The sequence below is a fragment of the Azospirillum picis genome (assembly GCF_017876115.1).
Taxonomy (GTDB): domain Bacteria; phylum Pseudomonadota; class Alphaproteobacteria; order Azospirillales; family Azospirillaceae; genus Azospirillum; species Azospirillum picis.
Genome location: NZ_JAGINO010000014.1, coordinates 57,672 through 113,064 on the forward strand (window position 1 = coordinate 57,672; position 55,393 = coordinate 113,064).

The window sequence follows — 55,393 nt, forward strand, 5'->3', positions numbered from 1 at the left end:
GCGGCCATGAACTGGCACAGCATGCCGAGGCTGCCCATCGCCAGCGGCAGCACCTGCTTCAGGCTGCGCCGCGCCAAGTCGTCGTACGCCGCGTCCTCCAGGCCCGGCCGCAACATCGGGGCCGCCTCGACGAGGTTCCAGCAGACGTGCAGCGCGGTATGGCTGCCGGTCTTGGTGATCGACAGCATGTCGTAGCCGGACGGACCGTGCAGCACCGACTTCTGCAGCTCGCGCGCCAGCACGAAGACGGAGGCCGCATTGGGGGTGATGGTGCCCTCGCTGCGGCAGCGGTCCTCCTCCACCATCAGCTTGATCGCCCATTCCTTGATGATGGCGTCCAGCAGGTGGCAGACCGCGTCGCGCAGGAAGCCGACCATGCGGTCGGGATCGGCGGCCGCCAGCCCGGCGGCGTCGCCGATGTCCAGGCCGTGCGGCGAGTCCGGCGGGGTCGCCAGCACCAGCCGCCCGCTCTCGTCCAGCGGCATGCGCGCGACGATGTGTTCGCGCAGGTCGGTGTAGAGGTGACCGAGAAGGGCGTTGATCGCCACCTTCTCGAAATCCTCCTTGCGGGTGTCGCCATGGGCCGGGCAGTGGCCGGCCAGCGCCAGCAGCTCCTCGCCGAACAGGTAGTTGGGGTCCTCGCCGATGCGGTGCAGGATGGGGGCGAGGTTGATCCGGGTCATCCCGGCCTCCTCGTGCGCGGCGGCATAGGCGAGGGCGAAATCGTTGGTGCGGGCCATGGCGGCGGTCAGCCCTCCTGCAGGCGGTCGTAGACGGCGTAATCGAGCGCCAGGCCGGCGACGATGTCGAGATACAGCTTGATCAGGTTGGTGGTGTAGAAGGCCGGGCAGCCGGTGTAGTAGCGCTCGCCGGGCTTGGCGAAGCTGGTGATCGGCGCGGCGTTCAGGCGGATCAGGCCGTTGGCGTCGAGCACGAAGGCCGTCTGGTCCTTGGGCAGCCGATGCACCGCCAGCCCGTCGGGCGGCTCGATCCCGCTTTCCTCCATGTAATGGACCAGCATGCCCAGGCTCGCCATCGACAGAGGGACGATCTGCTTCAGGCTGCGGCGGACCAGATCGTCGTAGAAGGCGGCGTCGCGGCCCGGCACCAGCAGCGGTGCGGCCTCCACCAGCGCCCAGCAGACGTGGATGGCGGTGTGGCTTCCGGTCTTGGTGATCGACAGCATGTCGTAGCCGGCCCGCTGGTAGAGCGGCGACTGTTCCAGCACCGTGCGCAGGACGAAATTGGCCGCCGCGTCCAGCGAGATGGCGCCAGTCCCCTGCTGGCGGAAATGCTCCTCCTCATGCACGAGGTTGACGGCCCAGTTCGTGATCAGCCCGTCGAGCAGGTGGCAGGTGGCGTCGCGCAGCACCGAACAGAAGACATCCGGCGCCGCCGCCGCCATCGCGGCGCGGTCGGCGGGATCGAGCCCGTGCGGCGAACGCGGCGGGACCGGCAGCATCGGACGGCCGTCGGCGTCGAAGGGAAGCGTTTCCGCGATATTGTCGCGCAGCCGGTTGAACAGCAGGGCCAGCAGGCTGTTGACCGTGACCTTGTCGGCGTCGTCCTGCGGGATCGCCGGCATGCCGCCGTCACCGCCATCCTCGCGGCCGCCGGAGTGGAAGGGGCACTGGCCGGCCCCCTGCCGGAACTCGTCGGTGAACAGGAAGCCCGGATCGGACTGGATGCGCTGCAGGATGTGGGCGATCGAGACGCGGCTCAACCCCACCTCGCCATGGGCGAGGTTGAAGCTCTGGGCGAAGTCGTTGGACCGGCTGGGCGGAACTGGCGTTGCGGTCGGCGTGACGGTCGACATGGCGGGCGGCTTTCGATCCGAAGAGGGGCGGCACGGCATAGGGCAGACGAGCTACCCTAAAGGCAGATGCCCGCCCCGCGCAACGGAGTGCCGCAAGATCACCCGATAATGTCGCGGCCCCTGCGTTATTTTGCCACGATCCGGCCTTCGATCCGGGGCGCCACGGTTTTCTTGTCTTCGACATAGTTCATCACGATGGTCGCCAGCAACACCGCGCCCGAGGCGTCGACGATGACTTTCGACCGCGTGAAGGCGTCATAGCCGTCGCCGCCCTTCAGCATGTAGTCGTTGGTCGCAACGCGGTAGGTCGCCCGTGGGTCGAGCGGCCTGCCGCCCACCGTCACCGAGGTGACGCGCCGACCGGCCGGCGCCGCGGGGTCGTAAGTCATGGCCAGGCCGGAAACCTGCGGGAAGCGGCCGGCCTTCTCCTCGACCTTGCCGACGCCATGCTCCAGGGTCGACATCAGGTCCTGCCCCGACATCTCCACCAGGACGCCGACATTGCCGAAGGGCAGTTCGGCGAAGATGTCCCTACGGGTCAGGCTGGCCCCCGCCGGATGCAGCGCGTCGGCACGGATCCCGCCGCCGTTTGTGATGGCGACATCGGCCTTCAGCGCTTCCCGCAGGGCATCGGCGATCAGGTTGCCCATGGTCGCCTCGCGGCTGCGCACGACGTCCTTGCGGCTGTCGAGGTCGCTTTCGGTGCGGCCGATCACGGCGGCGAGCTGTCCGTCCAAGCGCCTGGTATAACCGTCCACCACCGCCTCGACCTCGGGATCCGGGGCTACGCCGGCGGTGGTGACGAAGCGCCATTCGGCCGGCACCGTGCTGGTCACTGGTCCCTTGCCGGCGTCCCTGGTCGAGACGGTGAGCTTCACCACGCCCAGATACTGGGCGTCATGACCGGCCTTCAGGATCAGGGTGGACCCTTCGTAGAAGCTGATCGGGTCGTGGTCGTGGCCCCCCAGGATGAGGTCGATGCCCCTGACCTTCGCCGCGAGCTCGCGGTCCTCCTCGATCGTCAGGTGCGTCAGCGCCACCACCACCGAAGCCCCCTTGGCCCGCAGTTCCTTCACCGCGGCGGCGGCGGTCTCCAGGACGGGGGCGAAGGCCAGATCCGGGCCGGCGCTCGACAGCCGGGCGGTATCCGGGGTGATCAGGCCGATGACTCCAACGGTGATTCCGTCGATGGTCCTGACCCAGGCCGGCAGCGTCCCGGCGAAGGCCCTGCCGTCGGCCGAACGCACATTGGTACCGATCCAGGGAAACCGCGATTCGGTCATCCGCTGCTTCAAGGTGTCGACGCCGAAGTCGAACTCGTGGTTGCCGAAGGTGACGGCATCGACGCCGATGGCGTTGAACAGGGCGATCATCTGTTCGCCGCGGGTGGTTCCGGAGAGCAGCGACGGCGACAGGAAGTCGCCGCCGACCGTGGTCAGCGCATCGGGTGCCGACGCCCGCTCCCGCTTGAGCAGCGTCGCCAGGGGGCCGAAGCCGCCCTGGCCCTTCACGGGCGCGATCTCGTAGACGTCATTGATGTGCAGGAAGGTCAGCGTGCCGTCCTGCGCCCGGGCGGGCAGGGCGGCAGACAGGGCGCCCATCATTGCGACCACGAATAATGGGACGGCGAAGTGGCGGAAGCCGGCGACCATGGACATTTCCTCCGGGGTTGCTGCCGCGCACGATAATCCAGGACGGCGGCGCCGCGCATAGCGGCTTTGCACGCCGGCCGCGCCGGTCGCGTGGCGGCGCTGCTTGAACTCCGCCGGTTACGCTCTCACAACATCATGACACCCGTGCCAACCACGCGAGCCCGATCATGCGCATCCTGGTCGTCCAGAACAGCCGCACCGCCCCCATCGGACTGGTGGGCGAAGCGCTGTCCGAGAACGGCGCCGTCCTCGTCACCGTCGCCGCCAACGAGGGCGAGCCGATTCCGGAACGGGACGGGTTCGACGGGCTGGTGGTTCTGGGCGGGCCGCAGGACGCCTGGGACGACCGGAAGGGGCCGCATTTCGGCCGGGCGATGGAGGTGATCCGCGACTTCGCCGGCGCCGACCGGCCGGTGATGGGCATCTGCCTGGGGGCGCAGCTCGCCGCGCGGGCCTATGGCGCCAAAGTCTACCGCCACACGGTGCCGGAACTTGGCGTGCACCGCGTCAGCCTGACCGATGCGGCGCAGGACGATCCGCTGCTGGGCGGCTTCGGTCCGGCGCTGAACCTGGCGCAGTGGCACTACGACACCTTCGAATTCCCGGATGGCGCGGTGCCGCTGGCCTTCAGCGAGGCGTGCGCTCGTCAGGCCTTCCGGCTGGGGCGCGCCACCTACGGCTTCCAGTTCCATCCGGAAGCGACGGCCGACATCGTCCGCGGCTGGGCCTCGCGCTTCGGAGAGGAGGCACGGGAGAAAAACCGCGCCATGCTCGACGGGCTGGAGGATGCGCTCGCCGCCCATCTGCCGGCGGCGGAGGCGTTCACGCGGGCGATGACGCGTCGCTGGATGGCCCTGGCGAGTTGAGCGCAAGCGTCTCGGTGAAACGGGCCAGCAGTTCGGGGGTGTCGACGTCGTAGAGGACGCCGGCATCCTCCATCGGCACCTCGCACAGCCGGTCGACATGGCGCCCCAGCAGCCGCTTGGCACCGGCGTCGCCGGACAGCGCCGCCATCTCGGTGAAGAAGGCGCGGTCCCACAGCACCGGGTTGCCCTGCTTGCCGTCGATGACCGGCACGCAGATGGCGCGGCCCTCCAAGGGGTTGTAGGCGGCGATCAGACGGTCGATGACGGCCGACGCCACCCGCGGCATGTCGCCGAGGCACACCACCACCGCGTCGGCCTCGCTCGGCACCGCCGCCAGACCGGCGCGCAGCGAGCTGCTCAGCCCGTCGGCGAAGGCTGGGTTGTGCACGAAGGTGACCGGACGGTCAGCGAGGGCCGCCGCGACGCTTTCCCCCTGGTGGCCGGTCACCACGATGACGCCCGCAGCCTGCGAGGCCAGCGCCGCATCGACGGCCCGGGCGACCAGCGGCGCCCCCTGAACCGGGGCGAGCAGCTTGTTGGTCGGACCCATGCGGCTGGACCGGCCGGCGGCCAGCACGAGGGCGGTCACCCGCGGAGCCCGCGGCGTCTCCGTGCCGATGCCGGCGCGGGGCAGGGGCCGGCTGGGGATCTCCGCCAGCAGGCCGCCCACCCCCATCCGCATCACCTCGGCCCGGCCGGGCGGAATGCCGGCGGCGATCCGCTGCAGCACCCAGTCGAAGCCGTTGAGCTTCGGCGACCGGGCGCAGCCCGGCAGCCCGAGCACCGGCCTGCCGCCGCAATGCGCCATCAGCAGCAGGTTGCCGGGATCGACGGGCATGCCGAAATGCTCGACCCGGCCGCCGGCGCGCTCGATGGCGGCCGGCAGCACGTCGCGCCGGTCGGTGATGGCCGAGGCACCGGCGATCAGCAGCAGGTCGGCCAGCGGCATCCCGCCGATCATCGCGGCGATCATCTCGGCCAAGGCCGCCTCGTCATGGTCGCAGCGCGCCTCGTGGACCAGGCTGCCCCCCAGCGCCTCCAGCCGGTCCCGCGTCACCCCGACCGTCTTGTCGAGCACGCTGTCCTTCACCCCGGGCAGCCGGGTCTGGATCAGGACCGCGGTCAGTGGCCGGTAGGGCAGGACGGCCAGCGGCGGCAAGCCGTCGGCGGCAAGGCGTTCGGCCCGCTCCACCGCGGTGAGCGGGGCGGCGAAGGGAATGATCTTGACGGTGGCCAGCATCTGCCCCGGCTCGACGGGGGCGAGGTCGGGCAGGGTGGCGATGGTGACGCTCTCGTCGATGGCGTTGATGGCGTCGATCCGCGCCGCATCGAGCCTGAGCAGTCCGCGTGCCGACGCGAACAGGTTGACGCGCCCGGTGAAGGGGGCGGCCACCTGCACCGCATCACCGGCGGTTGCCACGGCGATGCGGGCGGCGGCGGCATCCTCTGCGAGGTCGCCGCCGTCCAGCTTGGCGGCGGTCACCTCCGTCAGCCCCGCGGCTTCCAGGGCAAGGATGTCCTCGGCGGCCAGCCGGCGGCCCTTCTTGAAGGCCAGTCCACCCAGACGCAGGGAATGCGCAAGGATGGCGCCTTCGGCGTCGGACAGGGGAAGCGGGCCGAAATGCATGGGTGGCGCGGGCTCCGGTGACGCCATCCCTTCGTCTTTGCGTACCGGACGGAGGGGAGCGGCGCGGTGGTTCGGTGCGACGCTATATGGCGCGCACCACCCCCTGCGGCAACGCATGCCCGATCCGGCATCCCCGCTTCAGCAGGGATGGTTCTCTCCCCGGCGCACGCAGGTGATCTGCGCCATGATCGAGATGGCGATCTCGGCGGGGGTGACGGCACCGATCGACAGGCCCACCGGGCCGCGGATGTGCTGCACCTCGGCTTCGCTCAGGCCTTCGTCGCGCAGGCGGTCGAGACGGAGCGCATGGGTGCGCTTGCTGCCGAGAGCGCCGACATAGAAGGCGGGAGACCGCAGGGCTGCGATCAGCGCCGGGTCGTCCAGCTTCGGGTCGTGGGTCAGGGTGACCACCGCCGTGCGGACATCGGGCTTCAGTTCGGCCAGTGCCTCGTCCGGCCAGGCATGGTTCAGCTTGATGCCGGGAAAACGGGCCTCGGTGGCGAAGGCGCTGCGTGGATCGATCACCGTCACGTCGTAGCCGGCGAGCACGGCCAGGGGGGCGAGCGCCTGGGCGATGTGGACCGCACCGACAAGCAGCAGCCGCATCGCCGGATTGTGGACATGCACGAACAGGCGGAAGCCGTCCTCGTCCTGCGGGTCGGTCAGCAGGCCGGACCGGTCCTGCCGGATGCGCCGCCGCACCTCGTCGAGCAGGTCGGCTTCCAGGCCGAAGCCGCCATGGGCCGTATCCTCGTAGACCAGGGTCTGCAGACCGGTGTTGAGGTCGGTCACCAGGGCAACCGGCATCGCCGCGGCCTTTGCCGCCAGCAGGCGGTCCAGAATCTCGCGTTTCATTCCACGGCCTCGACATAGACCTGTACCTGCCCGCCGCAGGCCAGCCCGACTTCCCAGGCCATCTCGTTGGTAACGCCGAAGGACAGGAGGCGCGCCTCGCCGTCCTCCATCGTCTTGGCCGCCTCGTGCGCCACGGCGCCCTCGATGCAGCCGCCGGAGACCGAGCCGGCCATCGCGCCGTCGGCGTCGATGGCCATCTGGCTGCCGACCGGCCGCGGCGACGAGCCCCAGGTCGACACCACGGTCGCCAGGGCCACCCTGCGGCCGGCTGCGCGCCATGCGGCCGCCTGTTCCACGATGTTGTCCGCCATCAGGGTGTCGTTCATCCCGCCGCCTCCTTCAACCAGCGGCGCATAGCCGGAGCACGACGCGGACCGTCGGCCGACAGGGCGCCGGCCAGATCCGCGAGGCTGTTCAGGCTGTGGGCCGCACGAAAATCGTCCACATGCGGCAGCAGCGCCCGGATCCCCGAAGACCTCGGTGCGAAGCCTTCCCAGCGCAACAAAGGATTCAGCCAGACGAGCCGCCGACAGCTTTTGTGCAGCCGTTCGGCCTCGTCCGCAAGCCCTTCCCCTGCATCCCTGTCCAGCCCGTCGGTAATGAGGAGGACCACCGCCCCCTGGCCCAGAACCCGGCGCGCCCAATGGCGGTTAAAGGCATGCAGCGCCGTGCCGATGCGGGTGCCGCCCGACCAGTCGGCGACCGCTCCCGACACCGCATCCAGCGCCACGTCTACGTCCTTATGTCGCAGGTGGCGGGTGATGTTGGTCAGCCGCGTGCCGAACACGAAGCTGTGGACGCGGTCGCGGTCGTTGGTCACCGCGTGCATGAAATGCAGCAGCATCCTCGAATAGCGGGTCATCGATCCGGAGATGTCGCACAGCACCACCAGCGGCGGCGGCCGGGTGCGCCGCCGCTTGCGCGCCAGCGCCGCGAGGTCGCCGCCGGAGCGCGGCATGCGCCGCAGGGTGGCGCGCGGGTCGACACGCGGGCCGGCCGGGTCGGGACGGAAGCGGCGCGTGGTGACCTCCGCCAGCGGCAGGGCGAGGCGGGTCAGCAGGCGCCTCGCCTGCGTCATCTCCTCCCCCGTCATCTTCTCGAAATCCTTGTCCTGCAGCCGTTCGGCGGCGGAGACGGTGAAGGAGGCATCGAGGTCGATCTGGGTCTTCTCCGGCTCCTCCTGCCCGGTGTCGGCGCCATGCAGCGCCTCGGCCAGACGCTGCGCCATCTCGGGCCGGTCGGGCGGCGCGTCGGTCCTGACCTTGGGCAGCATCAGCGACATCATCCGCTTCAGGATGTCGGGGTTGCGCCAGAAGACGTGGAATGCCTGGTCGAACAGCTCGCTCTGGTCGCGGCGGTTCACGAAGACGGCGTGCAGCGCCCAGTAGAAGTCGGTGCGGCTGGCAAGCCCCACCGCCTCCACCGCCTCCACCGCCTGCAGGACTTTTCCCGGCCCGACCGGCAGGCCGGCGGCGCGCAGCGCCCGGGCGAAATGCATGAGGTTGAGGGTAAGGCGCCCGGCCGGAACGGCGTCGGTCATCGCCCGGTCACCGCGCCGTGGTGGCGGCCAGTTCGGTCTTGACCTGGGTCAGGATGCGCGCCGCCTCGCTGCCCTGGATGCGGGCGATGTCGTCCTGGTACTTCAGCAGCGTGCCCAGCGTGTCGTTGATGACTGACGGCTCCAGTTCGAGCTGGTCCAGTTCGACCAGCGCCTGCGCCCAGTCCAGCGTCTCGGCGACGCCGGGCGCCTTGTAGAGGTCCATGCCGCGCAGGCTCTGCACGAAGCCCACCACCTGGGCGGCCAGTCGGGCATCGGCCTGCGGCGCCTTGACCGCGACGATCTCGCGCTCCCGCGCCGCCGAGGGATAGTCGACCCAATGGTAGAAGCAGCGCCGTTTCAGGGCGTCGTGGATCTCGCGCGTGCGGTTGGAGGTGAGGATGACGACCGGCGGTTCCGGTGCATGGACGGTGCCGAATTCGGGGATGGAAACCTGGTAGTCGGACAGGATCTCCAGCAGGTAGGCTTCGAAGGGCTCGTCGGTACGGTCGAGCTCGTCGATCAGCAGCACCGGCGGCCCGGCAGGGTCGGGCTCCAGCGCCTGCAGCAGCGGGCGCTTGACCAGGAAGCGTTCGGAAAACAGGTCGGCGGCCAGCGTGTCGCGGTCCTGCCCGCCGCCCTCCCGACTTCCGGTCGCTTCCACCAGCCGGATTTCCATCATCTGGCGGGCATAGTTCCACTCATAAACGGCGGAGGAGGCGTCCAGCCCCTCATAGCATTGCAGCCGCAGCAGCCTGCGGCCGAGAGTCTCCGACAGGACCTTGGCGATTTCGGTCTTGCCGACCCCAGCCTCGCCTTCCAGGAACAGGGGGCGCTTGAGCTTCAGCGCCAGGAACAGCGCGGTCGCCAGCGAGCGGTCCGCGACGTAATTGCCGCGGGTGAGAAGCGCCAGCGCTTCATCGACGGAGGCGGGGAGGGGAATGGTCATCAAGTACCTTGAGGGTGGATGAGACACGCCTCCCCCAGCGGCGTGACCTGAGGCACACAGCAAGACATCGATAAGTCACCGGAATGGGAGGATTTCCTTGCCGGCTCCACACAGGGTCATCTCCGTGCAGCCAAATTGCCCTGGCTTCGGCGAACTCCCCCTCCTAACCTCCCCCGCTTTGCGGGAGAGGTTAGGAGGGGGCAATTTCACTGCCTAGGCACCTTCGGAAAGGTGGCCGGGACAACCCTTCATCCAGTGAGTTACGCAACGTCGAAATATGGGCACCAGGTGGCGGGATGGGGGAGGGAGATCACGTCGGGCAACCTTATCACCCGGCAGCGGCAACGGCACGTTTGGCCATTACGGTGACGAGATGCGCGCGGTACTCGGCGCTGGCGTGGATATCCGCGTTCAACCCGTCGGCCTCCACCGACAGGCCGTTCAGCGCGTCGGCGCGGAAGTCGGCGGCGAGCGCGCTCTCGAACGCCTCGGCGCGGAAGACCGAGCCGGCGGCGCCGGTCACCGCCACCCGCACCTCGCCGCCGAACCTCGCGACGAAGACGCCGACGATGGCATAGCGGCTGGCCGGGTTGCGGAACTTGGCGTAGGCCGCCTTGTCCGGACGGGCGAAGCGCACCGACTTGATGATCTCGCCCGGCTCCAGAGCCGTCTCGAACATGCCGGTGAAGAAGTCGTCGCCGGCGATGGTCCGGCGGTCGGTGGTCACCGCCGCCTTCAGCGCCACCACCGCCGACGGATAGTCGGCCGACGGATCCGCGTTGGCGATGGAGCCGCCGAGCGTGCCCATGTTGCGGACCTGGCGGTCGCCGATGCCCTCGGCCAGGCTGGCCAGCGCCGGGATCACCCGCTTCACCAGATCGGAATGGGCGACTTCGGCGTGGCGGGCAAAGGCGCCGATCTCCAGCCCGCCGTCCGCCTCGCGGATCCCCTTCAGCTCCGCGATGCCGCCGAGGTCGATCAGGTCCGAGGGCTGGGCCAGCCGCTGCTTCAGCGTCGGCAGCAGGGTCTGGCCGCCGCCGAGCAGCTTGGCCTCCTCCGCCTGGATGGCGGCGGCCGCATCGGCCAGGGATTTGGGCCGTTGGTACGTGAACGCGTACATGTTCTGCCTCCTTCTTGGTCCGCCGCCTTATTCCGCCGCCATGGCCGGCGTCGCCTCGCGGATGACGCGCCAGACCTTCTCCGGGGTCGCCGGCATGTCCATGTGGGTGACGCCGTAGTCGGACAGCGCGTCGACCACCGCATTGATCACCGCGGCGGCCGCACCGATTGTCCCGGCCTCGCCGCAGCCCTTCACGCCCAGCGGGTTGTGGGTGCAGGGCTGGTCCTCGTGGTAGCGCACGGTGAATGAGGGCACGTCGTCGGCCCGCGGCATGCAGTAGTCCATGTAGGAGCCGGTGACGAGCTGGCCCGACTCCTCGTCGTAGACGCAGTTCTCGAACAGCGCCTGGCCGATGCCCTGCACCAGACCGCCATGCACCTGGCCCTCGACGATCAGCGGGTTGATGACCCGGCCGAAATCGTCCACCGCGGCGAAGTTGACGATGGTGGTGACCCCGGTGTCGGGGTCGATCTCCACCTCGCAGACATGGCAGCCGTTGGGATAGGTGAAGTTCTTGGGGTCGTAGAAGGCCTGCTCGTCCAGCCCCGGTTCCAGCTCGTCGAGCGGGAAATTGTGGGGGACGTAGGCCTGCAGCGCGATGTCGCCGATGCCCAGGCTCTTGTCGGTGCCGGCGACGGTGAAGCGGCCGTCCTTGACCTCGATGTCGGTTTCGGCCGCCTCCAGCATGTGGGCGGCGATCTTCTTGGCCTTGCGCTCCACCTTGTCCATCGCCTTCACCAGCGCCGACCCGCCGACGGCGAGCGAGCGCGAGCCGTAGGTGCCCATGCCGAAGGGGATCTTGTTGGTGTCGCCGTGGACGATCTCGACATTCTCGATCGGGATGCCGAAGCGCTCGGCGACGATCTGGGCGAAGGTGGTCTCATGCCCCTGGCCATGGCTGTGGGCGCCGGTGAAGACCGTCACCGACCCGGTCGGGTGGAACCGGACCTCCGCGCATTCGTAGAGGCCGGCGCGGGCGCCGAGCGCGCCGGCGACGTTGCTCGGCGCGATGCCGCAGGCCTCGATGTAGGTGGCGAAGCCGATGCCGCGCAGCTTGCCGCGGGCGCGGGAGTCGGCGCGGCGCTGCCGGAAGCCGTCGTAGTCGACCAGCGGCAGCGCGATGTCGAGGTTCTTGGCGAAGTCGCCGGTGTCGTACTGCAGGGCCACCGGCGTCTGGTAGGGCATCGCCTCGGCGGGAACGAAGTTGCGGCGGCGGATCTCGGTCTTGTCGAGCCCGACGACGCCGGCGGCGACGTCGACCAGCCGCTCGATCAGGTAGCAGGCCTCCGGCCGGCCGGCGCCGCGGTAGGCGTCGACCGGGGCGGTATGGGTGAAGACCGCCTTGACCTCGGCATAGATCGCCGGGGTCTTGTACTGGCCGGCCAGCAGCGTGGCGTAGAGGTAGGTCGGGATCGACGGCGCGAAGGTCGACAGGTAGGCGCCGAGGTTGGCCAGCGTCGAGACGCGCAGCGCCAGGAAGTTGCCGTCGGCGTCCATCGCCATCTCGGCGTGGCTGACATGGTCGCGGCCGTGGGCGTCGGTCAGGAAGCTCTCGCTGCGGTCGGCGGTCCATTTCACCGGCCGCCCGACCTTGCGCGCCGCCCAGGTGACCACCGCCTCCTCGCCGTAATGGAAGATCTTGGAGCCGAAGCCGCCGCCGACGTCGGGGGCCACCACCCGCAGCTTGTGCTCCGGGATGCCCAGCACGAAGGCGCCCATCAGCAGGCGGGTGACGTGCGGGTTCTGGCTGGTGGTGGTCAGCGTGTATTCGCCGTTCGACGGGTCGTACTCGCCGAGGGCCGCTCGCGGCTCCATGGCGTTCGGGACGAGGCGCTGGTTGACCAGGTCGATGGTCGCCACATGGGTGGCCTGCGCGAAGGCCGCGTCCACCGCCGCCTTGTCGCCGAGGTGCCAATCGTAGCAGACGTTGCCCGGCGCATCGTCGTGCACCAGCGGCGCCGAACCGTCGATGGCGCGGGTGGAGGTGGCCGCCGCCGGCAGCTCCTCGTAATCGACCACCACCGCCTCGGCGGCGTCGCGGGCCTGCTCGCGGGTCTCGGCGATGACCACCGCCACCGCGTCGCCGACATAGCGCACGCGGTCGCGCGCCAGCGGATAGTGCGGCGGCTCCTTCATCGGCGAGCCGTCCTTGGAATGGATCTGCCAGCCGCAGGGCAGGCTGCCGACCTTGTCGGCCTCCATGTCGGCCCCGGTGAGGACGGCGACCACGCCGGGCATCGCCAGCGCGCCCGACGCGTCGATCCCCAGGATGCGGGCATGGGCGTAGGGGGAGCGCACATGGACCGCATGGGTCATGTTCAGGCGCTTGAAGTCGTCGGTGTAGTTGCCGCGGCCGGTCAGGAAGCGCTGGTCCTCGCGCCGGCGCACGGACGCGCCGATGCCGTTGGGGTTCGCCATCTCGTGTTTCCTCCCACAGGAACGCAGACGATGAGGGAATGCCTGTTCTTCTTCGAGGCAGCGCGGCGTTATTCGGCCGCGACCGCCGCCGGCTGCGCCGCGCTCATCGCCTCGGCACCCGCCTTCACCGCCTTGACGATGTTGTGGTAGCCGGTGCAGCGGCAGATGTTGCCCTCCAGCCCCTCGCGGATCTCGGCTTCGGTCGGGTTCGGATTCTCGCGGACCAGGTCTACCGCGCTCATCACCATGCCCGGCGTGCAGAAGCCGCACTGCAGCCCGTGGTGCTCGCGGAAGGCTGCCTGCATCGGGTGCAGCGTGCCGTCGGCCGCCGCCAGCCCCTCGATCGTCGTCACCTCGGCGCCGTCGGCCTGGACGGCCAGCGCGGTGCAGGACTTCACCGACCGTCCGTCGACATGGACCACGCAGGCGCCGCACTGGCTGGTGTCGCAGCCGACATGGGTACCGGTCAAACCAAGATGTTCCCGCAGGAATGTGACGAGCAGCGTGCGCTCCTCCACCTCGCGCGAGACCGTCTTGCCGTTGACGGTCATCGAAACGGTACAGGACATCGAATTACCTCCCGCTGGCTTAAGTCTGGCTTGCAGTCGCTTGGCGTGCAGTTGGGACTTTTCACTGTCGTCGACGCGCCGGGAGCAGGGGCCGGATGGTGTCCGCTTCGGTCGGCGGTCTTGTGCCACAAGGATAGGGGGCCTTCGCCCGCCGAGGTCAAGGAGCTCCTGCATTCCTTGGCCGAAAGAATGGTATCTCAACGGTCATCATATCGGATTGTACGTACTGGCGCGCAATTTTGTGGCGCGTTACAGTCGGTTGCGGCAGCCCGCGCACCTTGGGCCTTTGACGCCGCCATACGAACAACGCCGCCGGGCAACCGCCCGAACGCGGCAATGATGATGGGGAGAGCCAGCAATGAATCGCCAAACGATGAAACGTCATGCCCTGGTCCTGTGCACGGCCGTCGGGCTGGGTCTGGCCACCCTGCCGGCCAAGGCGGAGACCTTCATCACGGTGCTGACCGGCGGCACCAGCGGCGTCTACTACCCGCTGGGCGTCGCACTCTCCAACGTATACGGCAAGGCGCTGCCGGGGGCGAAGGTGACGGCGCAGGCGACCAAGGCGTCGGTGGAGAACCTGAACCTGCTCCAGGCCGGGCGGGGCGAGATCGGCTTCACGCTGGGCGATTCGCTGAGCGACGCCTGGAAGGGCAACGAGGAGGTCGGCTTCAAGCAGAAGCTCGAGAAGCTGCGCACCATCGCCGCCATCTACCCCAACTACATCCAGGTGGTCGCCAGCAAGGACTCCGGCATCAAGACGCTGGCCGACCTGAAAGGCAAGCGGGTGTCGGTCGGCGCGCCGAAGTCGGGGACGGAACTGAACGCCCGCGCCATCTTCGGCGCCGCCGGACTGACCTACAAGGACTTCGCCAAGACCGAATACCTGCCCTTCGGCGAATCGGTCGACCTGATCAAGAACCGCCAGCTCGACGCGACGCTGATCTCCGCCGGGCTGGGCGTGGCGGCGATCAAGGACCTGTCCGCCTCGCAGGAGGTGACGGTGGTCAGCATCCCGGCCGATCTCGTGCAGAAGGTCGGCGACGCCGCCTACATCGCCGAGACGATCCCCGCCGGCACCTATCCGGGCCAGGCCGAGGCGGTGCCGACCGCGGCCGTACGCAACCTGCTGGTCAGCCATTCCGGCGTTTCGGACGACGCCGCCTACGCCATGACCAAAACGCTGTTCGAGAATCTCGACGCGCTGGCCGCCGCCCATGTCGCTGCCAAGCAGATCAAGCTCGACAAGACCGCCACCCAGTCGCCGGTGCCGCTGCATCCCGGCGCGATCAAGTACTACAAGGAAAAGGGCCTGATGTGATCGACAGACGGGCGGAGAAGCCGCAGTGAGAGCAAAAAAGAACGAGGCGGATGCCGAGATCCGCCAGGCCATCGACCGCGAGAATCCCGCCACTGTCGCCGCCTTCGAAGGCTTCGACGGCCGGGCGGTGTTCGTGATCGCCGTCGCCTTTTCCGCCTTCCAGATCTGGACCGCCGCCTTCAACCCGGTGTCGACCATGGTGGTCCGGGCGGTCCATGTCGGCTTCCTGCTGCTGATGACTTTCACGTTGTTCGGCTTCCGGCAGACCGCAGAACGCAAGCGGGTGCCGTGGTACGACTGGATCCTCGGCCTGACAGCTTTCGCGGTCGGGCTGTACCACTACGTGTTCGAGGTCGACCTGATCCAGCGGGCGGGCGATCCCAGCACCACCGACCTCGTCGTCGGCACCGTCGCCGTCGCGCTGGTGTTCGAGGCGGCGCGGCGCATCATGGGGCTGGCGCTGCCGATCATGTGCGGCGTCTTCATCCCCTATGCCCTGTTCGGCCGCTATCTGCCCTTCGGGCTGGGGCATCGCGGGTACGACGTCGACCAGGTGATCGACAACCTCTACCTGTCGACCGAGGGGATCTACGGCACGCCGACCTTCGTGTCGGCCAGCTACATCTTCCTGTTCATCCTGTTCGGCGCCTTCCTGGAACGCGCCGGCATGATCAAGCTGTTCAACGACGTGTCGCTCGGCCTCGTCGGCCATGCCAAGGGCGGGCCGGCCAAGGTGGCGGTGATCTCGTCCGGCCTGATGGGCACCATCAACGGGTCGGGCGTCGCCAACGTGCTGACCACCGGCCAGTTCACCATCCCGCTGATGATGCGCTTCGGCTACCGCCCGGCCTTCGCCGGCGCGGTCGAGGCCACCGCCAGCATGGGCGGCCAGCTCATGCCGCCGGTGATGGGAGCCGCGGCCTTCATCATGGCCGAGACCATCGGCGTGCCCTACAGCGAGGTGGCGATGGCCGCCGCCATCCCGGCGATCCTCTATTTCGGCAGCGCCTTCTGGATGGTCCATCTGGAGGCGGGGATGCGCAACCTCGTCGGCCTGCCCAAGGACCAGTGCCCGAGCGCGCTGCGCGCGGTGGTCGAGGGCTGGTACCTGATCCTGCCGCTGGCGGCGCTGGTCTACCTGCTGTTCTCCGGCTTCACGCCATTGTTCGCCGGGGTGATCGGCATCGCGGCGACGGCGGCGCTGATCCTCGGCACCACCATCGTCGGGACCCTCGGCCCGATGGCCCTGCGCGTCGCCTTCTGGGTCGCGGTCGGGCTGGTCGCCGCCGGACTATGGAAGCTGGGCTTCCGGACCGAGCATCTGGCCTTCACCATGGTGGTCCTGCTGGTCATCCCCTGCCTGCTGTTCAGGGGCGGCCGCGAGACGCTGGCGCTGGTGGTGAACAGCATCGCCGACGGCGCCAAGAATGCGGTGGGCGTCGGCGTCGCCTGCGCCCTGGTCGGCGTGCTGATCGGCATGATGACGCTGACCGGGCTCGCCTCCAGCTTCGCCTCGACCATCGTCGACTGGTCGGGCGGCAACCTGCTGGCGGCGCTGGTGCTGACGATGATCGCCTGCATCGTGCTGGGGACCGGTCTGCCGACGACGGCGAACTACATCATCACCGCCTCGATCGCCGCCCCGGCCCTGCTGACCATGGGCGTGCCGCTGATCGTCAGCCACATGTTCGTCTTCTATTTCGGCATCATGGCCGACCTCACCCCGCCGGTGGCGCTGGCGGCGCTCGCCGCCTCGTCGATCTGCAAGGCCGACCACATGGAGATCGGCTGGATCGCGACGCGGGTGGCGATGGCCGGCTACGTCGTGCCGTTCATGGCGGTCTACGACCCGGCGCTGGTGCTGCAGACCGGCGACTGGCTGGCCGTGGCCTACATCTTCTTCAAGGCCTGCATCGCCATCGCCCTCTGGGGAGCCGCGACCATCGGCTTTTTCTGGACGCCCCTGCCGCTGGCGGCCCGGCTCTATGCGGCGGCAACCGCCTTCCTGTTCGTGGTGGCGCTGCCGATCTCCGACGAGGTCGCCTTCGTCATGACCGGCCTGTTCCTGCTGTGGCAGCACCGCCGCCGGAACGCGCCGACCGCCGCCGCCGCGCTGTGAGGTGAGCGGCCTGTGCCTGTTCGCCCTCGGCGGCGCGCTGCTGGCGGCGGTGCCGGGGACGGACTTCACCCTGTCCTGGACCCACTCCATCGAGAAGACCGAATGGCGCGAGCGCTGGACGGTCGAGGACGGACGGCTGCGGCCGCTGGAGGCCCGCATCCGCGGCACCGGGGCCGGCATGGAGCCCGGCCCCGGCGCCCGGCTGACGGCCGACGGCTGGCTGTCCTGGGTGCCGGACCTGCCGCCGCAGGATGCCGTCACGCTCGCGGCCTCCGGCTTCACCGGGGAGCACCGGCTGTGCGCGGGTGCCGACTGCCGGCCATTGTCGGCCTGGACCGGAATGGCCGACCATCCCGTGACGATGCGGGCCTGCCGGTGAGGGGGGCGGGCAGGGAGAGGGGCGGGCTGCCGCCTACGAAAGTTCGTGTGATCAACGACCCTTCCGGCTTGGCTTAGGCTGCGCCAGTCCGCATACTCCCGTTCCTTCCGTCAGCCTGCCGTCCGGACCGATGATCAATTTCCCGATGCCCCGCCGCCGTCCGTCCCCGTTCCCGGCCATTCTCGCGGCGACGCTTGCCGGCGGCGGTGTCCTGCTGGGCGCGGGCGGCGCCCTGGCCGCGGAGGTGGCGGCCGAAGTCGCCCAGGGCGGCGTGCCGCACCTGGACGGCCGGCTGATGGGCGCCCTCTGGGTGCTGCCCTTTGCCGGCGTCCTGCTGTCGATCGCCCTGTTCCCGCTGCTGGCGCCGATGGTCTGGCACCATCATTTCGGCAAGATTTCCGCCTTCTGGGCATTGGCGTTCCTGGTGCCCTTCGCGTCGGTCTTCGGTGCCGACCTGGCGGCCTTCGAACTGCTCCACACCCTCCTGCTGGAATATGTCCCCTTCATCGTGCTGCTCACCGCGCTGTTCACCGTGGCCGGCGGCGTCCGCCTGACGGGATCGCTGGTGGGAACGCCGCTGGCCAACACGGTGGGGCTGGCGCTGGGCACGGTGCTCGCAAGCCTGATGGGCACCACCGGCGCCTCGATGCTGCTGATCCGGCCGCTGCTGCGCGCCAACGAATACCGCCGCGACAAGGTCCACACCGTGGTGTTCTTCATCTTCCTGGTGTCGAACGTCGGGGGATCGCTGACTCCGCTGGGCGATCCGCCGTTGTTCCTGGGCTTCCTGAAGGGCATCGACTTCTTCTGGCCGACGGTTCATCTGCTGCCGCCGATGGCCTTCCTGTCGGTCCTGCTTCTGGTGATCTATTTCGCACTGGACGTCTTCCTGCACACCCGCGACCCCGGCAAGCACCCGCTGATCGAAGGCGTCCACGAGCGCGAGCCGATCCGCATCGAGGGCTCGGTGAACCTGCTGCTGCTGCTGGCGATCGTCGGCGCGGTGCTGCTGAGCGGCGTCTGGCATCCCGGAAGCGCCGTCACGCTGTACCACGTGACGGTCCCGCTGGAGACCATCGTGTCGAACCTGCTGCTGCTGGGCATCACCGGACTGTCGCTGGCGCTGACCAGCGCACAGAGCCGCCGCCTGAACGGTTTCAGTTGGGGACCGATCCTGGAGGTGGCGAAGCTGTTCGCCGCCATCTTCCTGACGATCATCCCGGCCATCGCCATCCTGCGGGCGGGGACTGACGGGGCGCTGGGCGCCATCATCGCCGCGGTGAACGACGGCGGCAAACCGAACCCCGCCGCCTATTTCTGGGCGGCGGGCATCCTGTCGAGCTTCCTGGACAACGCCCCCACCTACCTGATCTTCTTCAACACCGCCGGCGGCGACGCCCACACGCTGATGACCGACCTGTCGCTGACGCTGACTGCGATCTCGGCCGGTGCCGTCTTCATGGGCGCCAACAGCTACATCGGCAACGCGCCCAACTTCATGGTCAAGGCGATCGCCGAGGAGCGCGGCGTCGCCATGCCCAGCTTCTTCGGTTACATGGCCTGGTCCTGCGGCATCCTGGTGCCGCTGCTCGCCCTGACCACGGTCGTCTTCTTCCTGTAAGTGGGAGGGCGGGGACGCCCCCCGCCACCCTTGTGGAGCGATGCCTTGGGCTGGCGATGCCGCGGGCTTCGGGAGCCGGTGGAGCATGTCGTCTCCATCAGGCACACCGCGATCTGCAGGTTATCGCTTTCCTCACAGCCGACATCCCGATGATTCCCGGAGCCGCGATAGCGATAGCCATGGGCTGTCGCCGCCGCGCACGAGGCCATTTTTGTCTCCTGCAAATAGGGCCGCCACCCGCAACCGATCGTGGGCTGGACCGTTATTCCTGCGACGACGCCTGTCCGCCGCCGGTTTCGACGGACGGAAGGGCAAAAGGTTTGGAGGAAAGATCGGTGCCGACGGGTCTCAACAGGAATGCCGCAAACCACGCCAGAACTGCGAACGCCCCGTCACCACCTGGCCACCTCCATTCCCTCACCCCGCTGAGGGGCATCGCGGCGTTATGGGTGGTGCTGTACCATTACGCCTTCCAGTATTTTCCCAACATCCACCCCGAGCGCTACACGCATCTGCTGCAGAAGGGATACCTGGCAGTCGACCTGTTCTTCATGCTGAGCGGTTTCGTGCTGACCCACGTCTATCACGATGCGTTCAGCCGGCCGGCCCAAGGCACCCGTTTCCGGGGGACCTACTGGAACTTCCTCAAGGCGCGCATCGCCCGCCTCTATCCCCTGCATCTCGCGGTGCTGCTGCTGTTCGTGGCGACGGCGCTCGCCTTTCGCACGGTGGAGTATGCCGCGACCGGCACCTTCCAGCCGATCCCGTTGCAGGGGGCAGAGTCGGTCGGTGCGCTGGTCGCCAACCTGCTCATGGTCCAGGGCCTGTATGCGAGCATGCTGAGCTGGAATTATCCGGCCTGGTCCATCAGCCTGGAATTCATGGCCTATCTGGTCTTTCCCATCGCCCTGCCGCTGGTCTGGCGGGCGAGCGGCCGCGTCCAGGCCACTCTGGCACTCGCCGCCTTCGCCGCGCTGGGTGGTTTGGCATGGCTGACCCAGGACAACCTCAACCAGTGGGACGGGCCGCAGACGCTGCTGCGCTGCCTGCCGGAGTTCCTGCTGGGAACGCTGCTGTACAGCGCCTACCGCTGCGGCCTCGCCACGTCCCTGCTGTCGCGCGACGCGACGGCCGCCGGGTTGGCGCTGGCGATCCTGCTGCTGCTGCACCTGAACGGACCTGACCTGCTGGCGGTGCCGCTGTTCGCCCTGCTGATCCTGGCAGCGGTCGCCAATCGCGGGCGGACGGCGCGGATGCTGAACATCCGCCCGCTCGTCTGGCTGGGCGACGTCTCCTATTCGCTCTATCTTCTGCATGGCTTCGTCGAATACGCCACCACGCGGCTGCTGATGCTGGGTCCGGGCATCCATGACCGCAAGGCGCTCCCCGGCGGTTGGTCAGTGGCTCTGCTGCTGGCGATGGTGGCGGTCTGCCTGCTGGTTGCCGGCCCCGCCTACCGCCGCATCGAGCTGGCAGGCCGCCGCTATCTGCGCGACGGCCTGTCCTTCGCCCGGCTTTCGCCGGGAGGCGCCAGGATGCAGAGCGCCGTGCAAAGGGCCGCTCAGACGCCGAACGGGTAGGTGTCCGGTACGCCGCTGCGGGCATGCCCCGGCCCCAGCGGCGTCACCGCAGTGGTCCGATCGAACCAGACATAGGCGTCGAACTGTCCCGGCAGGCTGGCCTCCGAGTAATGGCTCAGCAACTCGGTTTCCGGGCGGTAGATCACGCCGATGAAACGCTCCAGCCGCGGCGTCGAAAGGGCGCGCCGGACCGCCTCGTTCCGCTCCGCCCGGAGGTCGAGCAGGAAGCGGGAAATGCCGGTGTCGTGGCACAGGCGCTCGTAGCTGTCGTCGCGCGACGGCCGCACCGCCTTCACCTCCATCTCGCCGTCCCAGTCGCTTGCGGCGGCGACGGTGCCGCCGTGGGTGCCGAAGCCGATCAGGGCGGCCGCATCGCCGAAGCGCTCGCGGCAGAGCTGGCCGATGTTCAGTTCGCCGCGGGTGATGCCCATGTCGGTCTGACGGGCATCCCCGATGTGCGAATTGTGCGCCCACACCACGGCCTTCACCTGCGGCCCCCTGGCCTCCAGCAGGTTTTCCAGCGTTTCGAACATATGGCTGTCCCGCAGATTCCAACTCTCCGCGCCGCCGTAATACATGATGCGGTAGTAGCGCTCGGCCGAGGTGACGAGACGGGCACTCTGGAGGGCATCGAGGAATCGGTCGCCGTCGCCGGAGGCATAGTCCAGCCGCTTCGCCAGCAGCGCCCGGCACTGCTCGATCACCGCCGCCTCGCAGCGGCGGAAGCCGCCGGTCAGTGCGGCCCGCCCGTAGGTGGCCGGATCGCGCTGCCAGGGGGTCAGGCAGCCATACCGTTCGCGCGCCGTCGCGGCAGCCTCCGGGTCGATCTGGTTCAGGTAGTTCAGCACCGCGGCGATGGAACCGCTCATGTTGTAGATGTCCAGCCCATAGAAGCCGGCCTGCCGTTCCGGCGCGAGCCCGCGGTTGCGGGCGTGCAGCCAATCCAGGAAGTCCGCGACCTCGGTGTTCCGCCACATCCAGTCCGGAAAGCGCCGGAAGGGAGGTTCCTCCGGCCGTCCGCCGTCCCGATGGCGGACATAGCGGTCGACGGCCGCGGCGTCTGGCCAATCGGCCTCGGCGGCGACAATGGTGAATCCATGCTCCTCGACCAGCCGGCGGGTGATGGCGGCCCGGGCGCGATGGAACTCCGAGGTGCCGTGGCTCGCTTCGCCGAGCAGGACAACGCGGCGATCGCCCCAGCGGTCGAACAGCGCGCCGAACCCCGGATCGCCGGGGTCGGGCAGCGGTTCGGCGGCATCGGCGATCATCTGAGGCACGGCGGGCGTCGCGCCCCCGCCCGGTCGGACGGAGGCTTGGCCAGGACCTCCGCCGGCCGCGTCTCCGTCGCCCTCCGTCCAGCCCTGCGCGCCGATCAACGGGACGAAGGAGACGCGCTCCCGCTCCTCCCGGTCGAAATCGTCGTCGCCGCGCCGGACCAGCTTCACCAGTGTCTGGTCGCGCCTCGCCCCGACGGGCATCACCAGGCGCCCGCCGATCGCAAGCTGCTCCATCAGGGCGCGTGGCACGTCCGGCCCGCCGGCGGAGACCAGGATGGCGTCGAAGGGAGCTTGGTCCGGCCAGCCTTCGGTGCCGTCGCCGGTGCGCACGGTCACATTGCCATAGCCGAGTTCCTGCAGGCGGCGCTGGGCCGACTGGGCGAGGGTGGCATGACGCTCGACGGCGAAGACATGGCCGGCGTCCGAGCCGCTTTCCCTACCGCCGGAAGCGGCGACGATGTGCGCCAGCACGGCCGCCGCATAGCCGGACCCGGCACCGACCTCCAGCACGCGGTTGCCGGGCGTCACCTCTGCCGCCTCGATCATGGTGGCGACGATGCTGGGCTGGGAGATGGTCTGCTCCTCGCCGATCGGCAGCGGGGCATCGTCATAGGCGAATTCCGCCATGTCCGACCGGACGAACCGGTCGCGGGGGACCGCCCGCATCGCCTTGAGTACGGCGTCGCTGCGGATGCCGCGGCGCGCGATCTGCGTATCGACCATGCGCTGGCGGAGCTGGTTGACGTTGGCCACGGCCGTCTCCCCGGGGCAGGACACAAAATTGACCAACAGGGACGGGACGAACCGCGTTCCGTGCCGTACAAGCGACGGCGATACAAGACCTCGGGCGGACCGGAAGGCTGGAAGAAAAAAGCGCCCGGCATGCGGAGGGCAGCCGGGCGCATCAAGGCAAAACGGGTAACGTCATCAGCAGACAACGATGCAATCGGGAGATCGATCGTGCCTGTACATTGGCATCTCCGGAGGCAGGGTCCCTTGACCGCGGTCAAGCTGTCGGGGGACGACCGGCCGTCCATGCGGCATTAGGCTTTGCCGCCGCATGGTGCCGCGGTTTACGGTCCGCCGCGCCAGCCGCATCTTTCAGCGACGGCTTCCTTCAACAGGGATTTCGATTTGATGACTGCCTGCCCCTGCGGCTCCGGCCGCGCGTATGACGACTGCTGCGGCCCCATCCTGGCCGGGGCGCCGGCCGCAACGGCCGAGGCGCTGATGCGGTCACGCTACACCGCCTTCGTGCGAGGCGACATCGACCATATCGAGCGGACGCTCGCCCCGGAAAAGCAGGATGGCTTCCGCCGGTCTGAAGCGGAGCAGGTGGCCCGGGAGTGCGAGTGGAAGGGCCTGAACGTCATCCGGGCAGCGGAGGACGGTGACAGCGGCACCGTCGAGTACCTGCTGCAGTTCGTCCGCGACGGCGAGGAACTTCCGCTCCACGAACGGGCGAATTTCCGCCGGGAGAACGGGGTGTGGTTCTATGTCGACGGCGTGCTCAATCCCAAGGAGGCGCCACGCCGGGTCGTCAAGGTCGGCCGCAACGATCCGTGCCCCTGTGGGTCGGGACGCAAGCACAAGGCCTGCTGCGGGCGCTGATGACCCGGGCCGCTGGTAGCACCGCTACTGCGTGAAGAACATCGCGGCGAAGACGGCGGCGGTGGCCATCAGCGCCGTCGCCAGGCCGCCGCGGCCGAGCGCCCCCTGCCGGTGCAGCGCCACGGCGACGCCCGCCACCGCCAGGGCGGCCAGGACCAGCCCGAGCTTCGCGTCGGTCATGGCGTGCCTCCCGGCCCGATCCAACCGGCCTGGCCGGCGGCATAGACCAGCAGGATGGCGCCGGCCAGGGCCGCCAGCGCGCCGGTGAACGCCCGCGCCCAGGCGGGCGAGCCCGCCAGTTCCAGATAGTGCAGCAGGATTTCCCGTCCCTTCGCCACCGCCAGCGCCAGAAGCAGCGCGGCGCCGGTAATGCCCGTGGCGCCGCCCGCGCCGGCCGCCGCGCCGTGACGGGCGAACAGCAGCGTGACGGCGGACAACCCGAGCAGCAGGAACCAGGACAGGGTGAGCCGGTCGAACCTCATGTCCGTACTCCTTATCGGATCAGGTAGACGAGCGGATAGAGCAGCACCCAGACGAGATCGACCATGTGCCAGAAGGCGGCCCCCGTCTCCAGGTTGTCCACCAGCGTCTCGCGCCCGGAGAAACCGACCAGCGGCAGGATCACCATCCCCGCCGCCACGTGCAGGGCGTGGAAGCCGGTCAGCAGGAAATAGAGCGTGTGGAAGCCGCCGCTGTCGATGGTCAGGCCGGCGCCGATCAGGTGGGCGTATTCGACCGCCTTGACCGCCAGGAACACCGCCGCCAGCAGGGCCGCCGCCGCCAACGCCAGACGCGCCTGCGACGGCGCGCCGCGCCGTCCGGCGGCCACCGCACGGGCCGCAAGATAGCCGCTGGTCACCAGCACCATCGTGTTGACCGCCCCCAGCGTTCCGTCGAGGCCGGCCTGGCCGGCGGCGAACCCCGCCGGGTCGAACGCGCGGGCCACCGAGAAGCCCAGGAAAGCCGCGCCGAACGCGGCAAGCTCGCTGACGATCAGGATCCAGATCATCAGGTTGCCGGGCAGGGCGGCGGGTGGGCCGTCCGTGCGCTCCCGTATGCCGGTGGTCTCCATGTCGGTGATCGCCATCTCCGTTCCTTTCCCTTTCCTGAGCGGCAGGGTAGGGCGGGGGGTGCCGCCGCTGCTTGACCGCGGTCAAGGAATGACCTCCCGCCGCGCTCAATTATTCGCCCGACCCGTGGCGGACGACGCCGCGACGCCCGGCTCCAGGCCATCGGTTCGCCAGCAATGGCCGCCGGCCGGCGCCCGCGGCCTCGCGCCCCCGATGCCTTCCGAACCACCTTCGTGCTTTCAGGAATCCCCGGCGATGACCGAACGCTTCACCAAGGCGGCCGCGCGCAACATCTTCTATGGCGGATCGCTGTTCTTCTTCGCGACATTCATCGCGCTGACGGCGCTGAGCCACAATTACATCAACAACAGCAGCACCGACACCAAGTCGCTGACCGACGCCGTCGCCCGCGGCAAGCATGTGTGGGAAAGGAACGCCTGCATCAACTGCCACACGCTGCTGGGCGAGGGCGCCTATTTCGCCCCGGAGCTCGGCAATGTCTGGCTGCGCTATGGCGGCGACAAGGATCCCGAGGGCGCGGTGACGGCGCTGAAGGCCTGGATGGCGGCGCAGCCGTCCGGCATCGAGGGCCGCCGCCAGATGCCGCAATTCCACCTGACCGACCAGGAGGTCGAGGACCTCGCCGCCTTCCTGGAATGGACCAGCCGGATCAACACCCAGAACTGGCCGCCCAAGCTGTCGGGCTGAGGAGATTTCGATCATGAAGTACGAATCGCAAAAAGTCGCCCTCTATTACTTCGCGGCGGCCATGGGGCTGTTCGGGGTGCAGATCCTGGTCGGGCTGCTGGCCGGCGTCGTCTATGTGCTGCCCAACACCCTGTCCGAACTGCTGCCCTTCAACATCCTGCGGATGATCCACACCAACGCGCTGATCGTCTGGCTGCTGATCGGATTCTTCGGCGCCGCCTACTACCTGATCCCGGAGGAGGCGGAGACCGAACTGCACAGCCCGAAGCTGGCGCTGGTCCAGCTCGGCCTGTTCGTCTTCGGGGCGCTGGCCGCCGTCGTCGGCTACCTTTTCCGCATCCATGAGGGGCGGGAGTTCCTGGAGCAGCCGACCTGGATCAAGGCCGCCATCGTGGTCGTCGCGCTGATGTTCCTCTACAACGTCACGCTGACGGTGCTGAAGGGCCGCCGCACGGTCATCACCAACATCCTGCTGGTGGGCATGTGGGGCATCGCGGTCTTCTTCCTGTTCTCCTTCTACAACCCGGCCAACCTGTCGCTGGACAAGATGTACTGGTGGTACGTCGTCCACCTGTGGGTCGAGGGCGTGTGGGAACTGGTGCTGGCCTCCATCCTCGCCTTCCTGATGATCAAGATGACCGGCGTCGACCGCGAGGTGGTGGAGAAGTGGCTGTACGCCATCGTCGGGCTGGCGCTGTTCAGCGGCATCCTCGGCACCGGCCACCACTATTACTGGATCGGCACGCCCGGCTACTGGCAGTGGATCGGCTCACTGTTCTCCACGCTGGAAGTCGCCCCCTTCTTCACCATGGTCGTCTTCGCCTTCATGATGGTGTGGAAGAGCGGCCGGCGGCACCCGAACAAGGCGGCGATGCTGTGGTCGCTGGGCTGCGCGGTCTTCGCCTTCTTCGGCGCCGGCCTGTGGGGCTTCCTGCACACGCTGGCCCCAATCAACTACTACACCCACGGCACCCAGGTGACGGCGGCCCACGGGCACCTCGCCTTCTACGGCGCCTACGTCATGATCAACCTCGCCATCATCACCTACGCCATGCCCTACCTGCGCGGCCGGCAGCCCTACAACCAGATCCTCAACATGTGGAGCTTCTGGCTGATGAGCGGCGGCATGGCCTTCATGACCTTCGCGCTGACCGTCGCCGGCGTGGTGCAGACCCATCTGCAGCGCGTCATGGGCATGGACTACATGGAGGTCCAGGCGCAGATCGCGCTGTTCTACTGGATGCGGCTCGGCGCCGGCGTCGCCGTGGCGGCGGGCGTGCTGCTCTACCTCTACGCCATCTTCGGCCCGGCGCGCGAAGAGCGGCCGGCCTCGATCCCGACCAGCTACCAGCCGGCCGAGTGACGCCCATCCCGGTCCCCGCCGCCCGCCGGATGCCAAGCATCCGACGGGCGGCGGGGACCGTCCTCTTCCGGAGTTCCCCCACGATGCCAGACAGTGCGATGCCGATCCCACCCTCCTCCCTGCCGTACTACCAGCCGGTCGCCGACGAGTGCGCGCTGTTCGAGCACGCCTTCCGGCACCGGCTGCCGCTGCTGCTGAAGGGACCGACCGGCTGCGGCAAGACCCGCTTCGTCGCGCACATGGCGGCGAGGCTCGGCCGGCCGCTCTACACCGTGTCGTGCCATGACGACTTGACCGCCGCCGACCTGACCGGCCGTTACCTCCTGAAGGGCGGCGACACCGTGTGGGCGGACGGCCCGCTGACGCGCGCGGTGCGCGAGGGTGCCATCTGCTACCTCGACGAGGTGGTGGAGGCGCGCAAGGACGTCACCGTCGTGCTGCACCCGCTGACCGACGACCGCCGCATCCTGCCGCTCGACCGCACCGGGGAGACGCTGGAGGCGCCGCAGGATTTCATGCTGGTCGTCTCCTACAACCCCGGCTACCAGAATGTCCTGAAGGCGCTGAAGCCCAGCACCCGCCAGCGCTTCCTCGCCGTGGAGTTCGACTTCCCGAAGGCCGATCAGGAAATTCCGATCGTCGCCGGCGAGAGCGGCCTGCCGGAGGCGCGCGTCGTCCCGCTGGTGCGGCTCGCCAACGCCCTGCGCGCGCTGAAGGGGCAGGATCTGGAGGAGGGGGTGTCGACCCGCCTGCTGATCTACTGCGCCACCCTGATCCGGTCCGGCATGAAACCCGAGCGCGCCATCCGCGCCGCGTTGATCGAGCCGCTGACCGACGATCCCGACATCCGCGCCGGCCTGCTGCGCGTGGCCGAGATCACGCTGGGCTGAAGCCCGTCCAAGGAGAAGGGAAGGGCTTGACCCCATGCTGGAGCTGTTCGAACCCGAAGAGGCCGTCGGCCGCTTGTGGCATCGCCTGATCGGCGGCCGGTCGAGCTATCCCCATCACTCCGACGCGGCGGTGACGCTGGACGCGGTGCGCCCGAGGCTGGCGGTGTTCTTCCGGGCGCTCGGCGGCGACCGCGGGGTGCGGCTAGCCGCCGGTACCGCCGGGCGATCCGACCACCGGCTGCCCCTGCTCGATCGCATCGGGCTGGGAACGGAGCGGGTGGAGCGGGCGGCGCTGGACGGGGACGTGCTGCGCCTGCCCGACGCGATCGGCCTCTTCCCCGACCCGCTGCTGAACGAACGGCTCTACGAGTGGCTGGCCGCCTTCCTGGCCCATGCCGACGCGGAAACGCCTGCGGACCAGGATCAGGCCGATCCGCTTCGGCGGGACGTGCAGGAGTTGCGCAGCGCCGCCGCGACCACGATGCGCGTGCTGGCGCGCTGGCCGGGCCTTGCCCGTCAGCACCGGGAGCTCGCCCTTGCCGTCGCGGCGATCCGGCCACGGCGCCGGCTGCCGCCGGTCGAGGCGGCGGTGGAACGCGCGGCCCTGGTCCTGCTGGGTGCCGCATCGGCCGATGGCGAAGCGCGGCGCCTGCTCGCCCCCGACATTCCCCTGGCCGGCTTTACCGCCCCTGTCGGCTATGCCCGGCTGCTGCCGGTGCCGCTGTGGGGCACGGCCGCGCAGTCGTCGCGCGATGCCGCGACCCCGGCCGACGACAGCCCCGGCGAGGGTGGCCAGGCCGCCGAGGGCGATCGCCGCCGCCGCGCCGCCACCCGGCAGCGGACCGACCAGATCCAGCGCGACGACCCGCTGATCCTCAACCGCTTCGAAAAGATGCTGAGCCTCGCCGAGGCGCTGAACATTCCCCGCGCCGTCGACGACGACGATGCCGAGAACGCCCGCAAGGCCGCCGACGACCTGGACGAGATCGCCGTCGGTGCCCACCGGCGCAAGGCCGCGACCACCCTGAAGCTCGACCTCGACCTGTCGTCGCCATCGGTCGACGCCACGCCCCTGTCCGCCCCCCTGACCTATCCGGAGTGGGACCACCGCCGCCAAGCCCATCTGCCCGGCCATTGCCGGGTAATCGCCGAGACCGCGCCGATCGACGACGGGCGGCAGGCGCCCTGGCAACCCGACGAGGCGGCGCTGCGGCGGATCCGGCAGGTCCGCCGGCAGTTCGAGGCGCTGCGGCCGCGCCGCATGCTGTTCACCGGGCAACCCGATGGCGACGACCTCGACCTCGCGGCGCTGGTGCGCAGCAGGGCGGACCTGCGGGCGGGAGGCACCGCGAGCGACCGGGTGCACCAGCAGGCGCGCAGCGCCGCCCGCGACCTCGCGGTGGCGGTGCTGGTGGACGGCTCGCTGTCCACCGACGGCTGGATCGACGGGCGCCGGGTGCTGGATGTGGAGAAGGAGGCGCTGCTCGCCCTGACCCATGGCCTGACCGCCTGCGGCGACGACCATGCGCTCTATGCCTTCACCTCCAGGCGCCGGGACTGGGTGCGGGTGCAGACGCTGAAGCGCTTCGACGAGGCGCTGGGCACCGACGTCACCCGCCGGATCGCTGCCCTCCAGCCTGGCTGGTATACCCGCATGGGCGCCGCCATCCGCCATGCCGCCGCACAGCTCGCCGAGCGGCCGAACCGGCACCGGCTGCTGGTCCTGCTGACCGACGGAAAGCCCAACGACACCGACCATTACGAGGGCCGCTACGGCATTGAGGACACCCGGCAGGCGATCCGCGAAGCAAGGCGCGCTGGTCTGGCCGTCTTCGCCATCACCGTGGATGCCCAGGCCCGCGACTATGTGCCATATCTTTTCGGGCGCGGCGGCTACGCCATTTTTCCCCAGGTTTCCCACCTGACCAAGGCGTTGCCGGCGCTCTACCGCCAGGTGGCCTGCACCGCCTGACTCTCGGCCTGATTAGGAGCTTCGGCATGACAGATGCCCCACCCGTGAAGATCGGCATCCTCACCATTTCCGACCGTGCCAGCCGCGGCATCTACGAGGACAAGGGCGGCCCGGCCATCCGCGAGGAGCTGTCGCGCATCATCGCCTCGCCCTGGGTGGCCGAGGCCCGGGTGATCCCGGACGAGCTCGACCTGATCGCCGCCACCCTGGTCGAGCTGTGCGACACCGCCGGCTGCGGCCTGGTGGTCACCACCGGCGGCACCGGACCGGCGCCGCGCGACGTCACGCCGGAGGCGACCGAGCGGGTCTGCGAGAAGATGATGCCCGGCTTCGGCGAGTTGATGCGCTCCGTCAGCCTGCGGGTGGTGCCGACCGCCATCCTGTCGCGCCAGACCGCGGGAATCCGCGGGCAAAGCCTGATCGTCAACCTGCCCGGCAAGCCGTCGGCCATCCACGACTGCCTCGACGCGGTGTTCCCCGCGATCCCCTATTGCCTTGACCTGATAGGCGCCGGTCGCATCGACACCGATCCGGCAGTGTGCAAAGCATTCCGGCCGAATTCATAGAATAACCACAAAATAATAATGGCGTAGTGATGTAAAAATTCTCGCCCTGGTTGACGGCGGTCAAGAGGATGGAAGAACAGTCAGGGCATCATTCTCTCATAAGAAACGACAATGTGAGAGAACGCCATGAAGTGCAAAGCCATCCTTTTCACCGCCGGCACCGCAGCCCTGCTTATGCTGTCCGGCATCGCCGCCGCACCAGCAGCCGACACCCTCTACGCCAATCCCAAGGTCAAGGAACCAACCGTCAGCGTCGTTCAGGATCCGGCCGCGGTCCCCGCACCGGAGAAGGCCGGCAAGCGCGCGCCGATGACCCACAAGGTCGTGCTGAACACGACGGAGGTCGAATCCACGCTCGACGACGGCACCACCTACACCTACTGGACCTTCAACAACACCGTGCCGGGACCGATGGTCCGCGTGCGCGTCGGCGACAGCGTCGACGTGGCGATCAGCAACGCGCCGGACTCGACGATGAACCACTCCGTGGATTTCCACGCGGCAACAGGGTATCTCGGCGGCGGCCAGATCACACAGGTGGAGCCGGGACAGACGAAGTCGTTCTCCTTCAAGGCGCTGACGCCGGGGGTGTTCGTCTATCACTGCGCCACCCCGATGGTCGCCCACCACATCTCCAAGGGCATGTACGGCCTGATCGTGGTGGAGCCGGAGGCGGGCCTTCCGCCGGTCGACCATGAATTCTACGTGATGCAGCAGGAGATATACGCGACCAAGGCCAAGAACCTGACCAATGCCGAGGACGATTACGACGGGCTGGTCAACGAGAAGCCGAGCTACCTGGTCTTCAACGGCACCGTGGGCGCGCTCACCAAGGACAAGCCGCTGAAGGCGAAGGTCGGCGAGACGGTTCGCCTGTTCTTCGGCGTGGGCGGCCCGAACCTGACCTCCTCGTTCCACGTGATCGGCGAGATCTTCGACAAGGTCTACACTCTCGGCGGCCTGGAGTCCCAGCCCCTCCATGGGGTCCAGACCGTCTCCGTCGCGCCGGGCGGCGCCACGATGGTGGAGTTCAAGGTCGATTACCCCGGCAAGTACGCCCTGGTCGACCATGCGCTGAGCCGTGCGACCAAGGGCCTGATCGGCATCCTGGAGGTGGAAGGCAAGGCGGACGACGGCATCATCCTCGACAAGTCCGGCGACTCCCGCAAGCAACTGGGGGAAATGAAGCACTGAACCGCCGCTGCGCAAACAGGGAAGGGCTGCCGTCTCAGGCAGTCCTTCGACTGTCTATCCGTAAGACGTCGGAACCACGGCGATGTCCTCAGCGGCCACGTGCCAGGGCATAGCCGACGCCGCCGGCCAGGATCAGCCCGGTCGCGATCGCCATGCTGCGGGCCGTGCGTTCGCTCGGCGTGAGGCGAAGGTCGTTGTGCGGCAACCCGAAGCGGCCGCGGGTGCGGTGCAGCCCCTCGACGGGGTGGTAGAGATTGTCGGGACGGCCGGGGGTTTCCGGTTCCCCCGTTTCCTGGCCCTCGACCGCCGTGTCCGCCAGATAACGGTCGACCAGCCCGGGCGCCAGGCTGTTGCCGAGGATCGCCTGGATCGCCGTGCCGCCGAGCCAGTATTCCCGCCGGGGATGTTCGGCGGCGTGGAGGATGGCGCGGGCGATGTCCTCCGGCTGGAAGATCCTGCCCATCGGCTGGGCGCGGCGCGGCATGTGGCTGCGCGCCCAATCGAACTGGGGCGTGTTGACGGCCGGAAGCTGCACCGTCGTCAGCCGCACGTCGCTGCCGTCATGCAGGAGTTCGGATCGCAGGCTGTCGATGAAGCCCTGGATCGCGTGCTTGGCCCCGCAATAGGCTGACTGCAGCGGGATGGAGCGGTAGGCCAGCGCCGATCCGACCTGGAGGATGGTGCCGCGGTTGCGCGGGCGCATCCGCCGCAGGGCGGCCTGGATGCCGTAAGCCGAACCGAGATAGGTCACCTCCGTCACCCGCTTCAACTCGTCGGCCGTCAGGTCCTGCACCGGGCCGAAGACGGTGACCATCGCCGAGTTGATCCAGATGTCGATGGGACCGAAGGCGTCCTCCAGGCGACCCGCGGCATTCTCCAGCGCGTCCGGGTCGGCGACGTCCAGGGGCAGCACCATGGCGCGGCCGCCCAGCCGCTCCACCTCACGCCTGACCTCCTCCAGCGCCTCGGCGGAACGGGCGACCAGCCCGATCGACGCCCGCCGGTAGGCGGCGAAGGCGAGGGCGGTGGCGCGTCCGACGCCGGCGGACGCGCCGGTGATGCAGACGACGGGAGACGGCAGGGAACCGTTGGAAGGGAGCATGGTCGGTGTCCTGTTGGCGGTGACCGTGGGGTCAGGCCGTCGGCGGACAACCGCGGCCGTTCCATGCTGTCCAACGACCTCCGGCGGCGGGGGTTCCGTCACGGCCGCGCAGCGCCTCCTCCTCCACCCGGATGCGATGGAGGGTGAGGGGCAGGTTGAGGAGCGTGGCCGCCACGGCGATCCAGACAGTGCCGAAAACCAGCGGCAACACCACCAGCTCGCCCGCCACCACCAGATAGTTGGGGTGCCTGACCAGCCGGAACGGCCCGCGCCGGACCAGCGGCGCACCGTCCAGCGTGATGATGCGGGTCGTCCAGTAGCGGCCGAGCGTCGCGATGACCCAGACCCGCCCGGCCTGGAGCATGGCGAAGAGCGCGAGCAGCCAGCCGTTCGCCGGCGCATCGGCGGGCGTGGCGACGAACAGCGCCGCCAGCCAGCCGGCATGCAGGACGACGAACAGCGGATAATGCCCGGCACCGGCCTCCCGCGCGCCTTGCGTCAGCAGGCGGGCGGTGTTGCGTCGCGCCAGCACCAGTTCCAGCAGCCGCTGGAGCGCGACGGCGAGCAGGATGATCCGGGGCCAGCCAAGTCCCCAGCCGGAACCGTCGATCATCGCGAGCCAGTCCATCGTCAGAGATCCAGAAGGGTCAGGGCGGCGGTGAAACCGGGACCGAGCGCCAGCATCAGGTGCGGGCCGGACGCCTCCGCCTGCAGCCGCCGCTCCAGCACGAACATCACGCTGGCTGCCGACATGTTGCCGCAGTGGCGGAGAACGGTCCAGGAGTCCTCCATGCCGGCGGTGGCGGGCGCCAGCACCTCCTCCATCGCCTGCAGCACCTTGGCGCCGCCGGGATGGCAGACCAGGCCGGCAAGGCCGGATCGGGCCATGCCGCGCCGGTCGAGGAAGTCATCCACCACCGGAACCAGGCGTTCGCGGATCAGGCGAGGGATGTCCTGGCTGAAGACGACGCCGAAGCCCTCCTCCTCGATCCGCCATCCCATGATCCGCCGCGTGCCCGGCCAGGTGTGCTCCGCGCCGTCGAGGACGCGCGGCCCGCCGGGGACGCCGCCGTCCGACGGCAGGCGGAGCAGGGCTGCGGCGGCGCCGTCGGCGAACAGCGCGCTCGCCACCACGTTGGTTGGGGTCGCCGCCTCGGGACGGTGGGACAGGGTGCAGAGTTCCACGACCAGGAAAAGCACCATGCGGCCCGGCATGGCCCGCGCCAGGTCGGCCGCCCTGGACAGCCCGAGCGCCCCGCCGGCGCAGCCGAGGCCGAACACCGGCAGCCGGACGGTGTCCGGGCGGAACCCCATGCGGTCGAGCAGCAGCGCCTCGAGGCTCGGCGTGGCGATGCCGGTTGTGGTGGCGCAGACGATGGCGTCGACGTCCGCCGGCCGCAGTCCGGCGAGGGCCAGCGCCTTGGACGCGGCGTCCTCCAGCAAGTCCAGCGCAACCCTCTCGAAAACGGCCGCGCGCTCGCCCCAGCCATGAGGTTCGAGATACCAGTCGATGGGGCAGGCGGCGTGCCGCGTCCGGATGCCGGTGTTGGCGAAGACCGGGGCCAACCGCTCGAAGTCGCGCAACCGATGCGCGAACACCGATCTCGCGACGGCCAGGGTTTCCTCCTGGTCGAAACGGTGGGGCGGGAGGGCGGTGGCGACCGACAGCAGCCTCGGCGCAGGCTTCATTCCGACCTCTCCTGCCAGACCTTTACGGCCATGACTGTGGCACTTGGACTGTAGCACTTGGCGTTCGCGGTGGCGTGTTACCGTCCGGATGCTCAACGTTCGGCTCCGGTGGCTTCGCTGCGGCGATCAGGCAGCGATGGCTTGCGATCTCGAAATGCTCGAAAGCGTAGTTGAACACCGGCGCTTTCACGATCCCGCCGCCCGCCGGGGCGCCAAGCAGCGACCGTGCGTTGCCGACCAGCATGGCGATTCCGGTGTTGAGCGAAGAGGGGCCGCTCCCAAGCTGCTTCCGGCATCGTTCCAGCCGTTTGGCTTGCGCCTGCGCCTTGGCAGGCAGATCCGGATCGTTCCTGATGCGCTCGGCCTGCCGTTCAGCATCCCCACAGCCTGGCTTTCCCGGGAGCGGGCAGCGCGCGCCCAGTCGATCGGAGGGTCACTGGAGGTCGGCATGGGAGGATCTCCATCGTCCGGGGACACCGCCGGTTCGGCACCCGTCCCCACGCCAACAACGCCACCCTCCGGCCGTCACGTTCGGGGGCGCCGTCACAAACGCTCAGTACCGATCGTCGAAGGGATTTCGCCCCGCCAGGGGCGGGAGTGAACCGAACGAAGAATGGCGGCGCCGTTTCCGGCGCCGCCATTCTTCATTGCGATGGGAGCCGGTCGGCTCAGGCCTGACGCGGCCGCAGCGGTGCGGTGTCGCGGAAGGGCTTGTCGACACCGCCCTTGTCGTTGGTCTGGTTCTCGATATCGCCCTCGAACGTGGTCTCGCCCTGGGCGAGGTCCAGGTCGTCGGGCGTCATGCCGGCTGCGCGTGCGCCCTTGCTGCCGCCGATCTGCGGATTGGTCTTCAGGTCGGCATCGGTCGGCTTGTCGGTCTTCTCATGCTTGCCTGCGCTCATGACGGCGTCTCCGTTCCGGTTCCGCGAATGCCCTCCCTTCAACCGCGGCGGTACGGAAACGTTGCGAAATCCCTTCTGCCCTTCAATGAGAGGGATAGGATGCGGAGGACGGCCTCGGCAGGGATCGGTCGGACCGGGCAAGGCCGATAGGGATGACGACAGCGATGGGTGACGACATGGTCCGGTTGCGGATCCGGGTGCGCGGGCGGGTGCAGGGGGTGGGGTTCCGCCCCCATGTCCATGGGCTTGCCCGCCGCCTCGGCCTGACCGGCTGGGTGCTGAACGACCCGCAGGGCGTGCTGATCGAGGTGCAGGGCATCGCCACCACGGCTTTCCTCGCTGCCCTGACTGGCGAGGCACCGCCGCTCGCCCGCATCGATGCCGTGGAGCCCGAAGCCGTGGACGCCGATCCGGCGGAGGTCGGCTTCGCCATCCGTCACAGCGAGGCCACCGGCGCCGTGGCGACCGGCATCGGGCCGGACGCCACCGTCTGCCCGGCTTGCCTGGCGGAGCTGTTCGACCCCGCCGACCGCCGATACCGCTACGCCTTCCTCAACTGCACCCATTGCGGCCCGCGCTATACCATCACCCGGCGGCTTCCCTACGACCGGCCCCAGACGGCGATGGCGGGCTTCCCGCTCTGCCCCGATTGCCGCGCCGAGTATGAAGACCCGGCCGACCGCCGCTTCCACGCCCAGCCCGTCGCCTGCCCGGCCTGCGGCCCGCGCCTGTCGCATCCGCCGGAGATCATCCTGGCCGCCTTGCGCGGCGGGCTGATCGTCGCCATCAAGGGGTTGGGCGGCTTCCATCTCGCCTGCGACGCGACGCGGGCCGACGCGGTGGAACGGCTGCGGCGGGTCAAGCAGCGCAACGGCAAGCCGTTCGCGCTGATGGTCGCCAACACCCCGTCGGCGGAACGCCACGTTCGGATCGACGAGGACGAACGGGCCTTGCTGGAAGGGGTGGCGCGCCCCATCGTCCTGCTGCGGCGGCGGCCGGACGGGCCGGCGCTTGCCCCCGACATCGCGCCCGGTCTTGCATGGCTTGGGGTCATGCTGCCCTACACGCCGCTGCATTACCTGCTGTTCCACGAGGCGGCCGGGCGTCCCGACGCCACCGGCTGGCTGGGCGTGCCGCAGGAACTGACGCTGGTCATGACCTCCGCCAACCCCGGTGGCGAGCCGCTCGCCATCGGCAACGCCGAAGCACGGCAGCGGCTCGCCGGCATCGCCGATCTCATCGTCGACCATGACCGCGACATCGTCGTCCGCGCCGATGATTCGGTGGTGCGCAAGCTGGGCGGCGCGCCGGCCTTCCTGCGGCGCGGGCGCGGCCATGTGCCGGAACCGATCAGGCTGGCACGGCCGGTGCCGCCCATCCTGGCGGTCGGCGGGCACCTGAAGGCGACGATCTGCGTCACCCGTGGCGACGAGGCGTTCCTGTCGCAGCACCTCGGCGATCTCGACAACGCATCGACGCTGGGCTTCCTGGAGGAAACCGTCGAGCACCTGCTCCACGTCCTTGGGGTGGCACCGGCCGCCGTCGCCCATGACCTCCATCCCGATTTCCACTCCACCCGGTTCGCCGAGCGGACCGGCCTGCCCGCCGTACCGGTGCAGCATCACCACGCCCATGTCGCGGCGGTGATGGCCGAACACCGGGTGGACGGCCCGGCGCTGGGTCTGGCGCTGGACGGCTTCGGACTGGGCGAGGGGGGTGGATCCTGGGGCGGCGAGATGCTGCTCGTCGAGGGCGCGCTTGCCGAACGGCTCGGCCATCTGGCGCCGCTCGCCCAGCCCGGCGGCGACGTGGCGGCGCGCCAGCCCTGGCGCATGGCCGCAGCCGCACTCGTCCGCATGGGACGCGCCGAGGAAATCGTGCCGCGGTTCGGCGGGCATGGCCCGGCCGAGGGGGTGCGGCGGATGATCGAACGCGGCATCAATGCCCCGCTCACCAGCTCCTGCGGCCGCTGGTTCGACGCCGCCTGCGGCCTGCTCGGCATCCGCAGCCTCGCCGGCTTCGAGGGTGAAGCGCCGATGGCGCTGGAATCCCTGGTCCGTAGGCCCCAGGTGGCGGCAGGTGCCTGGCGCATCGACGGGACACAGCTCGACCTGACGCCGCTGCTGGAGCGGCTGCTGTCCGCCAGGGATGCGTCGGAGGGCGCCGAGCTGTTCCATGGGACGCTGGCGGCGGCGCTGCTCGACTGGACGCTGCCGCAGCTTCGCGCCCGTGGCCTGCGCCGGGTGGTGCTGTCCGGCGGCTGCATGATGAACGCCGTGCTGGCGGAAACGCTGGCCGCGGGCTTCCAGGATGCCGGGATCGACGCGCTGCTGCCGCGGCTGGCACCCGCCAACGACGGCGGGCTCAGCCTCGGTCAGGCGTGGGCGGCTTCCTTCGCGCTGTAGGAGGGCAGGGCGACGGTCCGGCGTGCCTTGTCCACCTCGTAGAGACGGCGGTACTTGCCGACATAGCCCTTGCGGCAGGCCCGATGGAAACGCTGCGAGGCGCTTTCCCAATCGTCGCCCGGACGCAGCCAACTGACACAGGGCGTGCCGGTCCGCGGGTCGGTGCGCAGGAAACGGCCTCTGCCCTTTTCGCCCCGTACCCATTGGCCGGGGTTCAGCGTCAGCGCGCCGCGGGCCAGTAGCATCGTCACCTGCGGCGTCAACTCGATGGTGGGAAAATAGGGCATGGCATCCTCCTGCCGCACTCCCGAGGGGCGGCGCCGATCATGGATTCCCGTCTGTTTTCGGAACCTCGTACAGATGGGAACGCATGGGGAACATTTCAAGCGATCCAGCGGGTTGGAGGCTGTTTGGACGTTGCGGCTCGGCCGGCAGCCGGCACCCGGCGCTGTCTTGGAACAATTCCGGTCCCGATCCTAATGAGAGATCGGGAAGCCTGAACCGGGCAGGCCGTGCATTCGCATAAAACGTCCGCATTGCCGGCCATAGTTTTTATTGCACTGCAGCAAATATTGACCAGCCGATCTGCGCGGCTTGTCTTGCGGCGGTCACGGCTGCGGCATCACCGGAAGGACCGCCAACCTCCCCCGGCGTCTGCGACATTCTGTCCAGACAGGCTGCAACGGATGGATCATGCTTGCCTGATAACTAGTATACTAGTATTGAAGTTGATGACTGATGCGCGGCCATGACGGACGACGCGGCACGAGCAGTCGCGGCGCCAACGGCCGCGAGCCTGGGGGCAGTTCCATGACCCTGCACGAAGACAATGCGGCTTGCCGATGCGGCCAGGTCGCCGGCGACCATTGCCGTCGCCGCAAGCGACCGGGCAGCACGCACCGCCTCCCGCGCTGAGCGGTCCGGTTTCCGGCCGCCACGGCTGCGGCATCGAGATCACGCCCCGTTCCGGCAAGCCGGACGAATTCCCGCAGCGACCATCGGCATCCGCGGATGACTGGCGCCCGACCCACGGTCGGCGCCGCCCGTACGCCCGGTCGCCCGCCCAAAGGAGCACCAGACATGAACATCAAATCGCGGATCGACCGCATCCCCGGCGGGATGATGATCGTCCCGCTGTTCCTCGGCGCCTGCCTGAACACGCTGGCGCCGGGGACCGGCAAGTTCTTCGGGTCCTTCACCAACGGCCTCATCACCGGCACGCTGCCGATCCTGTCGGTCTGGTTCTTCTGCATCGGCGCCAGCATCAGCCTGAAGGCGACGCCGCTGGTCCTGCGCAAGAGCGGCGTGCTGGTCTCGGTGAAAATCCTGACCGCGGCGGCGGCCGGCATCATCGCCTCCTGGTTCATCCCGACCGAGGGCATCACGTCGGGCTTCTTCTCCGGCCTGTCGGTGCTGGCGATCATCGCGGTGATGAACGACACCAACGGCGGCATGTACATGGCGCTGATGCAGCAGTACGGCACCAAGGAGGAGGCCGGCGCCTTCTGCCTGATGTGCCTGGAATCCGGCCCGTTCATGACGATGGTCACGCTGGGCGTCGCCGGGCTCGCGGCCTTCCCGTGGCAGACCATGGTCGGCGCGCTGCTGCCCTTCCTGATCGGCTTTGCGCTGGGCAACCTCGACAAGGACCTGCGCGCCTTCTTCACCCAGGGCGTCAGCGTCATGGTGCCGTTCTTCGCCTTCGCGCTCGGCAACAACCTGAACTTCACGACGATCCTGAACACCGGCCTGCTCGGTATCGTGCTCGGCCTGACGGTGATCGCCGTCACCGGCACCATGCTGGTGCTGGCCGACATCCTGCTGGCCAAGGGCAACGGCACCGCCGGGATCGGCGCCGCCTCGACGGCCGGGGCGGCGGTGACGGTGCCGCCGATCATCGCCTCGATCGAACCGACCTTCGCCCCGGTCGCCCCGGCGGCGACCGCCCTGATCGCCACCAGCGTCGTCGTCACCGCCCTTCTGACTCCGATCCTGACGGCCTGGTGGGCCCGGCGCTTCGGCGTGCTGTCGCCCCGCTACCTGGCCGCCGAGGCCGCCAAGGTGGCGGCGCTCGAAATCGCAGCCGCCGAGTGAGGCGGTCGTTGCCGGCGGACGCTTGACGGCGCCCGCCCCCGATCCGAGGAACAGCCGATGACCAACCTTTCCGAAGCCGTCGAGGCGCTGCTCGCCGCCCGCCGCAACCGACAGCCGCTGAACGCGCTGCCCGACTCGGCGCTTCCCGCCAACCTCGACGACGCCTACGCGATCCAGGCCGGGGTGGCGCGCCGGCTGGGGCCGGTCACCGCCTGGAAGGTCGGCGCTGCCGGCCCGGACGCCGAACCGTCCTGCGCCCCGATCAACGCCGCCACCCTGTTCTTCGACACCGGGCGGCTGCCGGCCGCCATGTTCAACGTCATCGGCATCGAGGCCGAGGTCGTCTACCGCTTCGCCCGCGACCTGCCGCTCCGCGACGAGCCCTGGACGCGCGAGGAGGTCCTGGATGCCGTCGGATCGGTCCATCCCGGCTTCGAGATCTGCGACACGCGCTTCGCCAGATACGGCTCGCTCGATCCGCTCAGCCACTTGGCCGACCAGGCCAACCACGGCGCGTTGATCGTCGGGCCGTCGGTCGCGAACTGGCGGCTGATCGACCCGGCCAAGCAGCGGCTGACGCTCGCCGTCGACGGCAGGGTGGTGGTCGACGTGGTCGGCGGCAACAGCGCGGTGGATACGGTCCGGCTGCTGGTCTGGCTGGCCAATGTCGGGTCGCGCGCCTTCGGCGGCCTGCATGCCGGCGACACCGTGACCACCGGCTCCTGCACCGGCACCGTCTTCATTCAGCCCGGCAGCCGCAGCGTCGCCCGCTTCGCCGATCTCGGCCCGATCGAACTGACCGTGGCGTGAGCGGGTCGCGGCGACGCGGTCCGGACACCGGACACACTGGTGGGATCGCCCACCGAGAGAGGAGCTTCCGATGAAAATCGACGTTCGATACGCGTCCCATCCGGACGATCTGCGCGGCTACGACACGCGGACCCTGCGCGACCGCTTCCTGGTCGACACGCTGTTCGAGGCGGACCAGACCATCCTGACCTACAGCCACGTCGACCGCTTCCTGGTCGGCGGCGTCATGCCGGTCGCCGGCCCGGTCCCACTGAAATCGGCCAAGGAGATCGGAACGGACAGCTTCCTGGAACGCCGGGAACTCGGTCTCTACAATGTCGGCGGCCCCGGCCGCGTCACCGTGGACGGCGCCCGGTTCGACCTGGACCCGCGCGATGCCCTCTATGTCGCCCAGGGCAGCGCATCCGTGCAGTTCGAGAGCCTGGACCGCAGCCGGCCCGCAAAGTTCTACCTTGCCAGCACCCCCGCCCATGCCCGGTTCGAGACGATGAAAATCTCGGCCGCCCAGGCGAAGCAGCGCCCGCTCGGCAGCCGTGAAACCTCGAACGAGCGCGTGATCTACCAGATGATCCATCCGGAGGTCTGCCGCACCGCGCAGCTCGTCATGGGCATGACCATGCTGAAGTCCGGCAACATGTGGAACAGCATGCCGTGCCACACGCATGAGCGACGCAGCGAGGTCTATTTCTACTTCGACCTGCCCGAGGACGCCCGCATCCTCCACCTGATGGGCCGTCCGGAAGAAACCCGCCACATCGTGATGGCGAACGAGCAGGCGGTGATCTCGCCGCCCTGGTCGATCCATTGCGGCGTCGGCACGCACAACTACACCTTCATCTGGGCCATGGCCGGCGACAACCAGACCTTTGACGACATGGACGCCGTGCCCCTGTCCACCCTGCGCTGAACGGAGACCAGAACCATGAGCAACCCATTCGACCTGTCCGGCAAGGTGGCGCTGGTCACCGGCGCCAACACCGGCATCGGCCAGGGCATCGCGGTGGCGCTCGCCCGCGCCGGCGCCGACATCGCGGCTGTGGACATCGTTCCGCTCGACGAAACCAAGGCGCTGGTCGAGGCGGCCGGGCGCAAGTTCCACGGCATCCTGGCCGACCTCACCAGCATCGAGCCGGTCACCGGCCTCGTGGACGGGACGGTCGGCAGCCTCGGCCAACTCGACATCCTCGTGAACAACGCCGGCATGATCCGCCGCGCCGACGCCGTCGACTTCACCGAGGCCGACTGGGACGCGGTGATGAACATCAACCTCAAGACGGTCTTCTTCCTCTGCCAGGCGTTCGGGCGCTATGCCATTGCCGGGGGGCGCAAGGGCAAGATCGTCAACATCGCCTCGATGCTGTCCTTCCAGGGCGGCATCCGCGTGCCCTCCTACACCGCGTCGAAGAGCGGCGTCGCCGGCATCACCAAGATGCTGGCCAACGAATGGGCGGGGAAGGGCATCAACGTCAACGCCATCGCCCCCGGCTACGTCGCCACCAACAACACCGCGGCCCTGCGCGCCGACCCTCAGCGCAGCGCCGAGATTCTCGGCCGCATCCCGGCCGGACGCTGGAGCGAGCCGAGCGATCTCGGCGGCCCGGCGGTGTTCCTGGCCTCCGACGCGTCCGACTACGTCCACGGCACCATCCTGCCCGTCGACGGCGGCTGGCTGGCGCGCTGACCCGGCAGACGCCGCCCAGTAGACGCTACCGGGTAGACATGGGGAAACGCCCCTCCTCCGCCAGGGAGGAGGGGCGCCAAAGCCATCGGCGGGCGACCCGGCCACCCCCCACAGGGCGGTGGCCGGTTTCGCCGGTTACTGGTTGCTGCCGGCCTTGTTGTCGGTCTGGCTGCCCGACGGCATGCCGTTGTTGTTCATCGTGCCGCCGTTGTCCATCGTGCCGGTGCCGTTCTGCATGCTGCCGGACGTGCCAGACGACGGGGTGCCGTTCTGGGTGCGGGTCGTACCCGAGGTGCCCTGGTGGCCGCTGAGGTTGAGAGCGGCCATCGTCTCACGGTCGGCGCGGCCGGTGGCGGTCAGGCCGTTGTTGCGCTGGAACTCGATCAGCGCGCGGCGGGTGCCGGGCCCCCACTTGCCGTCGACGGCGATGTCGCTGCCGCTGTTGCGCTCGTTGAGGGCCTCCTGGATGGCGCGAACACGGTCATGGCCCATCGCGGAGGAGCCGCGGCGCGAGCTGGTGCTGGACGTCCCGTCCGTGCGCTCGTCGATCTCCTTGGCAGCCTGGTTCGTCAGGCGGTCGGTCTTCTTGCCCAGGCTCTCGTCCATGCTGTTGCCGGCGACGGCGCCGACGCCACCGCCCACCACGGCGCCGACCGGGCCGCCGACCACCGCGCCCGCCAGGGCGCCGCTGCCGGCGCCCGTCGCCGTACGCTGGTTGTCGGTGCTGCCACAGGCGCTCAGCGCGAACAGGGCTACGGCGGCAGAGGCCGTCATGACGATCTTCGGAATCCCACGCATGGTAGCCATCCTTCTCGACAAAGCTTCGATGTTGGCGACCCGCCGCCCCTGCGGCATTTACTGTCCCGCCGCACGGCAAGCGACAGCTGGGTCATACAGACAACAATTATTAGGCGCCCGGCTTGTTCCCTGACACCAGGTCAGGATTTTCTGCCTACCCCTTCCACCGTAGCCCGCACTGGCGGCCTATTGGCGTAATAGAGGGATAGGGCGCGGATCTGGTCGTCGGTCAGGCGGCGGGCGGCCGCCCCCATGATCCGGGACAGGGCGTTGTCGCCCCGCGAACCGTCGCGCCACAGCCGAAGCTGCTGTTCGATGTAGCCGGCATGCTGCCCGTCGAGCGAGGGATAGCGCGGATCACGGGCATGCGCGGCGCCGTTGCCGTCCCTTCCGTGGCAGCTTGAACAGGCGGGAACGCCGCCGCTGGGATCGCCGTCCTCCGCGATCGTTCGCCCGACTTCCAGCAGCGGCTCGTCGCCTTCACCCGGTCCGGGCGTGCCGGCAGCGGGGGATTGAACGGGAGATTGGGCGGCGAAATGCTCGGCCAGCGCGCGCATCTCACCGTCGTCCAGCCCGGCCGCGGCGGGCTGCATGAAGCCGCTGTAGCGTGTCCCCGCCGCATAGGCGCGCAGCGATTCGTAGAGATAGTCCGCGGACTGCCCGGCCAGCCGCGGGAAGGCGCCGCTGTCGCGGCCGTTGCCGTCGCGGCCATGACAACGGGCGCAGTAGCGCAGGGTTTCGTCGGCCGGCCCGTTCAACTCTGTGACGCGGGAGTGCTCGTCGCCCTCCACGGGGCCGAAGGCGAGCCGGCGGTACTCCTCGGCACCCATACGATCGAGCCGCAGCAGGAAGGCGGTGAGCGCCCACGGCTCGTCGTCGCGCCGCTGCGCCGGCCACGCCGGCATCCCGGCATATTTGATGCCGTGCAGCGTGATCCAGTACAGCTCCTTCGGCTTCCAGGCGGCGACCTCGTCGGGCAGGTAGGGCGGCTCCGGCATCATGTGGCGGGAGATGGGGTTGCGCGGGGCGTCCGGGGCGCCGTGGCAGGGCGCGCAGCCGTCCTCGTAATGGCCGGCGCCGCGCTCGATCATCGCCGGATCGTCGAGGTTGTCCGGCGGCGTCACGGCGTACGCGTGCGTCCGGACGGAGCTGCGCATCGCCATCTCGAAGAACCATTCGACCGGCATGAAATGCTCCTTGGTCGCCGCGACGCTGTAGAGGCCGGACCAAGCGAACAGAAGCCCGCCCACCGCCGCCGCCAGTCCGGCCAGGACGAGGGTCTTCAACGTGCGCATGCGCTCAGCCCGCCCTGGCGTGAGGAAGGCGGCGGGCGGCAGGGGCGGGAGACGGCGCCTCCGAGCCGGCGCGCATCAGCCAGCGGGCGGCAGCCGCCAGGTTCAGGCCGACATAGGCGAGGGCGCCCACGACCCCCATGATCAATCCGCCGAGCTGCTGGTCGGCCAACGGTGAGAGGCCCCAGGCGGCCGTCGTGGCGAGATGGTAGGAGAAGAGCGGCGCGCCGGCGAAGATCAGCACCCCCGCCAGCATCGCCAGATGGACCGAGGTGCCGAACGCCGCCAGCAGGCCGCGCAGGCGCATGGCCGTGTCCGTCGGCGCCAGCACGCTCCGCCATGCCGCGACGGCACCAGCGAACAGCGTACCATGCATCAGCCAGAGCACGCGGTCGCTGGCCAATGCCGCCATGTAGGGACCCGGAAGGTGCCAAACCCACAGGGTGATACCGAAGAGCGCCCAGGCGAGTTCCGGCACGGCCAGCGGACGGGCCAGCAGGCGGACCGCCGGCGCCATGCATCGCGGAAGGCGCAGGGCACCGGCCGGCCAAGCCAGCACGAACAGCGGCGCGGCGAGCTGGACGGTCAGCAGATGCTGGACGACACGGGCGGAGAACAGGGCGGAGGTGAGGTTGCACAAGGGTGACACGAAGACGACGACCAGCACGAGCCAGCCGGCGGCGAAGCACCAGCGCTGGTGGCTCCGCGTGGCTTGGCCGCCGGCGGCCGGACGCAGCGCCACAAGCCCAGCAAGCGCGGCCCCGGCGCCAAGGGCGGCGAGAAGCAGCGGATCGCCGTTCCAGGCGGTCCACAGCGACTCGGGCACCGGTGGCGCACCGCAATAGGGGACGACGGGCAAGGCGTCGGTCGGCATGGCTTGGCCTCGCTGGCTGCGGGTGTCTCCACCCTGTCCAATGAGCGGGCCTGCGGGTTGTTCCCGGCCCGGCCGCCGTTTCCCGCCCGGCCGCGCCGTGACGGACTTGGGCAGGGGAAGGACGGGGATCGCAGGCGCTCGGAAGCCGTCACCATGCGGGGGAGCGGAGGCCAGAAAGTGCCGGATGGCGTCGATGCGCCTATGCCCGTCCCGAACGGCTGCCGAATGCCGCCGGAGCAGAAGATGGCGGGTGTAAGACGGCATCTTTGACGTTGCAGCTCAAGATGACACAGCCTTCAGAATCTAGCTTAAGAAAGTCGATCAACTCCTTGTTAACATATGTATCGGAGACATGGACTTGCTGCGCGGTTTCGTCACCGCCCGCTCCACGCCCGCCCCCCGACAGCATCCCCCGGAGGGACCGCAGTGACCAAACAAGGTCAACGCGGTGGAGGCTTGATTCGGCTGGCTGCCAGCCCACATTAGCACCGCCCCCGATAACCTTGATCCCGCGTGATGATGCAGCGGTTCCCGCGCAGCTCACGCCATAGTCTGCGCGACAGCGCGGCAACGGCCGGCTCCGGGCCGCCCGCCGTCCGTCCGCCCGTTCCGGCCTGCGGCTGACCGGACCGGCGGACAGGCGGCTTCGCGGAGCGACGGGTGTTCGGGGCAGGGAGTTTCCATGCCGAACCGGAACCATTCATCCATCGCCGACCATCCTGCCGAACCGCTGTCGCTCTACCTGCGGGACATGCGTCGGTACGCCTATCTGTCCGCCGAGGACGAGGGACACCTCATTCGGCGATGGCGCGACCAGGGCGATGCGAAGGCGCTCGACCGTCTGATCGGCGGCCATCTGCGGCTTGTGGTCGGGGTGGCCAAGCGCTTCCGCCGCTACGGCCTTCCGCTCGCCGATCTCGTCGCAGAAGGCAACATCGGCCTGATGCGCGCCGCGCGAAAATTCGATCCCGACAAGGGCTATCGTTTCTCCACCTATGCGCACTGGTGGATCCGGGCAGCGATCCAGGATTACGTGCTGCAGAACTGGTCCGTGGTGAAGATCGCCTCCAGCAGCGCGCACCGTACCCTGTTCTTCGGCCTGCGCCATCTGAAGGCCAGGCTCGACGAACTGGACAGCGGCGACCTTTCCCCGGATGCGGCGACGGCGATCGCTGCCGAGCTCGATCTCCCCGAGCGGGAGGTGGTGGAGATGAACCGCCGCCTGTCCTCCGACCGTTCCCTGAACGCGACGATCGGGGAGGAAGGCGAGACCGAGTGGCAGGACCTGTTGGCCGACGACCGTGACGACCAGGAAACCGTCCTCGCCGAAGCCGAGGAAAGGACCCGGAATCAGCGCCTGATCGCGCTTGGCCTGGAGAAGCTGACCGAACGTGATCGGCAGATCCTGGTCGCCCGCCGCCTTCTCGACGAACCGGTGACCGCCGACGAACTCAGCCGGCGCTTCAACCTGTCGCGCCAGCGCATCGGCCAGATCGAGGCGGCTGCGATGCAGACCTTGCGCAAGGCGCTGCTGTCCAGCCGTGCAGGGCAACAGCGGCCGTCGCCGCCACAGCCGGCCCCTCGCTCCGTCAAAGCACGGCCGGGGAAACGGAAGGCGTCGCAGAAGACGGAGCAGGCGCGAGCGAAGCCTGGCCGCTCCTGAACCAGTTCAGGCAGCCGGCCGGAAGCAGGCCGTTGCCGACCAGCAGGGCTCCCCGGCCGTAAAGCGGCAGCGTGCTGCCGCCATCGGGCAGGTCGAACGCCCAGAGCTGTCCGGTCGGGTCGCTCCAGACCGGGCGCCCGTTCACCGACACGACCGCGCCAAGCGCCTCGGCAGGGCCGACGCCCGGACGGAACAGCACCAGCGCCGTGATGTCGCCGCCGGCCGGTGGCAGCGCCGCCACCGGTCCCGCCACCAGCACCGCCGTGACGAGCGCCAGCGGTACCGTCCGTCGCCGATGATCCGGCATTGCCGCCTCGCCGGAACCGCCGTTGCCCGAACCGCCATCCGGACCGGTTCGGTCCCTCCGCACCATCCACAGGCCGACGGCAACCACGGCGATCCCGAAAACGGCGAACCACAGCAGGTCCCAGAACAGCCTGTTCTCGACATCCATGCGGATGCGGTGGATCCCCAGCAGCCAGTGCGACAGCAGAGCATCCAGGATGTGCCAGCTCCCGAAACCGACCAGCGCCCAGCCGGCAATCTCATGCCCGCCTCGGCGACCGGTGCCGGACAGGGCAACACGGCCGCGCCAGAGCAGCCACAGGCCGACCACGGCGATAAGGTACATCAGCACGTGGAAAAGCCCGTCCGCTAGGATCTGCACGCGGATGTCGGCGAAGGCGGGGCTGGCCAGCCCGGAGAGCAGATGATGCCACTGCAGGATCTGGTGCAGCAGGATCCCGTCGAAGAAGCCGCCGAGTGCGAAACCCAGGCAGCCGCCTGCCAGCCACAGGCGTCGGGCGCCTCGCGGTCGGTCCGCGGCCGACAGCGGCGACGTCATCCGACCGTTGGTGGCGCTGGAGTGGCCGGCGGTGGGCATGGCGTTGCGTTCCCCCGCATGGTGTCTTGCTCCGCGATCCAACAGCACGCAGCCGGGACGGTTCCTGCTGCCCCCTCCGCCCGGCCGTATCCTGGAGCGAGAAGGGCGTAACACCTTTCCCGGAATCTGCCGCGTTCGAAGGAACCCCGAACGCGCCGGCCACACGTCCGATGAAAATGGCCATCCTGGGCTACATCGCCGGCGACGGATTCCTGCCACCGGTCATAAGCCGTCGCCGAGGCCCACCCGGTTCCGTCCCGCGTGGGCCTTCCGGCACGTCCGCGGCGATCGCAGTGGCAAACGCGGCGGCGGCCATCGCCACCCTTCCGCGCCTCCTCGGCGGGCAAGGGTTGAGGATCACCAGACACCAGGAGAAGCACGGCCGATGCATGACCGTCAGGCCCGCGACGTCCGGCTCGATCTGTTCAAGGGCATGGCCCTGTTGATCATCTTCATCAATCATGTCGGCGGGAATCCGCTCGCCAAGGTGACGCCGGGACGGTTCGGCCCGTCGGACTCGGCGGAGATCTTCGTCTTCATCTCCGGGTACGCGGTGGCGCTGGCCTATGGACCGGTCCTGGCGAAGCAGGGTTTCGCCGCCTGCCAGCGCAAGGCCCTGCTGCGCTGCCGGCAACTTTGGGGCGCCAACATCGCCACCATGCTGGTATGCGCCCTCGTGGTCGCCCTGGCGGTCTTCGTCGCAGACCTGCCGATGACCGCATCCAACCGCCTCGCCAGCTTCGCCCCGCTGTTCGACAGCCCGCTGATGGCGATGGCCGCCCATGTGGTGCTGGCCTACCTGCCCTTCGCCCTCGATATCCTGGCGCTCTACATCCTGCTGGTCGCGGCGGCGCCGTTGTTCCTGTGGTCCTACGCCCGCTTCGGCATGGCAGCCGTCGCGGCGTCCGTGGTGCTCTATCTGGCGGCGCAGGCGGTTCCGGAACTGACGCCTCCCAACCTGTGGCAGGGGGGGTGGAACTTCAGCCCTCTCGCCTGGCAATGCGTCTTCTTCCTGGGAACGGCCTTGGCACTGTTGGTGCGGAGTGGCCGGCTGGAGCCGCTTCGATCGGCCTGGATCCTGCGGCTGCTGCTCGCCGCCGCCACCGCGGTGGTGGCAGGCATGGCGATCTGGAAGGGCGCCGCCTCGGACCTCGGCCGCTCGGTGGTGCCGGAGGGGCTGCACGCATGGCTGCCGTCGGAGACCATTCCCTGGGCCGGAAAGCACACGCTGGGACCGATGCGGCTGCTTCATTTCCTCGCGCTCGCCTGCCTCGCGGCGCTGCTGGTGCCGCGGGAGGCTGGCTGGCTGGCGTCCGCTCCGGCCCGGCTGCTGGCCGCCTGCGGCCGGCATTCGCTTCCGGTCTTCTGCCTGGGTGTCGTCCTGGCCATCGCCGGCACCGTCCTGCTGATGACCGGCGGCGGTCTGCCGATGGTGCTGGCCGTGAACCTGGGCGGGATCGCCCTGCTGCTGATGACCGGGGTCGTGCTGGAGCGCCGCCGGCTCCGGCGCAGCAGGACGGCCGCCGTGCCGATGGCGGGCACGGCCCCGATCGCGGAAGCTCCGTAAGTGGCGGCGGCAAGCTACGGCTCGGCGGCTTGAATCCCGCGCAGCACGGGCGCATAATTCATCCATGCAGATCAACCCGGCCATACCGTCATACCAGACGCAGAAGCCGACACCGCAGCTTACGCCCGCGGCGCAAATCGCCATGTCCCCCGCCGTCCAGGCCGCCCAGCAGACGGCGCCCACGGTGCGCACCCAGACCGTCAATGCTCCCCAGGCCACCGGCAAGGGCGAGCAGCCGCGGGAAGCGAAGACTGCGACCCAGGGCGCCCAGACGGTGGATACCCATGCGTCGGCGCTCTCCGCCAGGGTGAACGCCCAGGGCTACCGTCCGCGCGGCTCGTTGCTCGATCTCTCGGTCTGACCCGCGGCCGCGCGGTATCGGGGCGGCGGAAAGCTACGGGCGGAGCCATGAAAAAAGGGCCTTCCCCCGATCGGGGGAAGGCCCTGCCTTTAACGGACGGAGCGTGACGGTTACTTCAGCTCGTCCATGCCGTTGATGACGTGGGCGACGATGCCGTACTCCTTGGCCTCGTCCGCCAGCATCCAGTAGTTCCGGTCGGTGTCCTTCGCGACCTTCTCCAGCGGCTGCCCGGTCTCACGCGCGATGATCTTGTTCAGACGCTCGCGCATGCGGATGATTTCCTTCGCCTCGATGGCGATGTCCGTCGCCCGGCCGCCCGTCCCGCCCAGCGGCTGGTGGATCAGGAAGCGGGTGTTCGGAAGGCAGTAGCGGTCTTCCTTGTTCGCCGCCAGATAGATGTGGCAGCCGGCGCTGGCGACCCAGCCCGTGCCCAGCATCTTAACCCGCGGCTTGATAAAGCGGATCATGTCGTGGATGGTGTCGCCCGCCTCGACATGGCCGCCCGGAGAGTTCACGACGACGGTGATGTCGTCGTCGCTCTCGTGCGCAAGCGCCAGGAGCTGGGCGGAGACGACCTGCGCCAGCTTCATGTCGATCTGGCCGAAGATCAGGACCGTGCGCGCCTTGAACAGGGACTGCTGCACGGCGGCGAACTGCGGCTGGGCGCTTTCCTTCGACTTCTCGTCCGGTTCCTTTTCGGGTTCATCGTCGAACCGGGTGTATCCGACCTGCGCCATTGATGTTCTTCTCCCTGGTATCGGAAGCGGGATATCGGAAACGGGACACCATGCGGGGGCTGCCCGCAGTCCGGCCCGCTGCCGCTTGCGCCTTGCCTGCTTCACCACATAGCCCGTCCGGGCTTCATGTTCAACGTCCGGAAGCCCAAAATCCGCGGACCGCCGGCTGCGGCCTCCACCGGTTGACGCCATCCGCCGATGGCGGACACACTTCGCCCGTATCGGAACAGGGACAGGGCGAAATGTCCAGAAACGCTGCAGGACCGGGCGTGTCGGTGGTCATCGCCGCCCACCACGCCCATGCCACGATCGTCCGGGCGGTGACGAGCCTGTTGGCCCAGGACTGGATCGCGTGGGAGGCGGTCGTGGTCAGCGACGACGGTACCGATTACCGTCCGACGCTGCGGAACGCCGGGATCGCCGACCCGCGCCTGATCTTCACCGATACCGGCCGAATCGGGGCGGGGGCTCCGGCGGCACGGAATGCCGGCCTGGTGGCGGCGAGGCAGGACATGGTGGCCGTTCTCGACGCCGACGACCGCTTCAGGCCGGGTCGGCTGTCGACCCTGGTGCCCCTGGCATCCGACCGCGGCGCGGCTTTCGACAATGTGGCCGTCGTGCGGGACGAGGACGGCTCGCCGCTTCGTAGCCTGTATGGGGACGGGCGGGCGCCGGCCGAGGTTGACGCCGACGTGTTCCTGGCGACCTCGGTCCCGATGTTCCCGGTGCTGCGGCGCGACGTTGCACCGGGCTGGGACGAGGACGTGACCTTCTGCGACGACGTCGTGTTCAACGTCCGCCTGCTGGACGCCACCGGACCGGTGCCGCTGGTCCCGGAACCCTTCTACGAATACCGCCAGCGGGCGGGGTCCATCACCTTTTCCGCCGACAGCGGCGAGCGGGCGGAGCGCTGCTACCGCCATGTGCTGGACCGGCTCGCCGAGGATGGGCTCGGCATCTCGGATCCTGGCATCCGGGAACGCTTCACACGCGCCATCGCGGCCAAGCGTGCACGCAATGCCGCCTACGAAGCCGCCTTCAAGGCGGGGCGCTGTGCCAACTTCCAGGAGTTCCTGTCGCAGGCCGGCGAGTGAGGGTAGGAGCCCACGCTCCCGCTGGCTTTGCTTTACCATTTTGTGTCAGCCTGGACCTGTCGCCATTGCCGCAAATGCCGGACCGATACGGTACAGCCCATGAGCGCTCCCACCTGCTGCCTCGCCCGCATTCCCGCCAATGGACGGTTCTGGCTGAAGAACGCGGAGGTTTGCGGCGGATTCTGCGACATCCGCATCGAGGACGGCCGGATCCGCGCGCTGCTTCCTGCCGGCGACGCACCATGCTGTGCGCCGGGGCTGGACCTCGAAGGGGGTGCGGTGCGGCCGCTGGCGAGCGGCGGCACCGTCGAGGCCGGAGAACCAGCCGATCTTTGGGTGACGCTGTGCGGCGGCAGGACGGTGACCATGCATGCCGGGCGACTGGATGACGGCAAGCCGCAGGCCGAGGCGGCTGGGAGGGCGGTTTCCGATGGCGTCGTCCGCGACGACCCCGTGACCGAGACGCTTCGCTCTTCGCCGGCTCCCTGAAGCCTTCCAATGTGGCGGCCATAAAAGGGGGCTTTCCCGCAGGCCTTATCCGCAGGATCCCGGTGCCTGGTGCCTGGTGCCTCGGGACCGTCGTCCGCATCCGAAACACAAGGTGGAGAAACGCAGAACGCCGCAATCTTGCGACTGCGGCGTCAAACCCTTGCACCCTGCCTTTTGGAGGCCGGTTGCGGCTATGGTTTCAGACTTGAATGGCTCCCGGCGGAGATGGCATCTGCGACGCGGCATCCCGGCAGGGGCGCGCCGTCAGGCGGCGATACGCTCTTCCTGGAGACGGCGGTTGACGCGCACCCGCTCGAAGAGCTTCTGAACGCTCTCCCGGCTGATGCCATCGCGGGCCATGACCGCGATTACGATAGGATCTTCGAGGAGTTCGGTAAGGGTCGGCGTCATGTTTCGGTTCATACGTCCCTCCCTCTTGCTCCGACCCTCGTGCCTGACTCCGCCCCTTTGGAAGTTCGGCGACTGGTCGATGCCGGCTAATCGATTGGACTATCTCAATTGCACGCGTCTCTCGTTCCTGTGTCTCTGATCCTGGCAGCCCGTCACTACCGGGTTACCCCGCCTGCTCCGGATTGTAGGTATGAAATACAGTTTGAAGACCATAGCGCAGGGGAGGGCGTATTGTCACCAATCCTTTCGTCAACAACCGCTATGTCTTTCCGTGCATTGTCGCTGGAGGGAAAGCAGCAGTGCGTCGGCTTCCCGCTTCGGGCGTCACAACGTCCCGTCCCGTCCATGGCGCGCGCGCGTCAACCCGGCACCGCTCGCCATGCCCTCGCGAGTCGCCGCCGGCACCGCGACGTCCACCCGGACCTGCCTCACCTTGTCATGGGACAGGCAGAGGCTGGCGGCACGGTCGGCAAGATAGTCCGCGCCCGGCACATCGGCCTCGGCGCAAAGTCGCCGCAAGTCCTCGACGATATCCTCATAGGACATGACGGCGGCGATGTCGTCGGGGAATCCGGGACCGGGGTGGGTCACCGTCAGCGTCAGGTCGAACCGCACCAGCGGCCGGTCAGCCCGGCCGGCGAGGGCGACGGCAGCGGTGAAGCCGTGCACCAGGATGGTATAGGTGAGCGGGGCGCCGCCCGGCTGGACCATGATGGTTCGTTCAGGGTTGTGGTCCGACAACGCTTTCTCCAGTCCGGCGGCTCGGCGCCGGCAATGATGCGGCATGAACAAGGGCATGGGCATCGCCATCGGGCAGGCATGGGCGCCCCCTCCCGGAGGAGGCCGCCCATGCCTGCCCGATGGCGCGGTCACAGGCGATCGCGGAGCCGCATCACCGTATCACGGCCCGGCGCAGCCCCGGTCAACGCGGCGATGGGCTGCTTGAGCACCGGATGGACGATCTCGGCGGCGATGTCCGCCAGCGGGCACAGCACGAAGGCACGCTCGGCCATCCGGGGATGTGGAATTTCCAGGTCGGGATCGGCGATCACGCGGTCGGCATAGAGCAGGATATCGATGTCGATCGGCCGCGGACCGAAGCGCAGGCCGCCGAACTCCCTGCCGAGGGCCGATTCGATGTCCTTGACGAAGCGCAGCAGGTCCCGCGGCGCCAGCCGCGTCGTCCCCCGCACCGCCATGTTCAGGAAGGCCGGCTGGTCGGTGACGTACATCGGTGCGGTTTCATAGACGGCCGACTGGGCCTCCACCGTCACCTCCGCAGCAAGGCGACGGATGGCCTCCGCGAGGTTGGCGGCCCGGTCACCGAGGTTGCCGCCCAGCGCCAGATGGACGGTCGCGGCGGGGACGGCACCGCGGGGAGGAGCGGCGGATTCATGCTCGGCCATGGCTTTGGCGGTCCTGATGTGCTGGGATGGGCGGCTGGCGGAATTCCTTAGCAAATCTCCGCGCGCCCGTCAGCCTGCCCGTCATCCCGCCCGGGAACCATCCCTCGGGAACGGTCCGGCCATGGCGGGGTTTCAGCACTGGACAATTCGGTTGAGACGAACCCGGCAATGACACGAAATCCTGGTGGAGGAAGACAGATGGGCCAGCAACTCAGAAGCCTGGGCGGGGCGGCTGCCCTTTTCGGCGGCGTGGCCGTGATCCTCGCGGGTTGCGCCACCGGCCAGGACGCCGATGTGGCCCGGCGGGCCCAGACGGAACTGGTCGGCCTGTCCAAGGCGGACCTGCTGTCCTGCGCGGGCGTGCCCGACCGTCAGGCATCGGCCTCGGGGCGGGAGTACTATACCTATGTCGCGCGCTCGAGCGGAGCCTACAGCCCCGGGAGCAGCATCGGCATCGGTGCCGGCAGCTTCGGCAGCGGCAGCGGTGTCGGGTTGGGCCTCGGCTTCGGCGTCCCGATCGGCGGCGGCAGCAGCTACGGCTGCGAGGCCACGATGGTGATCGGGCCGAACGGGCGGGTGGAGCAGGTCAGCTATCCCAACGGCGCCTACCTGCCGTCCTGCAGCCCGATCGTGACGAACTGCGTCACCCCGCGCGGATGAGGCGGCGCGTCCATAACACCTTGTGACGAGGAGGCTGGGACTGTCGCGGCCACAGGCGATCGCCTATCTTGAAGCGGAAGCTCGGCACCGGCGGACCGGGGATGCAACGGGTTGGGGAAAAACGCGGCCCGCAAAGGGCGGCACCAGGGTTGGAGGATCGACGAACCATGGACATGAGCGGAAGCCACAGGATCGAGGCCACCCGCGAGGCGGTGTGGGCTGCCCTGAACGATCCGGACATCCTGCGCCAATGCATTCCCGGCTGCGAAGAGGTGGTCAGGCAGTCCGATACCGAGATGACCGCCAAGGTCGTCGCCAAGGTCGGGCCGGTGAGCGCCAAGTTCTCCGGCAAGGTCACGCTGTCCGATCTCGACCCGCCCAACGGCTACACCATCACGGGTGAGGGATCGGGCGGAGCGGCCGGCTTCGGCAAGGGCGGCGCCACCGTCGCGTTGAGCGACGAAGACGGGGCGACCCTGCTGAGCTACACGGCCAAGGCCCAGGTCGGGGGAAAGCTGGCGCAGATCGGCTCACGCCTGGTCGACGCCACCGCCCGCAAGATGGCGGAGGAGTTCTTCGCCCGCTTCTCCCAGATCGTCGGCGCCCCGCCGGCCGACACGGCGGCGGCCGTTGAACCCGCCACCGCCGAACCTGTTGCCAGCGCCCCCCTTGTCGCCGAGCCCCCCCCGGCCAGCGACCGGATCGCCGACACCGGCATTTCCAATAGCGGCATTTCCACCAGTGGCATCGTCGCCGGCGAAAAGGTTACGGTCCCCCCGCAGGCCGTGGGGCCGGCACCCGCAGCACCGGTACAGCCCGCCGCCGGCCGGCCCGCCAGCCGCATGGCGGAACCGCCTCCGGAGATCCCGCTGCCCCTGCCCGTGGGGCGCGGCGGCAGCGGTTTCTACGTGCCGTGGGCAGCACTCCTCGTGGTTGTGGTTCTGCTGATCGCGCTTGGATGGATGAGTTAAGGGGGGCGGATTGTTCATTGGTCGTAAGGTGGCATCAAAGGGGGTTTGACACACCCCCGGAATGTGTATGCTGCCGCGCGATTCCGGTCGGCGCCGTCGGCCGGTCGATCCATCGGAAGGGAAGCCGAAGTATGAAGAAGCTGTTGATGGGCGTTGCTGCCGTTGCCGCCGTCTCCGCGTCCATGATGGGTGCCGGTGCCGCCCAGGCTGCCGACGCCGCAGCCGGCAAGGATGTCTTCAAGGTCTGCATGGCCTGCCACACCGCCGAGCAGGGCAAGAACAAGGTCGGCCCGTCGCTGTTCGGCGTCGTCGGCCGCCCGGCCGCCTCGATCGAAGGCTTCAAGTACTCCGGCCCGATGAAGGAAAAGGGCGCCGGTGGCTTGGTCTGGACCGCCGAGAACCTGGACGCCTACATCAAGGCCCC

Annotated in this window: 55 protein-coding genes (2 of these 55 only partly in view); 26 read left to right on the forward strand and 29 right to left on the reverse strand. The window is 68.9% G+C overall.

Going from position 1 to position 55,393, the window contains the following annotated elements; genetic code table 11:
- From J2850_RS18365 to J2850_RS18375, 3 genes are all read right to left on the reverse strand, one after another.
- Window positions 1-740: the 5' portion of a hypothetical protein gene (locus J2850_RS18365; RefSeq protein ID WP_209984339.1), read on the reverse strand. 274 nt of this gene lie to the left of the window's left edge; the window shows 740 of its 1,014 coding nt (coding positions 1-740); the start codon lies at window positions 738-740; its stop codon lies off the left edge, out of view.
- Window positions 741-748: 8 nt separating this feature from the next.
- A complete protein-coding gene (locus J2850_RS18370) occupies window positions 749-1,816 on the reverse strand; it encodes a hypothetical protein (RefSeq protein WP_209984342.1) in 1,068 nt (355 codons plus the stop codon).
- A 125-nt stretch (window positions 1,817-1,941) separates the two neighbouring features.
- Entirely contained in the window at window positions 1,942-3,468 is a 1,527-nt protein-coding gene (locus tag J2850_RS18375; protein WP_209984346.1) for a bifunctional metallophosphatase/5'-nucleotidase, read from the reverse strand.
- Window positions 3,469-3,635: 167 nt separating this feature from the next.
- On the opposite strand from J2850_RS18375, the gene J2850_RS18380 reads away from it, so the two are divergent.
- Window positions 3,636-4,334, forward strand: a complete 699-nt coding sequence (locus J2850_RS18380) for a type 1 glutamine amidotransferase (RefSeq protein ID WP_209984350.1) — start codon at window positions 3,636-3,638, stop codon at window positions 4,332-4,334.
- On the opposite strand, the gene J2850_RS18385 is transcribed toward J2850_RS18380, so the two are convergent.
- The 8 genes from J2850_RS18385 to J2850_RS18420 form a co-directional block, all read right to left on the reverse strand.
- Window positions 4,291-5,961, reverse strand: coding sequence for an NTP transferase domain-containing protein (locus J2850_RS18385; RefSeq protein WP_209984353.1), 1,671 nt, complete (start codon window positions 5,959-5,961; stop codon window positions 4,291-4,293). The genes J2850_RS18380 and J2850_RS18385 overlap by 44 nt on opposite strands.
- A gap of 138 nt (window positions 5,962-6,099) precedes the next feature.
- Window positions 6,100-6,816 carry an XdhC family protein gene (locus J2850_RS18390; RefSeq protein WP_209984356.1) on the reverse strand — a complete coding sequence of 239 codons (717 nt, stop codon included), beginning with the start codon at window positions 6,814-6,816 and terminating at the stop codon, window positions 6,100-6,102.
- Window positions 6,813-7,142, reverse strand: a complete 330-nt coding sequence (locus tag J2850_RS18395) for an XdhC family protein (protein ID WP_209984359.1) — start codon at window positions 7,140-7,142, stop codon at window positions 6,813-6,815. Before J2850_RS18395 ends, J2850_RS18390 begins: the two co-directional genes overlap by 4 nt.
- Window positions 7,139-8,356 (reverse strand): vWA domain-containing protein, encoded by a 1,218-nt coding sequence (locus J2850_RS18400; protein ID WP_209984362.1) that lies wholly within the window; start codon window positions 8,354-8,356, stop codon window positions 7,139-7,141. Before J2850_RS18400 ends, J2850_RS18395 begins: the two co-directional genes overlap by 4 nt.
- A gap of 7 nt (window positions 8,357-8,363) precedes the next feature.
- Entirely contained in the window at window positions 8,364-9,302 is a 939-nt protein-coding gene (locus tag J2850_RS18405) for an AAA family ATPase (protein ID WP_209984365.1), read from the reverse strand.
- Window positions 9,303-9,630: 328 nt separating this feature from the next.
- The gene (locus tag J2850_RS18410; RefSeq protein WP_209984368.1) at window positions 9,631-10,422 is read right to left on the reverse strand and encodes an FAD binding domain-containing protein; all 792 of its coding nucleotides are present in this window, start codon (window positions 10,420-10,422) and stop codon (window positions 9,631-9,633) included.
- A 27-nt stretch (window positions 10,423-10,449) separates the two neighbouring features.
- Window positions 10,450-12,840: a xanthine dehydrogenase family protein molybdopterin-binding subunit gene (locus J2850_RS18415; protein WP_209984371.1), complete on the reverse strand. Its 2,391-nt coding sequence runs from the start codon at window positions 12,838-12,840 to the stop codon at window positions 10,450-10,452.
- Between the two features lie 68 nt (window positions 12,841-12,908).
- Window positions 12,909-13,409, reverse strand: a complete 501-nt coding sequence (locus J2850_RS18420; RefSeq protein ID WP_209984372.1) for a (2Fe-2S)-binding protein — start codon at window positions 13,407-13,409, stop codon at window positions 12,909-12,911.
- 373 nt (window positions 13,410-13,782) lie between these two features.
- On the opposite strand from J2850_RS18420, the gene J2850_RS18425 reads away from it, so the two are divergent.
- From J2850_RS18425 to J2850_RS18445, 5 genes are all read left to right on the forward strand, one after another.
- Window positions 13,783-14,730, forward strand: coding sequence for a TAXI family TRAP transporter solute-binding subunit (locus J2850_RS18425; protein WP_209984375.1), 948 nt, complete (start codon window positions 13,783-13,785; stop codon window positions 14,728-14,730).
- A gap of 25 nt (window positions 14,731-14,755) precedes the next feature.
- The gene (locus J2850_RS18430; RefSeq protein ID WP_209984379.1) at window positions 14,756-16,849 is read left to right on the forward strand and encodes a TRAP transporter permease; all 2,094 of its coding nucleotides are present in this window, start codon (window positions 14,756-14,758) and stop codon (window positions 16,847-16,849) included.
- Window position 16,850: 1 nt separating this feature from the next.
- Complete coding sequence (locus tag J2850_RS18435; protein WP_209984382.1) at window positions 16,851-17,228, forward strand: DUF1850 domain-containing protein; 378 nt, start codon at window positions 16,851-16,853, stop codon at window positions 17,226-17,228.
- A gap of 145 nt (window positions 17,229-17,373) precedes the next feature.
- Window positions 17,374-18,849: a sodium:proton antiporter gene (locus J2850_RS18440; protein WP_246513199.1), complete on the forward strand. Its 1,476-nt coding sequence runs from the start codon at window positions 17,374-17,376 to the stop codon at window positions 18,847-18,849.
- A 335-nt stretch (window positions 18,850-19,184) separates the two neighbouring features.
- Window positions 19,185-20,429, forward strand: coding sequence for an acyltransferase family protein (locus J2850_RS18445; RefSeq protein ID WP_307354434.1), 1,245 nt, complete (start codon window positions 19,185-19,187; stop codon window positions 20,427-20,429).
- Here J2850_RS18445 and J2850_RS32335 read toward each other — a convergent pair.
- Window positions 20,411-22,459, reverse strand: a complete 2,049-nt coding sequence (locus tag J2850_RS32335) for a protein-L-isoaspartate(D-aspartate) O-methyltransferase (RefSeq protein ID WP_209984389.1) — start codon at window positions 22,457-22,459, stop codon at window positions 20,411-20,413. The two genes, J2850_RS18445 and J2850_RS32335, sit on opposite strands and share 19 nt — an antisense overlap.
- A 384-nt stretch (window positions 22,460-22,843) precedes the next feature.
- On the opposite strand from J2850_RS32335, the gene J2850_RS18455 reads away from it, so the two are divergent.
- Window positions 22,844-23,317, forward strand: a complete 474-nt coding sequence (locus J2850_RS18455; RefSeq protein ID WP_209984392.1) for a YchJ family protein — start codon at window positions 22,844-22,846, stop codon at window positions 23,315-23,317.
- A gap of 24 nt (window positions 23,318-23,341) precedes the next feature.
- Here J2850_RS18455 and J2850_RS18460 read toward each other — a convergent pair whose 3' ends face one another.
- From J2850_RS18460 to J2850_RS18470, 3 genes are read right to left on the reverse strand one after another with little or no spacing between them, the layout of a single operon-like run.
- Window positions 23,342-23,497: a hypothetical protein gene (locus J2850_RS18460; protein WP_209984395.1), complete on the reverse strand. Its 156-nt coding sequence runs from the start codon at window positions 23,495-23,497 to the stop codon at window positions 23,342-23,344.
- On the reverse strand, window positions 23,494-23,799 hold the full coding sequence (locus J2850_RS18465; RefSeq protein WP_209984398.1) for a cytochrome C oxidase subunit IV family protein: 306 nt from the start codon (window positions 23,797-23,799) through the stop codon (window positions 23,494-23,496). The genes J2850_RS18460 and J2850_RS18465 overlap by 4 nt, the downstream gene beginning before the upstream one ends.
- A gap of 11 nt (window positions 23,800-23,810) precedes the next feature.
- Window positions 23,811-24,404, reverse strand: a complete 594-nt coding sequence (locus J2850_RS18470) for a cytochrome c oxidase subunit 3 (protein WP_209984401.1) — start codon at window positions 24,402-24,404, stop codon at window positions 23,811-23,813.
- A 238-nt stretch (window positions 24,405-24,642) separates the two neighbouring features.
- Between J2850_RS18470 and J2850_RS18475 the strand changes: the two genes are divergently transcribed.
- The 6 genes from J2850_RS18475 (at window position 24,643) to nirK (ending at window position 31,080) form a co-directional block, all read left to right on the forward strand.
- Complete coding sequence (locus J2850_RS18475; protein ID WP_209984404.1) at window positions 24,643-25,095, forward strand: c-type cytochrome; 453 nt, start codon at window positions 24,643-24,645, stop codon at window positions 25,093-25,095.
- Window positions 25,096-25,108: 13 nt separating this feature from the next.
- Window positions 25,109-26,458, forward strand: coding sequence for a cbb3-type cytochrome c oxidase subunit I (locus tag J2850_RS18480; RefSeq protein ID WP_209984407.1), 1,350 nt, complete (start codon window positions 25,109-25,111; stop codon window positions 26,456-26,458).
- Between the two features lie 83 nt (window positions 26,459-26,541).
- Window positions 26,542-27,348 (forward strand): CbbQ/NirQ/NorQ/GpvN family protein, encoded by an 807-nt coding sequence (locus tag J2850_RS18485; protein WP_209984410.1) that lies wholly within the window; start codon window positions 26,542-26,544, stop codon window positions 27,346-27,348.
- A gap of 34 nt (window positions 27,349-27,382) precedes the next feature.
- Window positions 27,383-29,320, forward strand: a complete 1,938-nt coding sequence (locus J2850_RS18490) for a nitric oxide reductase activation protein NorD (RefSeq protein ID WP_209984415.1) — start codon at window positions 27,383-27,385, stop codon at window positions 29,318-29,320.
- Between the two features lie 26 nt (window positions 29,321-29,346).
- Window positions 29,347-29,886, forward strand: coding sequence for a molybdopterin adenylyltransferase (gene mog, locus J2850_RS18495; RefSeq protein ID WP_209984418.1), 540 nt, complete (start codon window positions 29,347-29,349; stop codon window positions 29,884-29,886).
- 126 nt (window positions 29,887-30,012) lie between these two features.
- Entirely contained in the window at window positions 30,013-31,080 is a 1,068-nt protein-coding gene (gene nirK, locus J2850_RS18500) for a copper-containing nitrite reductase (RefSeq protein ID WP_209984421.1), read from the forward strand.
- A gap of 88 nt (window positions 31,081-31,168) precedes the next feature.
- Here the strand turns inward: nirK and J2850_RS18505 are convergent, their stop codons facing one another.
- The 5 genes from J2850_RS18505 to J2850_RS18525 form a co-directional block, all read right to left on the reverse strand.
- Window positions 31,169-32,182: an SDR family oxidoreductase gene (locus tag J2850_RS18505; RefSeq protein ID WP_209984423.1), complete on the reverse strand. Its 1,014-nt coding sequence runs from the start codon at window positions 32,180-32,182 to the stop codon at window positions 31,169-31,171.
- Window positions 32,183-32,213: 31 nt separating this feature from the next.
- The gene (locus J2850_RS18510) at window positions 32,214-32,810 is read right to left on the reverse strand and encodes an isoprenylcysteine carboxyl methyltransferase family protein (RefSeq protein WP_246513200.1); all 597 of its coding nucleotides are present in this window, start codon (window positions 32,808-32,810) and stop codon (window positions 32,214-32,216) included.
- Between the two features lie 2 nt (window positions 32,811-32,812).
- Window positions 32,813-33,871 carry a type III polyketide synthase gene (locus J2850_RS18515; protein ID WP_209984425.1) on the reverse strand — a complete coding sequence of 353 codons (1,059 nt, stop codon included), beginning with the start codon at window positions 33,869-33,871 and terminating at the stop codon, window positions 32,813-32,815.
- 22 nt (window positions 33,872-33,893) lie between these two features.
- Entirely contained in the window at window positions 33,894-34,292 is a 399-nt protein-coding gene (locus tag J2850_RS18520) for a DUF892 family protein (RefSeq protein WP_209984648.1), read from the reverse strand.
- A gap of 247 nt (window positions 34,293-34,539) precedes the next feature.
- Window positions 34,540-34,773, reverse strand: a complete 234-nt coding sequence (locus J2850_RS18525; RefSeq protein ID WP_209984427.1) for a hypothetical protein — start codon at window positions 34,771-34,773, stop codon at window positions 34,540-34,542.
- Between the two features lie 164 nt (window positions 34,774-34,937).
- On the opposite strand from J2850_RS18525, the gene hypF reads away from it, so the two are divergent.
- Window positions 34,938-37,178, forward strand: a complete 2,241-nt coding sequence (gene hypF / locus J2850_RS18530) for a carbamoyltransferase HypF (protein WP_246513201.1) — start codon at window positions 34,938-34,940, stop codon at window positions 37,176-37,178.
- Here hypF and J2850_RS18535 read toward each other — a convergent pair.
- Entirely contained in the window at window positions 37,148-37,465 is a 318-nt protein-coding gene (locus tag J2850_RS18535) for a hypothetical protein (protein WP_209984429.1), read from the reverse strand. The genes hypF and J2850_RS18535 overlap by 31 nt on opposite strands.
- Before the next feature lie 793 nt (window positions 37,466-38,258).
- Between J2850_RS18535 and kdgT the strand changes: the two genes are divergently transcribed.
- The 4 genes from kdgT (at window position 38,259) to kduD (ending at window position 41,763) form a co-directional block, all read left to right on the forward strand.
- A complete protein-coding gene (gene kdgT / locus J2850_RS18540; RefSeq protein ID WP_209984431.1) occupies window positions 38,259-39,272 on the forward strand; it encodes a 2-keto-3-deoxygluconate transporter in 1,014 nt (337 codons plus the stop codon).
- A gap of 57 nt (window positions 39,273-39,329) precedes the next feature.
- A complete protein-coding gene (locus J2850_RS18545; RefSeq protein WP_209984433.1) occupies window positions 39,330-40,082 on the forward strand; it encodes a 2-keto-4-pentenoate hydratase in 753 nt (250 codons plus the stop codon).
- Between the two features lie 70 nt (window positions 40,083-40,152).
- Window positions 40,153-40,989 carry a 5-dehydro-4-deoxy-D-glucuronate isomerase gene (kduI, locus tag J2850_RS18550; protein ID WP_209984436.1) on the forward strand — a complete coding sequence of 279 codons (837 nt, stop codon included), beginning with the start codon at window positions 40,153-40,155 and terminating at the stop codon, window positions 40,987-40,989.
- Window positions 40,990-41,004: 15 nt separating this feature from the next.
- Entirely contained in the window at window positions 41,005-41,763 is a 759-nt protein-coding gene (gene kduD, locus J2850_RS18555) for a 2-dehydro-3-deoxy-D-gluconate 5-dehydrogenase KduD (protein WP_209984438.1), read from the forward strand.
- Window positions 41,764-41,898: 135 nt separating this feature from the next.
- Here the strand turns inward: kduD and J2850_RS18560 are convergent, their stop codons facing one another.
- The 3 genes from J2850_RS18560 to J2850_RS18570 form a co-directional block, all read right to left on the reverse strand.
- Window positions 41,899-42,561 (reverse strand): peptidoglycan-binding domain-containing protein, encoded by a 663-nt coding sequence (locus J2850_RS18560; RefSeq protein WP_209984440.1) that lies wholly within the window; start codon window positions 42,559-42,561, stop codon window positions 41,899-41,901.
- A gap of 140 nt (window positions 42,562-42,701) precedes the next feature.
- Window positions 42,702-43,856, reverse strand: a complete 1,155-nt coding sequence (locus J2850_RS18565; protein WP_209984443.1) for a c-type cytochrome — start codon at window positions 43,854-43,856, stop codon at window positions 42,702-42,704.
- A 4-nt stretch (window positions 43,857-43,860) separates the two neighbouring features.
- Complete coding sequence (locus J2850_RS18570; RefSeq protein ID WP_209984446.1) at window positions 43,861-44,727, reverse strand: cytochrome c oxidase assembly protein; 867 nt, start codon at window positions 44,725-44,727, stop codon at window positions 43,861-43,863.
- A gap of 682 nt (window positions 44,728-45,409) precedes the next feature.
- On the opposite strand from J2850_RS18570, the gene J2850_RS18575 reads away from it, so the two are divergent.
- On the forward strand, window positions 45,410-46,390 hold the full coding sequence (locus J2850_RS18575; RefSeq protein ID WP_209984449.1) for an RNA polymerase factor sigma-32: 981 nt from the start codon (window positions 45,410-45,412) through the stop codon (window positions 46,388-46,390).
- On the opposite strand, the gene J2850_RS18580 is transcribed toward J2850_RS18575, so the two are convergent.
- The gene (locus J2850_RS18580; protein ID WP_209984452.1) at window positions 46,317-47,273 is read right to left on the reverse strand and encodes a DUF2243 domain-containing protein; all 957 of its coding nucleotides are present in this window, start codon (window positions 47,271-47,273) and stop codon (window positions 46,317-46,319) included. The two genes, J2850_RS18575 and J2850_RS18580, sit on opposite strands and share 74 nt — an antisense overlap.
- A gap of 385 nt (window positions 47,274-47,658) precedes the next feature.
- On the opposite strand from J2850_RS18580, the gene J2850_RS18585 reads away from it, so the two are divergent.
- Both J2850_RS18585 and J2850_RS18590 read left to right on the forward strand, forming a co-directional pair.
- Entirely contained in the window at window positions 47,659-48,840 is a 1,182-nt protein-coding gene (locus tag J2850_RS18585; protein WP_209984455.1) for an OpgC family protein, read from the forward strand.
- A gap of 64 nt (window positions 48,841-48,904) precedes the next feature.
- Window positions 48,905-49,201, forward strand: coding sequence for a hypothetical protein (locus J2850_RS18590; protein WP_209984458.1), 297 nt, complete (start codon window positions 48,905-48,907; stop codon window positions 49,199-49,201).
- A gap of 110 nt (window positions 49,202-49,311) precedes the next feature.
- On the opposite strand, the gene J2850_RS18595 is transcribed toward J2850_RS18590, so the two are convergent.
- A complete protein-coding gene (locus J2850_RS18595) occupies window positions 49,312-49,938 on the reverse strand; it encodes an ATP-dependent Clp protease proteolytic subunit (RefSeq protein WP_209984461.1) in 627 nt (208 codons plus the stop codon).
- 242 nt (window positions 49,939-50,180) lie between these two features.
- Between J2850_RS18595 and J2850_RS18600 the strand changes: the two genes are divergently transcribed.
- Both J2850_RS18600 and J2850_RS18605 read left to right on the forward strand, forming a co-directional pair.
- Entirely contained in the window at window positions 50,181-51,032 is an 852-nt protein-coding gene (locus J2850_RS18600) for a glycosyltransferase family 2 protein (protein WP_209984463.1), read from the forward strand.
- A 99-nt stretch (window positions 51,033-51,131) separates the two neighbouring features.
- Window positions 51,132-51,521 carry a hypothetical protein gene (locus J2850_RS18605; protein WP_246513202.1) on the forward strand — a complete coding sequence of 130 codons (390 nt, stop codon included), beginning with the start codon at window positions 51,132-51,134 and terminating at the stop codon, window positions 51,519-51,521.
- 264 nt (window positions 51,522-51,785) lie between these two features.
- Here the strand turns inward: J2850_RS18605 and J2850_RS18610 are convergent, their stop codons facing one another.
- The 3 genes from J2850_RS18610 to folK form a co-directional block, all read right to left on the reverse strand.
- On the reverse strand, window positions 51,786-51,944 hold the full coding sequence (locus J2850_RS18610; protein WP_209984467.1) for a hypothetical protein: 159 nt from the start codon (window positions 51,942-51,944) through the stop codon (window positions 51,786-51,788).
- Window positions 51,945-52,256: 312 nt separating this feature from the next.
- Complete coding sequence (locus J2850_RS18615; protein WP_211113965.1) at window positions 52,257-52,673, reverse strand: tunnelling fold family protein; 417 nt, start codon at window positions 52,671-52,673, stop codon at window positions 52,257-52,259.
- A gap of 128 nt (window positions 52,674-52,801) precedes the next feature.
- Window positions 52,802-53,338 (reverse strand): 2-amino-4-hydroxy-6-hydroxymethyldihydropteridine diphosphokinase, encoded by a 537-nt coding sequence (gene folK, locus J2850_RS18620; RefSeq protein ID WP_209984469.1) that lies wholly within the window; start codon window positions 53,336-53,338, stop codon window positions 52,802-52,804.
- A 198-nt stretch (window positions 53,339-53,536) separates the two neighbouring features.
- Here folK and J2850_RS18625 point away from each other — a divergent pair, with 198 nt between their 5' ends.
- From J2850_RS18625 to J2850_RS18635, 3 genes are all read left to right on the forward strand, one after another.
- Window positions 53,537-53,998 carry a hypothetical protein gene (locus tag J2850_RS18625; RefSeq protein WP_209984471.1) on the forward strand — a complete coding sequence of 154 codons (462 nt, stop codon included), beginning with the start codon at window positions 53,537-53,539 and terminating at the stop codon, window positions 53,996-53,998.
- Between the two features lie 167 nt (window positions 53,999-54,165).
- Window positions 54,166-54,969, forward strand: a complete 804-nt coding sequence (locus tag J2850_RS18630) for an SRPBCC family protein (RefSeq protein WP_209984473.1) — start codon at window positions 54,166-54,168, stop codon at window positions 54,967-54,969.
- A gap of 131 nt (window positions 54,970-55,100) precedes the next feature.
- A protein-coding gene (locus tag J2850_RS18635) for a c-type cytochrome (RefSeq protein ID WP_209984478.1) crosses the window boundary here: on the forward strand, window positions 55,101-55,393 show its 5' portion. The gene runs 97 nt beyond the window's last position; 293 of the gene's 390 nt are visible here — the first part of the coding sequence; its start codon is at window positions 55,101-55,103; the stop codon falls past the right edge of the window.

Excerpts from the sequence above, each read along its gene's own strand:
- J2850_RS18370 (WP_209984342.1), bottom strand. The coding sequence starts at position 1,816 with ATGTCGACCGTCACGCCGACCGCAACGCCAGTTCCGCCCAGCCGGTCC.
- J2850_RS18375 (WP_209984346.1), bottom strand. The coding sequence starts at position 3,468 with ATGGTCGCCGGCTTCCGCCACTTCGCCGTCCCATTATTCGTGGTCGCA.
- J2850_RS18380 (WP_209984350.1), top strand. The coding sequence starts at position 3,636 with ATGCGCATCCTGGTCGTCCAGAACAGCCGCACCGCCCCCATCGGACTG.
- J2850_RS18385 (WP_209984353.1), bottom strand. The coding sequence starts at position 5,961 with ATGCATTTCGGCCCGCTTCCCCTGTCCGACGCCGAAGGCGCCATCCTT.
- J2850_RS18390 (WP_209984356.1), bottom strand. The coding sequence starts at position 6,816 with ATGAAACGCGAGATTCTGGACCGCCTGCTGGCGGCAAAGGCCGCGGCG.
- J2850_RS18395 (WP_209984359.1), bottom strand. The coding sequence starts at position 7,142 with ATGAACGACACCCTGATGGCGGACAACATCGTGGAACAGGCGGCCGCA.
- J2850_RS18400 (WP_209984362.1), bottom strand. The coding sequence starts at position 8,356 with ATGACCGACGCCGTTCCGGCCGGGCGCCTTACCCTCAACCTCATGCAT.
- J2850_RS18405 (WP_209984365.1), bottom strand. The coding sequence starts at position 9,302 with ATGACCATTCCCCTCCCCGCCTCCGTCGATGAAGCGCTGGCGCTTCTC.
- J2850_RS18410 (WP_209984368.1), bottom strand. The coding sequence starts at position 10,422 with ATGTACGCGTTCACGTACCAACGGCCCAAATCCCTGGCCGATGCGGCC.
- J2850_RS18415 (WP_209984371.1), bottom strand. The coding sequence starts at position 12,840 with ATGGCGAACCCCAACGGCATCGGCGCGTCCGTGCGCCGGCGCGAGGAC.
- J2850_RS18420 (WP_209984372.1), bottom strand. The coding sequence starts at position 13,409 with ATGTCCTGTACCGTTTCGATGACCGTCAACGGCAAGACGGTCTCGCGC.
- J2850_RS18425 (WP_209984375.1), top strand. The coding sequence starts at position 13,783 with ATGAAACGTCATGCCCTGGTCCTGTGCACGGCCGTCGGGCTGGGTCTG.
- J2850_RS18440 (WP_246513199.1), top strand. The coding sequence starts at position 17,374 with ATGCCCCGCCGCCGTCCGTCCCCGTTCCCGGCCATTCTCGCGGCGACG.
- J2850_RS18455 (WP_209984392.1), top strand. The coding sequence starts at position 22,844 with ATGACTGCCTGCCCCTGCGGCTCCGGCCGCGCGTATGACGACTGCTGC.
- J2850_RS18460 (WP_209984395.1), bottom strand. The coding sequence starts at position 23,497 with ATGACCGACGCGAAGCTCGGGCTGGTCCTGGCCGCCCTGGCGGTGGCG.
- J2850_RS18465 (WP_209984398.1), bottom strand. The coding sequence starts at position 23,799 with ATGAGGTTCGACCGGCTCACCCTGTCCTGGTTCCTGCTGCTCGGGTTG.
- J2850_RS18470 (WP_209984401.1), bottom strand. The coding sequence starts at position 24,404 with ATGGCGATCACCGACATGGAGACCACCGGCATACGGGAGCGCACGGAC.
- J2850_RS18475 (WP_209984404.1), top strand. The coding sequence starts at position 24,643 with ATGACCGAACGCTTCACCAAGGCGGCCGCGCGCAACATCTTCTATGGC.
- J2850_RS18480 (WP_209984407.1), top strand. The coding sequence starts at position 25,109 with ATGAAGTACGAATCGCAAAAAGTCGCCCTCTATTACTTCGCGGCGGCC.
- J2850_RS18485 (WP_209984410.1), top strand. The coding sequence starts at position 26,542 with ATGCCAGACAGTGCGATGCCGATCCCACCCTCCTCCCTGCCGTACTAC.
- J2850_RS18490 (WP_209984415.1), top strand. The coding sequence starts at position 27,383 with ATGCTGGAGCTGTTCGAACCCGAAGAGGCCGTCGGCCGCTTGTGGCAT.
- mog (WP_209984418.1), top strand. The coding sequence starts at position 29,347 with ATGACAGATGCCCCACCCGTGAAGATCGGCATCCTCACCATTTCCGAC.
- nirK (WP_209984421.1), top strand. The coding sequence starts at position 30,013 with ATGAAGTGCAAAGCCATCCTTTTCACCGCCGGCACCGCAGCCCTGCTT.
- J2850_RS18505 (WP_209984423.1), bottom strand. The coding sequence starts at position 32,182 with ATGCTCCCTTCCAACGGTTCCCTGCCGTCTCCCGTCGTCTGCATCACC.
- J2850_RS18510 (WP_246513200.1), bottom strand. The coding sequence starts at position 32,810 with ATGGACTGGCTCGCGATGATCGACGGTTCCGGCTGGGGACTTGGCTGG.
- J2850_RS18515 (WP_209984425.1), bottom strand. The coding sequence starts at position 33,871 with ATGAAGCCTGCGCCGAGGCTGCTGTCGGTCGCCACCGCCCTCCCGCCC.
- J2850_RS18525 (WP_209984427.1), bottom strand. The coding sequence starts at position 34,773 with ATGAGCGCAGGCAAGCATGAGAAGACCGACAAGCCGACCGATGCCGAC.
- hypF (WP_246513201.1), top strand. The coding sequence starts at position 34,938 with ATGGGTGACGACATGGTCCGGTTGCGGATCCGGGTGCGCGGGCGGGTG.
- J2850_RS18535 (WP_209984429.1), bottom strand. The coding sequence starts at position 37,465 with ATGCCCTATTTTCCCACCATCGAGTTGACGCCGCAGGTGACGATGCTA.
- kdgT (WP_209984431.1), top strand. The coding sequence starts at position 38,259 with ATGAACATCAAATCGCGGATCGACCGCATCCCCGGCGGGATGATGATC.
- J2850_RS18545 (WP_209984433.1), top strand. The coding sequence starts at position 39,330 with ATGACCAACCTTTCCGAAGCCGTCGAGGCGCTGCTCGCCGCCCGCCGC.
- kduI (WP_209984436.1), top strand. The coding sequence starts at position 40,153 with ATGAAAATCGACGTTCGATACGCGTCCCATCCGGACGATCTGCGCGGC.
- kduD (WP_209984438.1), top strand. The coding sequence starts at position 41,005 with ATGAGCAACCCATTCGACCTGTCCGGCAAGGTGGCGCTGGTCACCGGC.
- J2850_RS18560 (WP_209984440.1), bottom strand. The coding sequence starts at position 42,561 with ATGCGTGGGATTCCGAAGATCGTCATGACGGCCTCTGCCGCCGTAGCC.
- J2850_RS18565 (WP_209984443.1), bottom strand. The coding sequence starts at position 43,856 with ATGCGCACGTTGAAGACCCTCGTCCTGGCCGGACTGGCGGCGGCGGTG.
- J2850_RS18570 (WP_209984446.1), bottom strand. The coding sequence starts at position 44,727 with ATGCCGACCGACGCCTTGCCCGTCGTCCCCTATTGCGGTGCGCCACCG.
- J2850_RS18575 (WP_209984449.1), top strand. The coding sequence starts at position 45,410 with ATGCCGAACCGGAACCATTCATCCATCGCCGACCATCCTGCCGAACCG.
- J2850_RS18580 (WP_209984452.1), bottom strand. The coding sequence starts at position 47,273 with ATGCCCACCGCCGGCCACTCCAGCGCCACCAACGGTCGGATGACGTCG.
- J2850_RS18585 (WP_209984455.1), top strand. The coding sequence starts at position 47,659 with ATGCATGACCGTCAGGCCCGCGACGTCCGGCTCGATCTGTTCAAGGGC.
- J2850_RS18590 (WP_209984458.1), top strand. The coding sequence starts at position 48,905 with ATGCAGATCAACCCGGCCATACCGTCATACCAGACGCAGAAGCCGACA.
- J2850_RS18595 (WP_209984461.1), bottom strand. The coding sequence starts at position 49,938 with ATGGCGCAGGTCGGATACACCCGGTTCGACGATGAACCCGAAAAGGAA.
- J2850_RS18600 (WP_209984463.1), top strand. The coding sequence starts at position 50,181 with ATGTCCAGAAACGCTGCAGGACCGGGCGTGTCGGTGGTCATCGCCGCC.
- J2850_RS18605 (WP_246513202.1), top strand. The coding sequence starts at position 51,132 with ATGAGCGCTCCCACCTGCTGCCTCGCCCGCATTCCCGCCAATGGACGG.
- J2850_RS18610 (WP_209984467.1), bottom strand. The coding sequence starts at position 51,944 with ATGAACCGAAACATGACGCCGACCCTTACCGAACTCCTCGAAGATCCT.
- folK (WP_209984469.1), bottom strand. The coding sequence starts at position 53,338 with ATGGCCGAGCATGAATCCGCCGCTCCTCCCCGCGGTGCCGTCCCCGCC.
- J2850_RS18625 (WP_209984471.1), top strand. The coding sequence starts at position 53,537 with ATGGGCCAGCAACTCAGAAGCCTGGGCGGGGCGGCTGCCCTTTTCGGC.
- J2850_RS18630 (WP_209984473.1), top strand. The coding sequence starts at position 54,166 with ATGGACATGAGCGGAAGCCACAGGATCGAGGCCACCCGCGAGGCGGTG.